30 protein-coding genes and 3 pseudogenes (1 of these 33 running past the window's edge) are annotated in these 57,671 nt (G+C 72.1%); 20 read left to right on the top strand and 13 right to left on the bottom strand.

Going from position 1 to position 57,671, the window contains the following annotated elements; translation table 11 throughout:
• The 6 genes from asnB to sbnB form a co-directional block, all read left to right on the top strand.
• Positions 1-1,810, top strand: partial view of an asparagine synthase (glutamine-hydrolyzing) gene (gene asnB, locus OG897_RS14725; protein WP_266656916.1) — the 3' portion only. The gene continues 212 nt to the left of window position 1, outside the view; only the last 1,810 of its 2,022 coding nucleotides appear in the window; the start codon falls outside the window, past its left edge; it ends in the stop codon at positions 1,808-1,810.
• The gene (locus OG897_RS14720) at positions 1,807-22,707 is read left to right on the top strand and encodes an SDR family NAD(P)-dependent oxidoreductase (protein ID WP_266656914.1); all 20,901 of its coding nucleotides are present in this window, start codon (positions 1,807-1,809) and stop codon (positions 22,705-22,707) included. Before asnB ends, OG897_RS14720 begins: the two co-directional genes overlap by 4 nt.
• Complete coding sequence (locus OG897_RS14715) at positions 22,704-30,398, top strand: non-ribosomal peptide synthetase (RefSeq protein ID WP_266656912.1); 7,695 nt, start codon at positions 22,704-22,706, stop codon at positions 30,396-30,398. Before OG897_RS14720 ends, OG897_RS14715 begins: the two co-directional genes overlap by 4 nt.
• Before the next feature lie 73 nt (positions 30,399-30,471).
• Entirely contained in the window at positions 30,472-30,684 is a 213-nt protein-coding gene (locus OG897_RS14710) for an MbtH family protein (protein WP_323188066.1), read from the top strand.
• A gap of 41 nt (positions 30,685-30,725) precedes the next feature.
• Positions 30,726-31,787 carry a 2,3-diaminopropionate biosynthesis protein SbnA gene (sbnA, locus tag OG897_RS14705; RefSeq protein ID WP_266656910.1) on the top strand — a complete coding sequence of 354 codons (1,062 nt, stop codon included), beginning with the start codon at positions 30,726-30,728 and terminating at the stop codon, positions 31,785-31,787.
• Entirely contained in the window at positions 31,781-32,782 is a 1,002-nt protein-coding gene (gene sbnB, locus OG897_RS14700) for a 2,3-diaminopropionate biosynthesis protein SbnB (protein ID WP_266656908.1), read from the top strand. Before sbnA ends, sbnB begins: the two co-directional genes overlap by 7 nt.
• Before the next feature lie 53 nt (positions 32,783-32,835).
• On the opposite strand, the gene OG897_RS14695 is transcribed toward sbnB, so the two are convergent.
• Positions 32,836-34,008, bottom strand: coding sequence for an LLM class flavin-dependent oxidoreductase (locus OG897_RS14695; protein ID WP_266656906.1), 1,173 nt, complete (start codon positions 34,006-34,008; stop codon positions 32,836-32,838).
• Positions 34,009-34,290: 282 nt separating this feature from the next.
• On the opposite strand from OG897_RS14695, the gene OG897_RS14690 reads away from it, so the two are divergent.
• Positions 34,291-34,458, top strand: a complete 168-nt coding sequence (locus OG897_RS14690; protein ID WP_266656904.1) for a hypothetical protein — start codon at positions 34,291-34,293, stop codon at positions 34,456-34,458.
• Between the two features lie 84 nt (positions 34,459-34,542).
• Positions 34,543-35,781, top strand: coding sequence for an MFS transporter (locus OG897_RS14685; protein ID WP_266656902.1), 1,239 nt, complete (start codon positions 34,543-34,545; stop codon positions 35,779-35,781).
• Here the strand turns inward: OG897_RS14685 and OG897_RS14680 are convergent.
• Positions 35,732-35,929, bottom strand: a complete 198-nt coding sequence (locus OG897_RS14680) for a hypothetical protein (protein WP_266656900.1) — start codon at positions 35,927-35,929, stop codon at positions 35,732-35,734. The genes OG897_RS14685 and OG897_RS14680 overlap by 50 nt on opposite strands.
• Before the next feature lie 247 nt (positions 35,930-36,176).
• Between OG897_RS14680 and OG897_RS14675 the strand changes: the two genes are divergently transcribed.
• Complete coding sequence (locus tag OG897_RS14675) at positions 36,177-36,320, top strand: hypothetical protein (protein WP_266656898.1); 144 nt, start codon at positions 36,177-36,179, stop codon at positions 36,318-36,320.
• Positions 36,321-36,568: 248 nt separating this feature from the next.
• Here the strand turns inward: OG897_RS14675 and OG897_RS14670 are convergent.
• The 6 genes and pseudogenes from OG897_RS14670 to OG897_RS14645 all read right to left on the bottom strand — a co-directional run.
• Positions 36,569-36,880: pseudogene (locus OG897_RS14670) on the bottom strand (transposase); the annotation flags it as partial.
• A 147-nt stretch (positions 36,881-37,027) separates the two neighbouring features.
• Positions 37,028-37,420 (bottom strand): hypothetical protein, encoded by a 393-nt coding sequence (locus OG897_RS14665; RefSeq protein WP_266656897.1) that lies wholly within the window; start codon positions 37,418-37,420, stop codon positions 37,028-37,030.
• Between the two features lie 121 nt (positions 37,421-37,541).
• Positions 37,542-38,591 (bottom strand): annotated as a pseudogene (locus OG897_RS14660) (serine hydrolase domain-containing protein); the annotation flags it as partial.
• Between the two features lie 278 nt (positions 38,592-38,869).
• A pseudogene (locus OG897_RS14655) lies at positions 38,870-39,338 on the bottom strand (pentapeptide repeat-containing protein); the annotation flags it as partial.
• 413 nt (positions 39,339-39,751) lie between these two features.
• A complete protein-coding gene (locus tag OG897_RS14650; protein WP_266656895.1) occupies positions 39,752-40,531 on the bottom strand; it encodes a ferritin-like domain-containing protein in 780 nt (259 codons plus the stop codon).
• Entirely contained in the window at positions 40,528-41,217 is a 690-nt protein-coding gene (locus OG897_RS14645; protein ID WP_266660182.1) for a ferritin-like domain-containing protein, read from the bottom strand. Before OG897_RS14645 ends, OG897_RS14650 begins: the two co-directional genes overlap by 4 nt.
• Before the next feature lie 873 nt (positions 41,218-42,090).
• Between OG897_RS14645 and OG897_RS14640 the strand changes: the two genes are divergently transcribed.
• Together OG897_RS14640 and OG897_RS14635 are read left to right on the top strand one after the other, a co-directional pair.
• Positions 42,091-43,695: a sulfite oxidase gene (locus OG897_RS14640; RefSeq protein ID WP_266656893.1), complete on the top strand. Its 1,605-nt coding sequence runs from the start codon at positions 42,091-42,093 to the stop codon at positions 43,693-43,695.
• A 130-nt stretch (positions 43,696-43,825) separates the two neighbouring features.
• Positions 43,826-44,470, top strand: a complete 645-nt coding sequence (locus OG897_RS14635; RefSeq protein WP_266656891.1) for a fasciclin domain-containing protein — start codon at positions 43,826-43,828, stop codon at positions 44,468-44,470.
• Between the two features lie 177 nt (positions 44,471-44,647).
• Here the strand turns inward: OG897_RS14635 and OG897_RS14630 are convergent, their stop codons facing one another.
• The 3 genes from OG897_RS14630 to OG897_RS14620 form a co-directional block, all read right to left on the bottom strand.
• The gene (locus OG897_RS14630; RefSeq protein ID WP_266656889.1) at positions 44,648-44,872 is read right to left on the bottom strand and encodes a hypothetical protein; all 225 of its coding nucleotides are present in this window, start codon (positions 44,870-44,872) and stop codon (positions 44,648-44,650) included.
• Between the two features lie 321 nt (positions 44,873-45,193).
• Positions 45,194-45,463, bottom strand: a complete 270-nt coding sequence (locus OG897_RS14625; protein ID WP_266660180.1) for a chaplin — start codon at positions 45,461-45,463, stop codon at positions 45,194-45,196.
• A gap of 119 nt (positions 45,464-45,582) precedes the next feature.
• A complete protein-coding gene (locus tag OG897_RS14620; RefSeq protein WP_266656887.1) occupies positions 45,583-45,882 on the bottom strand; it encodes a hypothetical protein in 300 nt (99 codons plus the stop codon).
• A 114-nt stretch (positions 45,883-45,996) separates the two neighbouring features.
• Between OG897_RS14620 and OG897_RS14615 the strand changes: the two genes are divergently transcribed.
• Together OG897_RS14615 and OG897_RS14610 are read left to right on the top strand one after the other, a co-directional pair.
• Complete coding sequence (locus tag OG897_RS14615; RefSeq protein ID WP_266656885.1) at positions 45,997-46,974, top strand: YafY family protein; 978 nt, start codon at positions 45,997-45,999, stop codon at positions 46,972-46,974.
• A gap of 143 nt (positions 46,975-47,117) precedes the next feature.
• Positions 47,118-47,909 carry a hypothetical protein gene (locus OG897_RS14610; RefSeq protein ID WP_266656883.1) on the top strand — a complete coding sequence of 264 codons (792 nt, stop codon included), beginning with the start codon at positions 47,118-47,120 and terminating at the stop codon, positions 47,907-47,909.
• Positions 47,910-48,016: 107 nt separating this feature from the next.
• Here the strand turns inward: OG897_RS14610 and OG897_RS14605 are convergent, their stop codons facing one another.
• Complete coding sequence (locus tag OG897_RS14605; RefSeq protein ID WP_266656881.1) at positions 48,017-48,589, bottom strand: hypothetical protein; 573 nt, start codon at positions 48,587-48,589, stop codon at positions 48,017-48,019.
• A gap of 224 nt (positions 48,590-48,813) precedes the next feature.
• Between OG897_RS14605 and OG897_RS14600 the strand changes: the two genes are divergently transcribed.
• The 4 genes from OG897_RS14600 to OG897_RS14585 all read left to right on the top strand — a co-directional run bounded on the left by OG897_RS14600 (position 48,814) and on the right by OG897_RS14585 (position 53,811).
• Positions 48,814-50,055 carry a helix-turn-helix domain-containing protein gene (locus tag OG897_RS14600; protein WP_266656879.1) on the top strand — a complete coding sequence of 414 codons (1,242 nt, stop codon included), beginning with the start codon at positions 48,814-48,816 and terminating at the stop codon, positions 50,053-50,055.
• A gap of 210 nt (positions 50,056-50,265) precedes the next feature.
• A complete protein-coding gene (locus OG897_RS14595; protein WP_266656877.1) occupies positions 50,266-50,640 on the top strand; it encodes a hypothetical protein in 375 nt (124 codons plus the stop codon).
• Between the two features lie 184 nt (positions 50,641-50,824).
• Complete coding sequence (locus OG897_RS14590; protein WP_266656875.1) at positions 50,825-51,820, top strand: hypothetical protein; 996 nt, start codon at positions 50,825-50,827, stop codon at positions 51,818-51,820.
• Positions 51,821-53,307: 1,487 nt separating this feature from the next.
• Entirely contained in the window at positions 53,308-53,811 is a 504-nt protein-coding gene (locus tag OG897_RS14585) for a hypothetical protein (protein WP_266656872.1), read from the top strand.
• A 73-nt stretch (positions 53,812-53,884) separates the two neighbouring features.
• Here the strand turns inward: OG897_RS14585 and OG897_RS14580 are convergent, their stop codons facing one another.
• Positions 53,885-54,292 carry a hypothetical protein gene (locus OG897_RS14580; protein WP_266656870.1) on the bottom strand — a complete coding sequence of 136 codons (408 nt, stop codon included), beginning with the start codon at positions 54,290-54,292 and terminating at the stop codon, positions 53,885-53,887.
• A 69-nt stretch (positions 54,293-54,361) separates the two neighbouring features.
• Between OG897_RS14580 and OG897_RS14575 the strand changes: the two genes are divergently transcribed.
• From OG897_RS14575 to OG897_RS14565, 3 genes are all read left to right on the top strand, one after another.
• Positions 54,362-54,547 carry a hypothetical protein gene (locus OG897_RS14575; RefSeq protein WP_266656868.1) on the top strand — a complete coding sequence of 62 codons (186 nt, stop codon included), beginning with the start codon at positions 54,362-54,364 and terminating at the stop codon, positions 54,545-54,547.
• 312 nt (positions 54,548-54,859) lie between these two features.
• Complete coding sequence (locus OG897_RS14570; protein WP_266656866.1) at positions 54,860-55,438, top strand: hypothetical protein; 579 nt, start codon at positions 54,860-54,862, stop codon at positions 55,436-55,438.
• Positions 55,432-56,325, top strand: coding sequence for an ATP/GTP-binding protein (locus OG897_RS14565; RefSeq protein WP_266656864.1), 894 nt, complete (start codon positions 55,432-55,434; stop codon positions 56,323-56,325). Before OG897_RS14570 ends, OG897_RS14565 begins: the two co-directional genes overlap by 7 nt.
• Positions 56,326-57,671: the final 1,346 nt, after the last annotated feature.

Here is a 57,671-nt window from a genome sequence, read left to right as displayed (position 1 = left end):
GATCTGCTTCAACGGCGAGCTCTACAACCACGTGGAGCTGCGCGAGGAACTGCGCGCGCTCGGCCGCCCGTTCCGTACCCGCTCGGACACCGAAGTGGTGCTCCAGGCATGGATCCAGTGGGGCGCCGACTGCCTGACGCGCTTCAACGGGGCCTTCGCCCTCGCGATCCGTGACGCCGCCACGGGCGAACTGTTCCTCGCCCGCGACCGCCACGGCAAGCGCCCGCTCTTCTACACCGAGCACGAAGGCCACTTCCTGTTCGCCTCCGAGATGAAGGCGTTCCGCGCCTTCCCCGGCTTCCGCTTCCACCTGGACGCCCGGGAGCTCGCCTCGACCTTCGCGGTGTGGACGCCGCTGCCCGACCGCACCCCGTTCACCGGCGTGCGCCAGCTGCCGATGGGCAGCTGGCTGAGCATCCGCGACGGCCGTCGAACGCTCCGCGAGTACGAGCGACTGACCCTGGACGCACCGCCGTTCACCGGGACCGAGGCCGACGCGGCAGCGTTCGTCCGCGAGACGCTGCGCACCAGCGTCGAACTGCGCCTGCGCAGCGACGTGCCGGTCGGCGTCTATCTGAGCGGCGGACTCGACTCCTCGATCGTCACCAAGCTCGCCACCGACCTGTCCGACACCGAAGTGCGCACCTTTTCCGTCGCGTTCGAGGACCGGACCTTCGACGAGTCCGACAGCCAGCGACTGGTGGCCGAGCACCTGGGCACCCGCCACTCGGCCGTCACGGTGACGGCCGCCGACCTGGCGGCCGCCTTCCCCGCCGCCGTCTACCACGCCGAAGTCCCCTCGTTCCGTACGGCGTTCGTCCCGATGTACCTGCTGTCGCGCCGGGTGAGCGAGGCCGGGATCAAGACCGTGCTCAGCGGCGAGGGCGCCGACGAGGCGTTCCTCGGCTACTCCCTGTTCCGCGAGACGATGCTGCGCGCGGCCTGGCACGAGCTGTCCGAGGACGACAGGAGGAGCGGGATCGCGGGCCTGCACCCCGAGCTCGCCCACTTCGGCCCCGCCCACAGCGCCCAACTGGCCGGGCTCTTCCAGCAGTTCGCCACCGAGCGCCTGCCGGGCCTGTTCTCGCACGAACTGCGCTACCAGAACGGGAAGTTCGCCACCCGCCTGCTCAAGGACCGGGGCGAGCCGTTCGCCGACTTGCTCGCCCTGGTGCGCGCCACGCCCGGCTACCGGGAGCTGAGCCCGGTGCAGAAGGCGCAGTGGCTGGAGTACAAGACGCTGCTGCCCGGCTATCTGCTGTCCACCCAGGGCGAGCGGATGGGCCTGGCGCACGGGGTGGAGAACCGCTGCCCGTTCCTGGACCCCGCCGTCATACGGGCCGCCGCCTCCGTCAACCTTCGCTACGACGACGGCGCGCAGGAGAAGGCGATCCTCAGGAAGGCGTTCCACGGCGAACTGCCCGAACAGAGCCTGGCCCGGCCCAAACAGCCCTACCGGGCACCCGGCAGCACCGTCTTCAGGGACCAGCGGCCCGACTACCTGGAGCTGATCCTGTCCGACGCCGAGCTGGCCAGGCTCGACTGCGTCGACCCCGTCTTCGCCCGCAAGTTGGTCAACAAGGTCATGACCGTCCCCGCCGCTGAGATCAGCACCAAGGAGGACCAGGCGTTCGTGTACCTGCTCACGACCGCCGTCCTCAACCAGCAGTTCGTCATGGATCGGGAGAGTTACATGGGCACGCCCCCGGCGGCCGTACTGAACCTGCGCACGGTCGCCGACCGCCGCCGCGCCGCGCAGCCGACAGCCGCGCAGCCGACCGCCGCTCAGCCCACGGGAGCGGCACTGTGACCGCCTCCCGGCCGACGCCCGACACGGGCGACATCGCGATCATCGGACTCGGTCTGCGGTTCCCCGGCGCCGAGGCGCTGGACGAGCTGTGGCAGCACCTGGCCGAGGGCCGGTCGCTGATCTCCGAGGTGCCTGCCGAACGCTGGTCCAAGGAACGGTACTTCGGGGACCCGAAGCCGGGTGCGGAGAAGACGAACAGCATCTGGGGCGGCTTCATCGAAGAGGCCGACCGCTTCGACGCGGCCTTCTTCAACATCTCGCCCCGCGAGGCGAAGAGCATGGACCCGCAGCAGCGGTTCGCGCTCGAACTCTCCTGGAAGGCGATCGAGGACGCCGGATACGCGGCAGGCCGGCTCGCGGGCTCCCGCACCGGCGTCTTCATGGGGGTCTGCCACGCGGACTACGCCGAACTCATGGAGCGCGAGGGCGCGCCGACCGACGTCTACTTCCCGACCGGAACGGCGTACTCGGTCATCTCCAACCGCGTCTCCTACTTCCTCGACCTGCACGGGCCGAGCATCACCAACGACACCGCCTGCTCCAGCTCGCTGGTCTCGGTGTACGAGGCGGTCTCCGCGCTGCGCGGCGGGGAGTGCGACCAGGCGCTGGCGGGCGGGGTCAACCTGTGCTGGTCGCCCAAGCACTTCGTGGCCTTCAGCCAGGCGGGCATGCTGTCGCGCGGCGGCGAGTGCCGGGCCTTCGACCAGGGCGCCGACGGCTACGTCCGCGGCGAGGGCGGGGCCGTCCTGCTCCTCAAGCCGCTCGCCCGGGCGCTGGCGGACGGCGACCCGGTGCACGCCGTCATCAAGGGCGTGGCCACCAACCACGGCGGCCGCACCAACTCCCTGACGGTCACCAACCCGGCCGCGCAGGCGAGTCTGATCGAGGAGCTGTACGCCCGCGAGGGCATCCGGCCGGAGACGGTCTCCTACATCGAGGCGCACGGCCCCGGCACCCCGGTCGGCGACCCCATCGAGATCGTCGCGCTCAAGCGCGCGTTCCGGAACCTGCACGCGGCCCAGGGGACCGAGGCGGCGCCGGACAGCGTCGGCATCGGGTCGGTCAAGACCAACATCGGGCACCTCGAAGGGGCCGCCGGTGTCGCCGGAATGGTCAAGGTGATCGGCGCCCTGGCCGAGCGGGTGCTGCCCGCCACCGTCCACTTCGAGGTCCCCAACCCGCTGGTGCGGCTCGACGACAGCCCGTTCTACGTCGTCGGCGCGACCCGGCCCTGGGACGCGCCCACGACGGACGCGCAGGGGTGTTCCGCACCGCGCCGCGCGGGCGTCAGCTCCTTCGGCTTCGGCGGGACCAACGCCCATGTGGTCCTGGAGGAGTACGTCGCGCAGGACCCGCAGCGGTCCGGGCGCGAGCTGCCCGACGGCGCCCAGGTCGTACCGCTCTCGGCCAGGACGCCGGAGCGGCTGCGCGCGGTGGCGGCCGGCCTCCTGCGCCACCTCGGGGACGCGGCGGTGACGGCGCGCACGGAGCTGGCCGACGTCGCGCACACCCTGCGGACCGGCCGCGATCCCATGGCCGCGCGCCTCGTGCTCGTCGTCGCCGACCACACGGAACTGCGCGCGGGGCTCGAAGCGGTCGTGGACGGCTCGCTCGCCCCGGCCGAGGCGCACGTGCGTACCGCGGTGCCGGTGGCCCCCGAGGCCCTGGCGGCAGCCACCCGCTGGGCACGGGGCGACACCGCCGACTGGGCGGACCTGCCCGGCGAGGAGAATGCCCAGGTCCGCCGCGTACGGCTGCCCACCTACCCGTTCGCACGCGAGCGGCACTGGTTCGAGCCGTCGACGGCCACGGCGGCCGTGCCTGCCGAGGCGGTGCCGTCCACCGCGCCGCACCCGCTGGTGCACCGCAACACCTCGGACCTCGCCGAACAGCGCTACGCCTCGGCGTTCACCGGGGACGAGCCGTTCCTGGCGGACCACCGGGTGCACGGCACCCGGGTGTTCCCCGCCGCCGCCTCGATCGAGATGGTCAGGGCCGCCGCCCACGAGGCCGTGGTCCAGGACGACGGCGCGGACTCCTCCGTGCGGCTGCGCGACGTCGCCTGGCTGCGTCCGCTGCGCGTGGACGACGCCCCGCTCGACGTGAAGGTGGGCCTGTTCCCCGACGGCGACGACCGCGTCGTCTTCGAGGTCTACACCGGGACGTCGGCCACCGATCCGTCGGCCGTGGTGCACAGCCGGGGCGTCGTGGAGCCGCGCGTCGCCGAACCGGTGGCCCCGCTCGACCTGGACGCGCTGCGTGCCGCCTGCGGCACGCCGTACGGCACCGACGAGGCGTACGCCGCCTTCGGCAGGGCCGGGCTCGACTACGGCCCGGCCATGCGGGGGCTGGCGCAGATCCTCACCGGCACCGGCCAGCTGCTCGCCCGGATCGAGCGGCCCGAGGCCGCCCGGGAGGAGGCCGGTCACGTCCTGCCGCCCAGCGTGCTGGACGCGGCGCTGCAGGCTTCGCTCGTCCTGATGGCGCGGGAGGCGGCCGAGCCCGCAGCGGGTCCGGCCCTGCCGTTCGTACTCGACCGGATCGACGTCCACCGCCCGTGCCCGGCGCTGACCTGGGCTTGGGTCAGGCCGAGCGAAGACGGCGACGCGCCGGGCACCTCGCCTGACACCTTCGACATCGACCTGTGCGACGAGACCGGCACCGTCTGCGCGAGCCTGCGCGGCCTGGTGCAGCGCACGGCCCCCGCGCCCGCCGCGCCGACCGCGCCCACCGGGGCCCGGGTGGTCACGGCCACCACCGGCTGGACCCCGGCGCCTCTCGACGGCACCGCCGAGGCGGCCGGGGACGACGTCACGGTGCACGCGTTCCTGGTGGGCGACGCCGCCGCGCTCACCGAACAGCCGCTCACCGCAACGCCGTTCACCGTGCTGCCCGAGGCCGACCCGGGCCGCCCCGCCGAAACCGCCGACCTCGCCCTCGGGCTGCTGTTCGACGAGGTCAAGCAGGTGCTGGCGGCGAGCCCGACGGCGGCGCACCGCTTCGTGGTCCTGGTCGACGACCGGGTGCCGCACCAGGCGCACGCCCCGCTCACGGGCCTGTTCCGCACCGCCGAGCTGGAGGACCCCCTGGTACGGGGGCGAGTGGTCCGCGTGGCGAACCTCGCGGACGCCCCCGCCGAGCGGATCGCCCGCATCCTGCGCCATGAAGCGGCCGACACCGCGCCCGACGCGGAGACCGGCCACGCGGCGGACGGCACCCGCCGCGCCCTGCGCCCGGTAGAGATCGAACTCGACGAGGGACCGCACGTCCCGGCGCTGCGCACGGGCGGGGTCTACTGGGTGACCGGCGGCCTCGGCGGCCTGGGCCGCCACGTCGCCCGCTACTTCGCCCGGCACACCGGGGTGACCGTCGTCCTGAGCGGACGTTCGGCAGCCGGTACCGCGACCAGGGCGGCCGTCGCCGAACTGCGCGCGGCGGGCGTCGACGCCCACTACCAGCGCGTCGACGTCACCCGCGTCGCCGACGTACGGCGCGCGGTGCGCGCCATCGTGCGCAAGCACGGGGCGATCACCGGGATCGTGCACGCGGCGGGCCTGCTGCGGGACGCGTACGTCGTGCACAAGGACGCCGCCGACCTGCCCGCCGTGACCGCCGCCAAGATGCACGGCGCGGTCAACCTGGACGTCGCCACCCGCGATCTGGAACTCGACTTCTTCGCCGTCTTCTCCTCCGTGGCGGGCGTCTACGGCAATGCCGGACAGGCCGACTACGCGGCGGCGAACGCCTTCCTGGACGCCTTCGCCCACCACCGCGGCGCACTGGTCGACAGCGGCGAGCGGACCGGCAGGACCGTCGCGGTGAGCTGGCCGCTCTGGGCGGACGGCGGCATGGAGATGGACGCGGTGACGCGGGAGTCGCTGCGCCGTAGGCGCGGCTGGGAGCCGCTTCCCACGGAGGACGGGCTGCGCCTGCTCGGGCGGGTGCTGCACGACGGCCCCCACCACGTGGTGGTCGCCTACGGTGCCGGGGCGACGCTCCTGCCCGACGGCCGGGCGGCCGGACGGCAGCCCGAGCCCACCGCCGCCCCCGAGGCCGGGGAGGAGCTCCAGGGGGACCTCCTGGAGCGGACGACGCTGCTGCTGAAGCAGCACGTGGGAGAGGTGCTGCGGTACGACCCCGAGGCCCTCGACGCCTCGGCCAACCTGATCGAGTACGGCATCGACTCGCTCAGCATCCTCGAACTGACCACGCGGCTTGAGGGAGTGTTCGGGACGCTCGCCAAGACGATCTTCTTCGAGCATCTGACCGTACGGGACGTCGCGGGCTACTTCGTGACGCGCCACCGCGACCGGCTCGCCGCGCTGTTCGCGGCCGGGAGCAAGGCCGGGAGCGAGGCTGGGAGCGAGGCCGGGCAGCAGCCCGTCGCGGACCCGGCAGCGGGACCCGGCGAGCCGCGTGCGGCCCGCCCCCGCTTCGCGCCGACCACCGCGATCACCGCGACCGCCGCCCCCGGGGCCGTTCCCGACCGTCACGACATCGCCGTCATCGGCATCTCGGGCAGGTACCCGGGCGCCGACACGCTCGACGAGCTGTGGACGATGCTCGCCGAGGGCCGTCACGCCTTCGAGGAGGTCCCGCGCGACCGCTGGGACCACGACGCCATCTACTCCCGCGAACGCAGCGTGCTGGGCAAGAGCGTGATCCGCACCGGGACGTTCCTGCGCGGCATCGACCGGTTCGACCCCCGCTACTTCCGCATCTCCAAGCGCGAGGCCGAGCAGATGTCGCCGGAGGTCCGGCTCTTCCTCCAGACCGGAGTGGAGGCGCTGGAGGACGCGGGGTACTCCCGCGAGACCATCCAGCGGCAGTACCAGGGCGACGTCGGCGTGCTGGTCGGCACCATGAGCAACCACTACGGCCTCTACGGCTTCCAGAACGCCCTGACCAGGGGCGCACCGGCCAGCGGCAGCTACATGGCGACCATCCCCAACATGCTGTCGTACTTCTACGGGCTCACGGGACCGTCGATCTTCCTCGACACCATGTGCTCGACCTCCTCCACCTGCATCCACCAGGCCGTGCAGATGCTGCGGGCGGGCGACTGCAAGATGGTGGTGGCCGGTGGCATCAACCTGCTGCCGCACCCGTACAACCTGATCACCTCCTCGCAGGAGCACTTCACCACGGCCACGTCCGACGTGGTGCGCAGCTTCGGCGAGGGCGTCGACGGGACGATCCTCGGCGAGGGCGTCGGCGCCGTGGTGCTGAAGCCGCTGGCCGACGCCGAGCGCGACGGCGACCAGGTGTACGCCGTGATCAAGGGGACCGCGCTGTCCAACGCCGGTGTCCGCAACGGCTTCACCGTGCCGAATCCGCGCATGCAGACCCGGGCGATCGAGAAGGCGGTCGAGGACGCGGGCGTCGACCTGCGGACGGTCAACTACGTCGAGGCACACGGGTCGGGCACCTCGCTCGGCGACCCCATCGAGGTCGCCGCGTTGACCACCGCGTACCGCACGCACACCGAGGACCGGCAGTTCTGCTCCCTCGGCTCGGTCAAGTCGAACGTGGCGCACCTGCTCGCGGCGGCGGGCGTGGCCGCCTTCTCGAAGGTCGTCCTCCAGCTTCGGCGGGGCAAGCTGGCGCCCTCGCTGCACAGCTCCGTACTCAATCCCGACATCGACTTCGCGAGCACTCCGTTCCGCGTGCAACAGGAACTCGCCGACTGGGAGCCGGTCATCACCACGGAAGGCGGTCGCAGGGTGGTCCACCCCAGGCGCGCAGGCATCACGTCGATCGGAGCGGGCGGGATGAACTCGCACATGATCGTCGAGGAGTACCGGGGACCGGACCAAGCGCCGGTCTTCGAACGCCGGTCGGGCGAGGAGCTGTTCGTCTTCTCGGCGATGACCGAGGAGGCCCTCGGCGTTCACCTCGCGCGCTTCGGCGACTTCGCGGCGCGTACGCAAGAGAGCGAACTGCCCTCGATCGCGCACACCTTGCGCGTGGGCAAGAACGAACTGCCGCGCCGCTGGGCCTTCCTGGCGAAGGACCTGACCGGTGTGCGCACGGCGATCGAGCGCTACCTCGGCGGCGACCGCGACCAGGAAGGCGCGCTCGCCACGGCGGATCCCCGCTCCGCACGGGCCCGCGAGCTCGCCCTGAGCTGGACGGGCGGCCGGAGCGTCGACTGGAGCGAGCTCGTGGACGGGCGTCCCCCGCGCCGGGTGTCGCTGCCCGCCTACCCGTTCGAGCAAGTGCGCTGCTGGGTCGCCGAGGAGGAGGGCGCGCCGTCGGTGACCGCGCCCCTCGCGCTGCGCGAGAAGCTCCACCCGTTCCTGGGCCGCAACGAGTCCGACGTCGACGGGGTGCGCTACGCCCTCGACCTCCACCTGGCCGACCTGGCCGACTACGTCCGGCGGCAGGGCGACGGGCCGGGCGACGGCAGTGGCGAGGGGCCGGACATCGTGCCGACCTTCGCCGTCGACCTCGCCCTGGCGGCCGGGAAGGTCTCCGGCTTCGCCACCGACCCGGTGGTCCGCCGCCTGCGGGTCCTCGGGCCGCTGCGCTGGGCCGACACCACCCGCCTGGTCACGGCCCTCACTACCGAGGGGCACGGAGCGGCGTCCGGCACGGTCCTCGCCCAGGACGCCACCGGAACGCGTACCCCCGTACTCGACTTCGCCCTGCACCGGGGCGAGGCGGGGGAGCCTTCCCCCGAAAGCGTCGTACGCCTCTCCATCGGCGAACTGCGCGACCGGAGCCGCTCCTTCACCACCCGGGACGAGCTGCGCGCCGGGCTGGCCGAGGGCGAAGGCGAGCGTCCGGCGGCGTACTGCGGACTGCGGGGCGGCCACTGGCTGTCCGACGGCTCGCTGCTGCTCGACGTCGCCGCGCCCGAACGGCGGCACGACCACACCGCGCGCAACACCACGGTCGAGCCCTCCGTGCTCGCCGCCGTCGCCGACGGCCTGCGGCTGGTCGCCCGACGGGCCGGCCTGCCCGGCTGGGCCTCCACGGCCCCGCTCCACATCGAGGAGGTCAGGACCCTCGGAACGGGTGGCGAAGTGTCGTACGTACTCTGCGAGTTGAACCCGGGCCCCGACGGTCTGCACGGCTCCGTCCGGCTGCTCGGCCGCGACGGCGAGGTCCGCGCCGCGCTCACCGGGCTCCGGTGCGGCGACGCCCGCGCGGTGAGCCCGGTGGCACCCCAGCCCCGGAGCGAGGACGGCGAGCGGACCCCCGGCCGGAACAACTCCGGCGGGGACACCTCCATCTACGTGGTCGGCGCGCTGCGCGACATGGCGGCGGGCATCCTCAGGTTCGCCCCCGACGAACTGGAGGGTGACACCCCCTTCGACGCCTTCGGCTTCGACTCGATCTCGCTGGTCTCGTTCGCCGGACTCGTGCGCGAGCGGTTCGGCGTCGAGCTGAGCCCGGCCGTGCTCTTCGACGTCAACACGCTCGACGCCCTCGGCCGACACCTGACCGAGGCGTTCGAGGAACTGGTCCTGGCGGCCAGGGCACGCGAGGAGGCGCGGACCGGGACGCCCGCCGCCCCCGCACCTGCTGTCTCTGCTGTCCCCGCCGCCCCCGGACCTGCTGTCTCTCCTGTCCCTGCCGCCCCCCGTACCCCGGCGGACCGCGACGCGCCGTCGCGCATCGCGATCGTCGGGGCCGCTGGCCGCTTCCCGGGCGCGCCCGGCCTGGACGCCTACTGGGACAACCTGGTGTCGGGGCGGGACTCGGTCACCGACTTCCCGGTCCACCGCTACGGCGCCGCCTACGCGCGGACCGTCGACGCGGCCGACTTCCCCAAGTACGCGGGCGTCGTCGACGACGTCGACGCCTTCGACGCCGAGTTCTTCCGGATCACGCCGCGCGAAGCCGAACTGATGGACCCTCAGCACCGGCTGGCCCTGGAGACCGTCTGGAACGCGCTGGAGGACAGCGCCTACCGGCCCGCCGACCTGCCGGAGAACACCGCCGTCTTCCTCGGCGTCTCCGGCGTCGACTACGCCACGCTCCTCACCGCGCACGGCGTCCCCTCGGACGCCTTCACCTCCACCGGCAATGCCCACTCGATGCTCGCCAACCGCATCTCCTACCTCCTCGACCTGCGCGGTCCGAGCGAGCCGGTGGACACGGCCTGCTCCAGCTCGCTGGTCGCGGTGCACCGTGCCGTCGAGGCGATCCGCTCGGGAGCGTGCGAGGCCGCGATCGCGGGCGGGGTCAACCTGCTGCTGAGCGTCGACACCTTCGTCAGCGCGGGGCGCGCCGGAATGCTCAGCCCCGAAGGCCGCTGCAAGGCGTTCTCCGCCGACGCGGACGGCTACGTACGCGGTGAGGGCGTCGGCGCCGTGATCCTCAAGCCGCTCGCCGCCGCCGAGCGGGACGGCGACGCCGTCCTCGGCGTACTGACCGGCACCGCCGAGAACCACGGCGGGCGCGCCAACTCGCTCACCGCCCCCAACGCCGACGCCCAGGCCGACCTGGTGGTACGGGCGATGGGCGGCACCGACCCCGACACGATCGGCTACGTCGAGGCCCACGGCACCGGTACGGCGCTGGGCGACCCGGTGGAGGTGCGCGGCCTGCGGTCCGCGTTCCGGCGCCTCGGCGCCACCGGCCGAGGCACCTGCGGGCTCGGCTCGGTCAAGGGAAACATCGGCCACCTGGAGGCCGCCGCCGGAATCGCGGGACTGCTCAAGGTGCTGCTCGCGATGCGGCACGGCGTGATCCCGGCGACCCGCACCACCGGCGAGCTCAACCCGTACGCCGAGCTGGACGGCGGCCCCCTGCGCGTCGTGCGCGAGAACGAGTCCTGGCCGCGCCCGCACGAACGGGACGGGGCGCCCGCCCCGCGCCGCGCGGGGGTGAGCAGCTTCGGATTCGGCGGCTCCAACTGCCATGTCGTGGTGGAGGAGTACGTCCCCGCCGACGTGCCTGCGGACGTGTCCGTGCCCGCCCCTGCCGTCGTGCCGCTCTCGGCCCGGACGGACGGGCAACTGCGCCAGCGGGCCGCGGACTTGCTGCGCTCTCTGGAGTCGGCCGACGTCCCGCCCCCGCTGGCCTCGATCGCCTGGACCCTCCAGTGCGGGCGGGAGGCCCTGGCCGAGCGGGTCGGCTGGGTGGTCCGCTCGCACGAGGAACTCGCCGACCGGCTGCGGGCGTTCGCCACGGGCCGTGACCTGCCGGGCGACGCAGCCCGGGGGAGCGCCTCCCGGCGGCACACCGGTTTCGCCGCCCGCGCCCAGCAGCCCGGCACACCGGCGGCCACGGGTTCCGTACGCGAGGACCCGGCCGACCTGCTGAGGCGCTGGACCCGGGGAGACGCCGTCGACTGGCGGTCGCTCCACGGCGATCGCCCGCCCCGCCGGGTCCACCTGCCCGGATACCCGTTCGCCCGCGACCGGTACTGGGTCCCGGAGGTCCCGGAGGCGGTGACGCCCTCCACCGACGTACCGGCGCAGGACGCGCCTGCGACGGGAACCGCGCTGCTGGTGCGCGACTGGACCGCGAAGCCCGTGCCCTCCGGCACCGGATCCGGCACCGGTACCGGCGGCCAAGGCGCCCCGGAGCACCGGGTGGTGATCCTCTGCGGAGCCGCGGCCGAAGCGAGCGAACAGGTCCGGCGGAACCTGCCGCAGGCACGCTGCTTCACCGCGACGACGGTCAGGCAGCGCCCCGAGAGCCGGTTCGCCGACCTCTCGCGGCAGGTTTTCGGAATCGTCCAGGAACTGGCTGCCGCGCCCGGCGACGGCAGCACGCTGCTCCAGGTGGTGGTGGAGGCCCACGGTGACGAGGCCGTCAACCTGGCGCTGGCCGCCCTGCTGCGTACGGCGGCACAGGAGAACCCCCGGATCGTCACCCAGCTCATCGGCCTGGACGGCGACGGTCCCACCGGCGCCGACCCGGGTGCCGTCCTCGCCGCCCTGCGCGTCGAGGACGGCACGGGCGGCGACGACCTGGTCCGCTACCGGGGCGGCGAACGCACCGTGCGGACCTGGAGCGTCGCCCGGCCCCCGCACGGCGGGGCGGACACGCCCTGGCGGGCGGGCGGGGTCTATCTGATCACCGGAGGCGCGGGCGGCATCGGCGCGGTCGTCGCGCGGACCATCGCGAGCGACGTCGCCCGGCCGGTCCTGATCCTGGCCGGACGGGGGCCGCGCGACGCGCGCACCGACGGACTCGTCGCGGAACTGAGGGCGGCGGGCGCGCTCGCCGCGTACCACCGCGCGGACGTCTCCCGCTGGGAGGAGGTGCGCCACCTGGTCACCGCCATCCGGCGGGAGTACGGAGGGATCGACGGCGTCGTCCACTCGGCCGGGGTGATCCAGGACGCCTCCCTGGCGCGCAAGAACACCCAGGAGTGGTCGGACGTGCTCGCGCCGAAGGTGGACGGGCTGGTCAACCTGGACCGCGCCCTCGGCAGTGCGCCGCTCGACTTCCTGATCGCCTTCTCCTCCGGGGCGGCCGTCACCGGCAACCCCGGCCAGGCGGACTACGCCACGGCCAACGCCTTCCTGGACGAGTTCGCGGCACTGCGTGCGGCGCGCGTCGAGGCGGGGGAGCGGTCGGGGCGCACCCTCTCCATCGCGTGGCCGCTGTGGCGGGACGGTGGGATGACGGTCGACGCGACAGCGCGCGAGCACCTGCGGCGCAGCCGGGGGCTGGTGCCGATGGGCTCCGCCGATGGCGTCGCCGCCCTGCGGAACGCGTGGGCGCTCGGCACCGAACAAGTGTGGGTGCACCACGGCGAGCTGACGCGGATACCCGGCCTGCCCACCACCCCGGCCGCTCCGACGGCCCCCGGGAGCCCTGAGAGGTCCCGGCAGGTCGGAAATCTCGGGCGCGAAAGCCTGCGGTGCCTCGTCGAACTCTTCGTGGACGTGACCAAGCTGTCCCCGGACAGCGTCGACGCCGACGGACCGCTGTCCGCGCTGCGCCTCGACTCGATCATGGTGGTCCAGTTGAAGAACGCGCTCCTCCCGGCGTTCCCCGATGTCTCGGCGACCCTGTTCTACGAGCTGCCGACCCTGCGGGCGATCGCCGACCACCTCGCGACCGAGTACGCCCCGCAAGTCCTCGCCTGGACCGGCACGGCCGCGACCGCACCGACCCCGCCCACCGACCCTTCCACGCCCGCCCCGCCCACCACCGCCCCGTCCACCACCGCCCCGTCCACGCCCGTGACGCCGCCGTCTCCACAGCCGCGCGAGCCGATCGCGGTGATCGGGATGAGCGGCCGCTATCCGGGCGCGGCGAACGTCGCCGAGTTCTGGGCGAACCTCAAGGCCGGACGCGACTGCATAGGCGAAGTACCGGAAGACCGCTGGCCGTTGGAGGGCTTCTTCGAGCCCGACCGCGCCAAGGCGGTTGCCACCGGCCGCAGTTACAGCAAGTGGGGCGGGTTCCTCGACGGATTCGCCGACTTCGACCCGCAGTTCTTCCGGATGGCACCGCGCGACGCGTACGCCGTGGACCCGCAGGAGCGCCTCTTCCTCCAGGCCGCCTGGGAGGTCGTCGAGGACGCCGGTTACAGCGGCGAGCGGCTCGCCCGGCACCACGGCGGCCGGGTCGGCGTCTTCGCGGGCGTCACCAAGTCGGGCCACGCCCGGCGCCCCTCGGGGCTGCTCCCGTCCGGCGAGGCCGTGGCACCGGCCCTGTCCTTCGCCTCGCTGAGCGCCCGTACGTCCCACCTGCTGGACCTGCGCGGACCGAGCCTGACCCTCGACACCATGTGCTCGGCGTCGCTCACCGCGATCCACGAGGCGTGCGAGAACCTCCACCGGGGCGACTGCGAGGCGGCCATCGCGGGTGGCGTCAACCTCTACCTGCACCCGCACGACTACGTCGAACTGTGCCGCTCCACCATGCTGTCGCAGGACGCGCGCTGCCGCAGCTTCGGCGCGGGCGGCCACGGCTTCGTCCCCGGCGAGGGCGTCGGCTGCGTCCTGCTGAAGCCGCTGTCCAGGGCACTGGCGGACGGCGACCGCGTCTACGCGGTGATCCGCGGCAGCAGCGTCAACCACGGCGGCCGTTCGCACGGCTACACCGTGCCCAACCCGGCCGCCCAGGCCGAGCTGGTCCGCCAGGCGCTGGACCGCGCGGGCGTCTCGGCCCGCCGGGTCGGTTACGTGGAGGCCCACGGCACCGGCACCGAGCTGGGAGACCCGATCGAGGTACGGGGCCTGACCCGGGCCTTCCGGCAGGACACCGACGACGCCCAGTACTGCGCGATCGGCTCCGCGAAGTCGGCAATCGGACACCTGGAGGCCGCCGCGGGGGTCGCCGGGTTCACCAAGGCCGTACTCCAGCTGCGCCACCGGCAGTTCGCGCCGAGCCTGCACGCGGAGCGGCTCAACCCGGAGATCGACTTCGAGCGGACCCCCTTCTTCGTGCAGCGCGAGCTCGCCGAGTGGCGGGCGGACGCTCCGCGCGTCGCCGCCGTCTCGTCCTTCGGCGCGGGCGGTTCCAACGCGCACGTGGTCCTGGAGGAGTACGAGGAGCACGCAGAGGCCGCGCCGGAGCGCGACACGGCAGGCGGTGACCGCCTCGTCGTCCTGTCGGCGCGCACGCCAGGGCAGCTGCGCTCCGCCGTCTCGCGCCTCGTGGACTTCCTGGACCGCCACGACGTGAACCTCGCCGACCTGGCCCACACCCTCCAGGCCGGGCGCGAGGCGATGGACGAGCGGCTGGCCGTGGTCACCGCCTCCACCGATGACCTGCGCGACGCCCTGCGCGCCCACCTCTTCGAGGGCGCTCCTGCCGGTGTGCTGCGCGGCACGGCGGGGCGCCCGCAGGGCATCGCCGCCGAGGTCGCGGCCGACGCCGACCTGCGCGAACTCCTGGTCGCCCGGTGGGCGGGCGCAGGCGAACTCGCCAAGCTCGCCGCCCTGTGGGTGGACGGCGTCGCCGTCGACTGGCAGCTGCTGCCGGGCGCCGGGGACGGAAGGCCCGTCTCGCTGCCGACCTACCCGTTCGCCCGCGAGCGGTACTGGATCGGCGACCTCCCCCCGGCGGCGGGCGAGCCCGCGCCGACTGGGAAGCCCCTGAGTGCCGCACCGCCCGCCGCGCCTCGGGTCACGGAGCCGCAGCCGCAGTTGCCGTCACTGCCGCTGCCGCCCACCCGGCCCTCGGCCGAGGAGTACGTCACGGGCGTCGTGCGCGGCAAGCTCGCCGAGGCGCTGGCGATGGACGAGACCGCGATCGACAGTGCGCTGGCCTTCGCCGACTACGGGGTCGACTCCATCCTCGGCGTACGCCTGGTGCACACGCTCAACGAGGCACTCGGGCTCGACCTGGAGACCGGCGTCCTCTTCGACCACAGCACGGTCGACCGCCTCACCGGCCACCTGCTCGCGGAGCACGGGGACCGCGTCGAACTCCCGGCCCAGGCCGCTCCCGTCGAGCAGCCCAGGCCCGCGCCGTCCTCACCGTCCGCCACGCGAGAGCCGATCGCAGTCATCGGGATGAGCGGGCGGTTCGCCGGAGCCGACTCGCTGGACGAACTGTGGGCGCACCTCGCCGCGGGCGACGACCTCGTCCGCGAGACCGCCCGCTGGGAACCCGGCCAGGACGGCACCGACGTGCCGCTGCCCGGCGGATTCCTCACGGCGATCGACGAGTTCGACCCGCTCTTCTTCAACATCTCCGGGGTCGAGGCCGAGGCCATGGACCCGCAGCAGCGCCTGTTCCTGGAGGAATCCTGGAAGGCGCTGGAGGACGCGGGATACGCCGCGCGCGAACCGGACGGCCGCAACTGCGGTGTGTACGCGGGCTGTTGGTCCGGCGACTACGGGGTACCGGCCGGGCCGGACGCGCCCGCCCAGGCCCTGTGGGGCAACATGGCCTCCGTCATCCCGGGCCGGGTCTCGTACGCGCTGAACCTGGTGGGCCCCGCGATCGCGGTCGACACCTCCTGCTCCAGCTCGCTCGTCGCCCTCGACCTCGCCTGCAAGGACCTGTGGTCGGGCGAGACCGGAATGGCCCTGGCGGGCGGCGTCTTCGTCCAGTCGACACCGCGCCTGTACGGACTCGCGGGCCGCGCCGGGATGCTGTCGCCGTCCGGCCGGTGCCACACCTTCGACCACCGCGCCGACGGCTTCGTGCCGGGCGAGGGCGTGGGCGTCGTCGTACTCAAGCGGCTGTCCGACGCGCTGGCCGACGGGGACCACGTCCACGGCGTGATCCGCGGCTCCGGCGTCAACCACGACGGCGCCACCAACGGGATCACCGCACCGAGTTCCCTCTCGCAGGAACGCCTGCTGCGCGAGGTCCACCGGGCCGCCGGGATCAGCGCCGAGCACGTCCAACTGGTCGAGGCGCACGGCACCGGCACGGGACTGGGCGACCCGATCGAGTTCCAGGCCCTGACCCGGGCCTTCCGCGCGGACACCGACGCGACGGAGTACTGCGCGGTGGGCTCGGTCAAGACGAACATCGGCCACGCGCAGTTCGCCGCCGGGATCGCGGGCGTGCTCAAGGTGCTCCTCGCCCTGCGCCACCGGCAGATCCCCGCGTCGCTGCACTTCGAGAAGGCCAACGAGGCGATCCGCTTCCCTGGCAGCCCCTTCTACCCGAGCACCCGCACGCACGCCTGGAACGTGCCCGCCGGCGTCGCCCGACGCGGTGTGGTGAGCGCCTTCGGTGCCAGCGGGACCAACGCCCACGTCGTCATCGAGGAGGCCCCGGCAGAGCGGGGACGCGACGGCACGGCCCGCCGCGCCGAGCACCTGGTCGTGCTCTCGGCCCGCTCCCGCGAACAACTCGCCGAGCAGGCCGCGCGCCTGGCCGCGCACGTACGGCAGGAGCCCGCACTCGACTGCGGGGACACCGCCTTCACGCTCGCCGTCGGACGCGAGCACATGGCACACCGGTTCGCCTGCGTGGTCCGTGACCGCGAGGACCTGGTACGCGTCCTCGACCAGGGCCTCGAAGGGCCCAGGGCCGTGACCGGCGAGGCGTCCGCACGGCGCGGGGCCGGCCACGGGGGCGGCTTCGGAGACGGGCGGGCCGACGCGGACCCGACGGCGCTCGCCGAGCGCTTCGTGCGGGGCCTGCCGGTCGACCTGGCCGCGCTCTTCACCCCGGGCGCCCACCGCAGGGTGCCGCTGCCCGTCTACCCGTTCGCGCGGGAGAGCCACTGGACCGCCACCGCCGAACCCGTGACCCAGTCCGTGACCCCGCCGGTACCCACCGCACCCGGTACGACCACACCCCGGACCACCGCACCCCGTACCGCCTCGCGCCATCCGCTGATCGGGGCGCCGGAGCCGGTGCCGGGCGAGCCCGGCGCGGTGCGCGCGGCCGTGCTGCTGACCGGTGACGAGCCGGTCCTGCGCGACCACCTCGTGCACGGCCGACGGGTGCTGCCCGGCGTCGTCCACCTGGAACTGGCCCGGACGACCGCCGCGCCGACACTCGGCGCGGACGCCACGACACCGCTGACCCTGCGCGACGTCACCTGGGCGCGACCGCTCACGGTCGACGACGAGGCGCGGCCCGTCGAGGTGCTCGTGCGGCCGGGTGACGGCGGCGGGTTCTCCTTCGAAGTCGCCGAGCCCGGTGCTCCCGGTGCCCCCGGTGACGTCTTCTGCACGGGCCGCATCGCCCGCTGCGACACTCCGCGCCCGGCCTCCGTCGACCTCGCCGCGCTGCGCGCGCACTGCACGGTTCCGATCACCGGGGCGCGCATCGAAGAGGCGCTGACGGACATGGGCATCATCCATGGGCCCGCCCTGCGGGCGATCACCGAGGCGCGGGCCGGATCCTCGGTCGTCCTGGCCCGGCTCGACGCCCCCGGCGCGGCGGAGCTGTCCGGCGCGCCCCACGGGCTGCCGCCCGCGCTCCTCGACTCGGCGATCCAGGCATCGATGGCCCTGCGGCTGGCCGCAGGGGACGGGGACACCGACCGCAGGACCGCGGTGCCCTTCGCACTGGACCGGCTCGACCTCTTCGCGCCCTGCCCGGCCGCCCCGTACGCGGTGGTCACCCTGGCGAACACGAACACGAACACGAACACGAACACGGAGGGCGGGGCGAGCGCGGTCAGCCGCCTGGACATCGACCTGGTCGACGCCGACGGCGCGGTCTGCGTACGCCTGACCGGCTACACCTCCCGGATCGCGCCGCGCCCCCTGCCCGCGCTCCTCGCCCCCGTCTGGGATCCGATGACGCCGACCGAAGGCGCCGGGTCCGTACCCTCCGGCACGGACCGCGTGCTCGTCGTCGGAGGCAACGACGGACAGCGGGCTGCGGTCAGCCGTCAGTTCCCCCGGGCGACGGCCTGGCCCCTGGCACCGACGGCCACGGCCGACGAGGCGGCGGCCGAACTCCTGAAGCTGGACCGGTTCGACCACCTGGTCTGGATCGCGCCCGGCACGCCGTACGGGCCGACCGACACCCCCGGGCTCGTCGGCGCCCAGCAGGAGGGCGTCGTCGCGGCCTTCCGCATGGTCAAGGCCCTGCTGCGGACGGGGTACGACGAGCGCCCGCTGGGCATCTCGCTGATCACCCGGAACTGCCTGGCCACCCACAGGGACGAGGAGGTCAGGCCGGCCCACGCAGGTCTGCACGGCCTGCTCGGCTCGCTCGGCCGCGAGTACCCGCACTGGACGGTACGGAGCGTCGACCTCGACGCGGACGACTGGCCCGACGACCTCGCGGAGCTTCCCGCGGACCGCGCGGGTGACGTCCTGGTGCGGCGCGCGGGCCAGTGGCTGACCCGCCGCTGGGCGCCCAGCGAGGGCGGACCCGTGCCGGAGGTCCCGTACCGCGAAGGCGGCCTCTACGTGGTGGTCGGCGGAGCGGGCGGGCTCGGCACGGCCTGGACCCGGCACGTCGTGGAGCGGTACGGCGCACGCGTCGTGTGGCTCGGACGCCGCCCCCACGACGCCGCGATCGAGGAGAGGCTGCGCGCCGTGCGCGGCGGCCGGGGCGAGGTGCACTACCTCACCGCCGACGCCGCCGACCCCGAGGCGCTGCGCCGCGCCCGTACCGAGATCACGGCCCGGTTCGGCCCGGTCCACGGCATCGTCCAGGCGGCCCTGGTGCTCCGGGACCGGACGCTCGCGGCGATGGACGAGGACGAGCTGCGCGCGAGCCTGGCGGCGAAGGTCGACGCGAGCGTCGCGACGGCCGGGGCGTTCGCCGACGAGCCGCTCGACTTCACGGTGTTCTTCTCCTCGATGCAGTCCTTCGGCCCTGCCGCCGGACAGGCCAACTACGCGGCGGGCTGCACGTTCAGCGACTCCTACGCCCAGTTGCTCGCCCAGCACAGGGACAGCCCGGTACGGGTGATGAACTGGGGCTGGTGGGGCAACCTCGGCAGCGTCGCGTCCGCGTTCTACCGGGAGCGCATGGCCCGTTCGGGCCTGGCCTCGATCGAACCGCCCGAGGCGATGGCGGCGCTCGGCCAACTGCTCGGCGGCCCGCAGCGGCAGCTGAGCTTCGTCAAGCGGACCAGGCCCGACGCCGTCGCGGCGATCGACCCGACGGTGCGGGTCACCGCGTACCGGGGCGACACCCCGAGCGGCACGGCCAGATTCCCGACCGCCACGGCCGGTGCGCCCGGGACGACTGACGCGGCGGACCGCGAGCTGGTGAGCGCGGCGGCCCGCTGGCGCGGCAGTGAGCGCGACCCGCTGCTGCTCCGGCTGACCAGGGCCCACCTGGAGCGGCTCGGCGCCGTCCGGGGCGCAGGGGAGACGGACCTGTCGCTGGAGGAACTCCGCTCCCGCGCCGGCATCTCGAAGAGTTACGGGGCCTGGCTTGAGCACGCCCTGGCGGTGGTCCCGGCCGAGGCACCGCCGCTGGAGGAACTGGTCCGCACCTGGGACGAGCGCCGCGCCCAGTGGTCGGCCAACCCGGACGCGAAGGCCGAACTCGCGCTGGTCGACGCCACGTTGCGCCGACTGCCCGAGATCTTGACGGGGCGGACGCGACCCACCGACGTCCTGTTCCCGCGCGGATCCGTCGAGTTGGTCGAGGGCTGCTACCGCGACAACCGGGTGGCCGACCTGTTCAACCGCGCGATGTCCGAAGCCGCCGTCGCCCTGGTGACGGAGCGGCTGCGCAGCGCCCCCGGGGCCCGACTGCGGATCCTGGAGGTCGGGGCGGGCACCGGAGGCACCAGCGTGGGCATGTTCGCGGCGCTGCGCCCGTTCGCCGACAACATCGAGGAGTACGCCTACACGGACCTCTCGAAGGCATTCCTGAACCACGCCCGGACGGCGTACGGACCCGACGTGCCGTACCTGACGTACGCGCGGTTCGACGCCGAACAGCCCCTGGCGGGCCAGGACATCACGCCGGGCGGCTACGACCTGGTGATCGCGGCCAACGTCCTGCACGCCACCCACGACACCCGCACCACCCTGCGCAACGTCAAGGCAGCGCTGCGCGAGGGCGGTTGGCTGCTGCTCAACGAACTCGCGGCGTTCGACGTCTTCAGCCACCTCACGTTCGGCCTCCTGGAGGGCTGGTGGCTCTTCGAGGACGCACCGCTGCGCGTCCCGGGCTCGCCCGCACTGTCACCCGAGAGCTGGCGGCAGGTGCTGGTGGGCGAGGGCTTCGGCACGGTCACCCAACTGCTGCCGCAGGCACGTGAACTCGGCCAGCAGGTGATCGCCGCCCGGAGCGACGGGATCGTGCGCCAGCGCACGGAGGCGGGAGCGGACGTACCGGCACTGGCGGCACCAGTACCGGCATCAGTACCGGCACCGGTACCGGCGGCACCCCCAGCCCCGGAGGCGGTCGCGCCCGCGTCGGACGGTCCCGGCAGAGCGGACCGGACGGACCGGACGGACCGGGCAGACCGGGCCGAACGGCTGGTCGGCCATCTGCGAGCGAAGGCCGCGCAGACCCTGCGGATCCCGGCCGACCGGATCTCCGCCACCGAGCCGCTCAGCGACTACGGCATGGACTCGATCCTCGTCCTGCGCCTGACCAACGAGCTGCGGCAGGACCTCGGGGAGGTCTCCTCCACCCTGCTCTTCGACGTGGAGACCCTGGACGGACTCGCCGCCCACTTCCTCGCCGTCGGCGGGGAACGGGTGGACGCCCTGCTGACGCGCCTGGCCCCGGAGCCGGAGCCGGAGCCGGAGCCGGAGCTGGCCCCGGACCCGGAGCGCACGCCCCTGTCCCACGTCCAGTTGGGCATCTGGCTGGACCAGCAGGCCCGGCCCGGCCTGACCGCGTACAACGTGCCGATCGCCTTCGAGGTCCACGGCGACCCGGACGAGACGGCGCTCGAAGCGGCCTGCCGCGCCCAGCTCGTACGCCACCCGCTGCTCGGCTCGGTGGTCGGCGAGCAGGACGGAGTGCCATACCTGGAGTTCCGGGGCCCCGACGCCCTCGTCATCGAGCGCGCCGAGCCGACGGCCGAATCGCCCGAGGAGCAACTGGAGTACCTGCGCCGCCTGGTGAGCGTGCCCTTCGACCTGGCCGAAGGACCTCTCGTACGCGTCCACCTGGCGTCGTTCACGGCGCCGGGGAAGACCGGGGCGCCGCGCAGGCTGCTGCTGATCACCGCGCACCATCTGGTGCTCGACGGCACATCGGCCGCGCTGCTGGTCCGCTCGCTCGACGACGCCTACCGGGCGGCCCTGCGAACCGGACAGGAAAGGCCCGGACAGGCAAGGCCCGGACAGGCGCTGCCAGGACCGGACGAGGAGCAGCCGCAGGAGCGGGTCCAGTACGCGGAGTTCACCACCTGGGAGGCCGGGATGCTCGCCGGTCCCGAGGGTGCGGCACACCGCGCCTACTGGGCCGACCGGCTCCGTACGCCACGCTCCGCGCTGCGCCTCCCCGGTGCGGCACCGGTACGGGCGGCGGCGGACGGTGCGCCCGAGCCGCGCGGCGCGACCGTCGCCACCGGCCTCACCCCCGAGCTCTCGGACGCCCTCACGGCCCGCGCCCGAGCCGCCCGGGTCAGCCCCACCGTGCTCTTCCTCGCCTCCTACCTGGCGTTCCTGCACGAGCACACGGGGCAGGGGGACATCGTCGTCGGCCTGCCCACCGCCGGCCGGTCGCAGGAGCGGTTCAACGACGTGGTGGGCCACTTCGTGAACATGCTGCCCATCCGCAGCACCGTCGCCGGGGGAGAGCCGTTCCCCGAGCTGCTCAAGAAGGTGCGCGCGGCCGTCGTGAACGGCCTGGAGCACGGCGCCTATCCGTTCTCGGAGATGGTCCGTGACCTCGGCGAGGAGCGGAACGCGGGCACACCGCCCGTCGTCGCCACCTGCCTGTCCTTCCAGAACTTCGACGGTGCCGCACTCTTCGCAGCCGAAAACGCCGAAGATGCCGAAGATGCCGTGGACGCCATGGACCCCGAGGGCGCCGGAACCGGCTCCGGATCGGGCCTGGTCCTGCGTCCCCTGGACGGGGTCTACCAGGACAGCGCGTTCGAGCTCGCGGTCGAGGTCTACCGGGAGGACACCGGCTTCAAGGTCGTCCTCAAGTACGGCACGGACCGCTTCGAACGCCGCACGGTCGAGACCATGCTGGCCGACTGGCGGGCACTGCTCGAACGGGTGGCCGAGGACGGCGGTGTGAGCCTGCGCGTGGCACCCGTACACGTACAAGAACGGCCGCAGGCTCCGGACGAGCCCGCCGCCGAGCCGCCGAGGAACACCGCGACGGCCCCCCGGGTCCCGCGCGACGCGCGGGAGGAGAAGCTCTGCGGCCTGTTCGCCGAGGCCCTGGGCCGCGAGGTGGTCGGGCCCGACGACAACTTCTTCGCGCTGGGCGGCTATTCGCTGCTGGCGACCCGACTGGCCGCCCGCGTGCGGGAGGCGCTCGGGGCCGAGCTGGCCGTGCGCGCCGTGTTCGAGGCCCCGACGCCCGCAGGGCTGGCAGTGCTGCTGGACCGGCCGGGCGGAGCCCGGCGACCGAGACTTCGCAGGATGACCAATGAAGGAGACGCGTCATGATTCCGTTGTCGTTCGCACAGCGGGGGCTGTGGTTCCTGCACCGGCTTGAAGGACCCAGTGCGACCTACAACATGCCCCTGGTCCTGCGGCTGTCCGGTGAACTCGACCGCGAAGCGCTGGAGTCGGCGCTCCGCGACGTCCTGGACCGGCACGAGGCGCTGCGCACGGTCTTCCCCGAAGAGGGCGGCGAGGCACGCCAGTTGGTCCTCGACCCGAACGAGGCATGGACCGGTCTGCGGATCGTGCGGACCGAGAGGGACGACGTCTCCTCGGCAGTCGCGACGGCGGCACGGTACCCGTTCGACCTCTCCCGGGAGGCGCCGCTGCGCGCGACCCTGATCGAGGCCGGGGAGCGCGAATGGGTGCTGGTGGTCGTGGTGCACCACATCGCCAGTGACGGCTGGTCGATGGGCCCCTTCGCCCGCGACCTGTCGGACGCGTACACGGCGCGTCTGGCGGGCCGCGCGCCGCGGTGGGAACCGCTGCCGGTGCAGTACGGCGACTACACCCTGTGGCAGCGCGAGCTGCTCGGTGATCCGGACGACCCGCAGAGCCTCGCCGCCCAGCAAGTGGCGTACTGGACAAGGGCGTTGGAGGGTGCGCCGGAGGAGCTGGCGCTGCCCTGCGACCGGCCGCGCCCCGCGGTGGCCTCCCATCGCGGAGGGTATGTGCCGTTCGAGGTCTCCGCCGCCGTGCACGAGGGCCTGCGCCGGGTGGCGCGGGGCAACGAGGCGTCGCTCTTCATGGTGCTGCAGGCCGCGCTGGCCGCCCTGCTGTCGCGGCTGGGCGCGGGCGACGACGTGCCGATCGGCTTCGACGTGGCGGGCCGGTCGGACGAGGAACTGGACGGGCTCGTCGGCTTCTTCGTCAACACCCTGGTGCTGCGGGCCGACGTGTCGGGGGACCCCTCCTTCGCCGGGCTGCTGGCCAGGGTCCGCGACACGGCCCTGGCGGCCTACGCCCACCAGGACGTGCCGTTCGAGTACCTGGTCGGCGCGCTGGCCCCGGCCAGGTCGGCCGCCCGCCACCCGCTGTTCCAGGTGCAGCTGGTCCTGGAGGACGGCGGGCCGGCGCCGTTCGACCTGCCCGGTCTGCACGCCCGGGTCGAGATGGAGGGCACCGGCACGTCCCGCTTCGACCTCATGTTCTCGGTGCGCGAGTGGACGGGGTCCGACGGGGAGCCGGGCGGGCTCACGGGCGTACTGGAGTACGCGCTCGACCTGTTCGACCACGGGACGGTCCAGCGGCTGGTGGACGCCCTGACGCGGATCCTCGGGCAGGCCGCGGCCGACCCCGGGCTGCGGGTGGGACAGCTGGCGGTGCTCTCCGAGAAGGAGCGGCACCAGGTGCTGACGGGCTGGAACGACACCGCGTCGCCCGCCGTGGCGGACGACCTGGTGGAGTGCGTCCGCAGGGCCGCGGAGGCGGCCCCGGAGCGGCCCGCGGTGACCGACGGCGCGGGTTCGGTGAACTACGGGGAGCTCGTGGCGCTCGCGGGCTCGCTCTCGGCCCGCCTGCGCGCGCTGCCCGGCTGGGCACCGGGCCGGGTGGTCGGGGTGCTCGCGGAGCCCGGCACCGGCTTCGTGTCGGCGGTGCTCGGCGTGCTGGGCGCCACGGGCGCGTTCGTACCGCTGGATCCCGCGGCCCCCCGCGCCCGGTCGGCGGCCATGCTGGCCGACGGCGGCGTCGGGGCGCTGCTGGCGGGACCGGGCCTGGAGTCCGTCGCCACGGAACTGGCGGCCGCGTCCGGCACGGACGTGACCGTCCTGCCGCTGCACGCCCCGGCCACCGTCGAGCATGAGCTGACCACCGGCGAGCACGGACCGGCCACCGGCGACCACGGCCCGTGGCCCGCGCTCGCGGCCGACCCGCTCGACCTCGCATACGTGATCTTCACCTCCGGCTCGACCGGACGGCCCAAGGGCGCCATGGTGCACCGAGGCGGCATGGCCAACCACCTCGCCGCCAAGATCGCCGACCTCGGGCTGACCGCCGACGACCTGGTGGTCCAGAACGCCCCGCTCACCTTCGACGTGGCCATCTGGCAGATGCTGGCCGCCCTCGCCGTCGGCGGCCGGGTCCGGGTCGTCGACCACGACACCGCCGCCGACCCGCAGGCGCTGTTCGCCGTGGTGGAGGCGGAGGACGTCACCGTCCTGGAAGTGGTCCCCTCGCTGCTGCGCGCCGCACTCGACGCCTGGGACGAGGGACTCGCCGCCCCCGAACCGGCCGCGCTGCGCTGGCTGATGGTGACGGGCGAGGAGCTGCCGCCCGGCCTGTGCGAACGCTGGTTCGCCCGCTACCCGGCGATCCCGATGATCAACGCCTACGGGCCCGCGGAGTGTTCGGACGACGTGGCGCACGCGGTGCTGACCGGCCCCGTCGCCGAGGCGCGGGTCCCCATCGGGGACCCGGTGCGCGACACCCGGCTCTTCGTCCTGGACGACGCCCTCAACCCGGTGCCGATCGGCGTCCCCGGCGAGCTGTACGTGGCGGGCGCGGGCGTCGGCCGGGGCTACGCGGGCGACCCGGCCCGCACCGCCGGCGTCTTCGTCGCCGACCCGCACTCACCGGGCACGGGCGGGCGGATGTACCGCACCGGCGACCAGGTGCGCCGACGCGCCGACGGACAACTGGAGTTCCTGGGACGGCGCGACTTCCAGGTCAAGGTACGGGGTCACCGGATCGAGCTCGGCGAGGTCGAGGCGGCCCTGTGCGCGGCACCCGGCGTCACCGCGGCCGTCGCCGCGGTGGTGCGTGACCGGTCGGGACGCCCCCTGCTGTGCGGTTATGTCGAGGGCGAGGCCCAGCCGCCCGCCGTCCGGTCCCACGCGGCCTCGCTGCTGCCGGGCTACATGGTCCCGGCCGCTGTGCTGGTCCTGCCCGCGCTGCCGCTCACCCCGCACGGCAAGGTCGACCGGAGCGCGCTGCCCGTGCCCGAGCTGGGCGCGGCCACCGCGTCACGGCGGCCCCGCACCCCCACCGAAGAGGTGCTCTGCGGTCTGTACGCCGAGATCCTGCGGGTGGACTCGGTCGGCGCCGAGGACGGCTTCTTCGAGCTCGGCGGGCACTCGCTGCTGGCCACCAGGCTGGCCTCCCGGGTGCGCGGCGTCTTCGGAGTCGAACTGCCGCTCCGCGAGGTCTTCGAGGCCCCGACGCCCGCCGCCCTGGCAGCGCGCGTCGACGCGTCGGCCACCGCGCGTGCCCCGCTGGCCCGCAGGCGCAGGCCGGAACGCGTACCGCTCTCCTTCGCCCAGCAGCGGCTGTGGTTCCTGCACCGGCTGGAGGGCCCCAGCGCGACGTACAACATGCCCGTGGTGATGCGGCTGACCGGCGAACTGGACACGGCGGCCCTGGAGGCGGCGCTGCGCGACCTGATCGGCAGGCACGAGAGCCTGCGCACCGTCTTCCCCGAAGAGGGCGGTGTGCCCCGGCAGTCGGTGCTCGATGCGGACCGCGCCTGGCGCGGCCTGACGGCCGTCCCGGTCACCGCCGAGGGCCTGGCCCGGGCGGTGGACGACGCCGCCCGGCACGGCTTCGACCTGAGCAGCGAGGCGCCGCTGCGCGCCACGCTCCTGGAGGTCTCGCCGCACGAGCGGACACTGGTCCTGGTCCTGCACCACATCGCGTGCGACGGCTGGTCCTTCGGACCGCTGGCGCGGGACCTGGCCCGGGCCTACCGGGCCCGCAGCCAGTCGCACGCCCCCGACTGGGCCGAACTGCCGGTGCAGTACGCCGACTACGCGCTGTGGCAGCGCGAGCTGCTCGGTGATCCGGACGACCCGCAGAGCCTCGCGGCCCAGCAAGTGGCGTACTGGAGAGAGGCGTTGGCGGGTGCGCCGGAGGAGCTGGCGCTGCCCCGCGACCGGCCGCGACCGGCCGTCGCCTCTCACCGGGGTGCCTTCGAGACCTTCACCTTCGGGCCCGAGCTGCACGTGGGGCTGCAGCGGATCGCCCGCGAGCACGACGTGACGCTCTTCATGGTGCTGCAAGCGGGTCTCGCGGCGCTGCTGTCGCGCCTCGGAGCGGGCCGTGACATCCCGATCGGCTTCGGCGTGGCCGGACGCCTCGACGAAGCGCTCGACAGTGTCATCGGCTTCTTCGTCAACTCCCTCGTGCTGCGCGCCGATCTGAGCGGCGACCCGTCCTTCGCCGAGCTCCTCGGCCGGGTGCGCGGTACGGCGCTGGCGGCCTACGCCCACCAGGACGTGCCGTTCGAGTACCTGGTCGGCGCGCTGGCCCCGGCCAGGTCGGCGGCCCGCCACCCGCTGTTCCAGGTGGCCCTCGTGCTCCAGAACACCCGGCGCGCCGCCTTCGAACTCCCCGGCCTCCAGGCCGACTTGGAGTGGGCGAACACCGGCACCTCCCGGATCGACCTCTTCTTCTCGCTCAGCGAGCGGGAAGGTGCGGACGGCAGCCCCGGCGGCCTGGACGGGACGCTGGAGTACGACACCGACCTCTTCGACCGCGCGACGGCCGAGCAGCTCATCGGCCGTCTGCGGATGGTCCTCGAACAGGTGGTGGCCGAACCGGGCCTGGGCGTCGACCGGCTGGAAGTGGTCACCGAGGCCGAGCGCGAGGAGCTGCTGACCGGCGACGGCGCCCCGGCGACGCCCGCACCGAACGGCCCCACGTTCCCCGACCTGTTCGAGGCCCAGGTGGCCCGCCACCCCGGGGCACCGGCCCTGGTACGGGGCGGTGAGTGCGTCTCGTACGCCGAACTGGACGCCCGGGCCAACCGCGTCGCGCGCCACCTCGCCGGGCTCGGAGCGGGCCCCGAGGACGTGGTGGCGGTGGCGCTGCCACGCTCGGTGGACCTGGTCGTGGCGGCGCTCGGCGCGCTGAAGGCGGGCGCCGCGTACCTGCCGCTGGACTCCGGGTACCCGGCGGAGCGGCTGGCGTTCATGCTGGCCGACACCGCACCGAAGGTGCTGGTGACCGACGCCAGGACGACGGCCGCCCTGCCGCCCTGGACCGGGGTACGGGTGACGCTGGACGACCCGGGGACCGCGCACCGGCTCGCGGAGCTGTCCGGCGCGCCCCTGGCGGACACCGAGCGGTTCGCGGCACCCCGGCCCGCGAACCCGGCGTACGTGATCTACACGTCCGGCTCCACCGGCCGCCCCAAGGGAGTGGTCGTCCCGCACACGGGCCTGCCCGCCCTGGCCGAGGCGCACCGCGAACGGCTCGGCGTGGACGCCTCCAGCCGGGTCCTGCAACTGGCGTCCCCCAGCTTCGACGCCTCGGTCTGGGAGCTGCTGATGGCCCTGGCCTCCGGCGCGGCCCTGGTGCTGCCCGAGGAGGAAGGGCCCCTGGCGGGCCAGGAGCTGGCGGCGGTGCTGGCCAAGGACGAGATCACCCATCTGACGGTCACCCCGTCCGCCCTGGAGACGGTGCCCGCGCACGCGGCGGGCGAGCTCACAGGACTGCGGACCGTCGTGGTGGCGGGCGAGGCGTGCCCGGCACCGCTCGCCGCGCGCTGGGCGGCGGGACGGCTCCTGGTCAACGCCTACGGCCCGTCCGAGACGACCGTCTGCGCCACCATGAGCGAGGCGCTGTCCCCCCAGCCTCCCCACGGCGCCCCGGTGCCGATCGGCCGGCCCGTCGCCGGTGCCCGCGTCCACGTGCTGGACGCGCGGCTGCGACCGGTGCCCCCGGGCGTGACCGGTGAACTGTACGTGGCCGGTGCCGGGCTGGCGCGCGGCTATCTGGGCAGGGCCGCGCTGACCTCGGCCCGCTTCGTGGCCTGCCCGTTCGGGGAGCCGGGGGAGCGGATGTACCGGACGGGCGACCTGGCGGCGCGGACCCGCGAGGGCCTGCTGGTCTTCCGGGGCCGGGTGGACGACCAGGTGAAGGTGCGCGGCCACCGGGTGGAGCTCGGCGAGGTCCAGGCACGCCTGGCGGAGCACCCCTGGGTGGGCCAGGGGGTCGTGCTGGCCCGCGAGGACGTACCGGGCGACACGCGTCTGGTGGCCTACGTCGTCCCCGACCCGGACGCCGACCCCGAGGCCGCAGGCAGCGGCGGCGAACTGGTGCGGGAGTGGGAGGAGATCTACGAGCAGGTGTACACCACCACGGACGAGGCGCCGTGGGGCGAGGACTTCCGGGGCTGGGACAGCAGTTACGACACCCGGCCGATCCCCGTCGAGCAGATGCGGCAGTGGCGGGACGCGGCGGTCGAGCGGATCCGCGAGCTCCCTGCGGGCCGCGTGCTGGAGATCGGCGCGGGCTCCGGGCTGCTGCTGTCCCGGCTGGCCGCCGGATGCGAAACCTACTGGGGCACCGACATCTCGCAGGCCGCCGTGGACCGGCTGGCCCGGCACGTGGCACAGGACCCCGCGCTGGCCGGAAAGGTCGAGCTGCGCTGCCTGGCCGCCGACCGGCTGGAGGAGCTGCCGACCGGGTACTTCGACACGATCGTGCTCAACTCGGTCGCCCAGTACTTCCCCGACGCCGACTACCTCACCCGGGTCGTCGACGCCTGCCTGTCGCTCCTGGCTCCCGGCGGGTCGCTCTTCCTCGGCGACCTGCGCAACCTCCACACGCTGCCCGCCCTGCGCACGGGCGTCGCGAGCCACGGCCTGCCCCGCGACACGGCCGCCGACCGGCTGCGCGCCGAGGTGGACCGGACGGTCGCGGCGGAGGAGGAACTCGTGGTCGCACCGGAGTTCTTCACCGCGCTGGCCGGCACGGACGAGCGCGTGGCCGGGGTCGACGTCCGCCTCAAGCGGGGCTCGTTCCACAACGAACTGACCCGGCACCGCTACGAGGTGGTGCTGCACAAGTCGTCGGCCGTGCCGCCCCGCGCCCTGGACGGAGTCCCGCACCAGTCGTGGGAGGCGCTCGCCGACGCGGCCGGGGCGACGGCCGACGACCCGGCCCCCGCCACCGCCGCACTCGCCGCGCTGCTCGCCGACGGCGCGGACGGGCTGCGGGTCACCTCGGTGCCCAACGCCCGGCTGCTGGGCGAGTTCGCCGCGCTGAAGCGACTGCGGGCCGGTGAGGCACCGCACGAGGCGCTGGAGCACCACCAGGGCCTGGGCGTCGATCCGGAGGCCCTGTGCCGACTGGGCGAGGCGCTGGGCCTGCGGGCCGTGCCCACCTGGTCGGCCAGGACCGACCACTTCGACGTGACGTTCCTGCCCGCCGGAGTCCGGGGCCCGCTGACCGGGCCGTACCCGGCCGGTGCGGGCGGCGGCGCACGGACCAACGACCCGGTCGCCGCCCGCAGGCGGCGGCGCCTGACCGCCCGTACCCCCGCGGTCGTCCGCGCCCACCTGCGGGAGATCCTGCCCGGGTTCATGGTGCCGGGCGCGGTCGTGGCGCTGACCGAGCTGCCGGTCACGGCGAGCGGGAAGCTCGACCGGCGGGCGCTCCCCGCGCCCGACTTCGGCGAAGCGGCGGCCGAGGCGTCGCGCGCACCCGCCAACGCGCGCGAGGAGACCCTGTGCCGGCTGTTCGCCGAACTCCTCGGCCTCGAACGGGTCGGCGCCGACGGCGACTTCTTCCGGCTGGGCGGGCACTCCCTGCTGGCCACGCGGCTCGCCTCACGGGTACGAGGAGCGCTCGGAGTGGAGCTTCCCGTGCGCTGGGTGTTCGAGGCGCCGACCCCCGCCGAACTGGCGGCACGTCTGGAGCGGTCGGCGGCACCGGCCCGCCCGAAGCTCCGCCCGATGCGCCGGACGCCCTGAGCGTCACCGGCCAGACCTTCCCCACCCTCATCTGACCAACCATCACATCCCATACACACCAAGGAGATCCATCATGACGAACCCCTTCGACGACAACGACGCCCGCTTCCTCGTCCTCGTCAACGACGAAGGCCAGCACTCGCTGTGGCCGGCCGTCATCGACCGCCCGGCGGGCTGGACCGAGGTCTTCGGCGAGGACGGCCGGGAGGTGTGCCTGGACTACGTCGAGCGCAACTGGACGGACATGCGCCCCAAGAGCCTCGTCGCCGCGACGGACGCGCGGTAGGCCCGGGGAACGCGGAGACCCGACGGAAACAGGAGAGCAACGTGCCCCGGACAGGCATCATCTCGGCCATCGGATCGACACCCATGATCGAACTCACCCGGCTCCTCGGCGACGACCGGATCACGGTGTACGCCAAACTGGAGGGCTTCAACCCGGCGGGCAGCATCAAGGACCGCCCGGCGGTGGCGATGCTGAGCGACATGATCAGCCGGGGTGAGGTCATACCGGGCGAATCAACCGTCGTCGAATCCAGCTCGGGCAACCTCGGCATCGGACTGGCCCAGGTCTGCCGCTACTTCGGCCTCCGCTTCATCTGCGTGGTCGACCCCCGGGCGAACAGGCAGAACATCGGCATCATGCGCGCCCTGGGCGCCGAGGTGGAGATGGTCACCGAGCCCGACGCGGCGACCGGCGACTACCTGCCCGCCCGGGTGCGCAGGGTCCGCGAACTGATCGCGCGGATCCCGGGCGCCCGCTGGACCAACCAGTACGGCAACGAAGTCAACGCGCTCGCGCACCGGACCACGATGCGCGAGATCGTCGAGGCGGTGCCGGGCGGCCCCGACTACCTGATCTGCTCGGCGAGTTCCTGCGGCACGCTGCGCGGCTGCGCCGAGTACGTACAAGAGCACGGCCTGCCGGTGGAGATCGTGGCCGTGGACGCGCTCGGCAGCGCCATCTTCACCCCGGACCCGCCCGCGGTGCCGAGGCTGCTTCCCGGCCACGGCGCCGCCGTCCGCCCGGCCCTGCACCTGCCGGGCCTGGCGGAAACGGTGGTGCACGTGAGCGACCTGGCCTGCGTCGTCGGCTGCCGCAGGCTCGCGGCCACCGAGGCGATCCTGGCCGGCGGCTCCTCCGGCGGGGTGGTCAGCGCGCTGGCCGCGGTGCGCGACACCCTGCCGGACGGCGCCACCTGCGTACTGATCCTCCCCGACCGGGGCGAGCGGTACCTGGAGACGGTCTACGACGACTCCTGGGTCGGCTCCCGGTTCGGCTCCCTCCCGCACCTCTTCGACCTTCCGCGCTCGGACGTCCGGGTCTCGGCCCTGCGGACGCCCGGCCACCACACCCCCGTTCACGCTACGGAGCCCGTCTCGTGCTAGTCATCGGAAACAAGACCGTCCGCGACGTCCTCGACGGCCGCGAACCCGACGTCCTCGGCGCGGTCCGCCGCGCGTACGTCGCACACGCCCAGCAGGACACGTCCCTGCCCCACTCGGTGTTCCTGAGGTTCCCGGACGCCCCGCAGAACCGGATCATCGGCCTGCCCGCCTACCTGGGCGGCACCAGCCCGGTCGCGGGAATGAAATGGATCTCGTCGTTCCCCGGCAACATCGCGGCGGGCCTGGAACGCGCCTCGGCGGCGATCATCCTCAACTCCCTGGACACCGGGCACCCGCAGGCACTGATCGAGGCGTCCGTGATCTCGGCCCGCCGCACCGCCGCGAGCGCCGCCCTGGCCGTGGACGCGCTGACCGAAGCGGCCGCGCACACCGGCGTCTCCCTCGTCGGATCCGGGGTGATCAACGGTGAGGTGCTGCGGTTCCTGCGGGTGGTCGCCCCCGGGCTGCGCTCGGTCTGCCTCTTCGACCTCGACCGGGCCCGTGCGACGGCGTTCGCCCAGACCCACGCCGCCGACCTCGACGTCACGTACGCCGGGTCCCTCGACGAGGCCCTGGCGGCCCACCCGCTGGTCAGCTTCGCCACCACGGCGGCCGTCCCGCACACCGGCCTCACGGCGTGCCGGCCGGGCACGCTCGTACTGCACCTGTCCCTGCGCGACCTGACACCCGAGTCACTGCTGGACGCGGTGAACGTGGTCGACGACCCCGACCACGTGTGCCGCGCCGCGACCTCCCCGCACCTGGCGGAGCAGCTGACCGGGGACCGCGACTTCATCGCCACCTCGATCGGCGAGGTCCTGGCCGCCGACGGGCGCCACGAGCCGGACAAGGAGCGCGTCACCGTCTTCTCCCCGTTCGGCCTGGGGATCCTGGACCTCGCACTGGCCGAGCTGGTGCACGAGACGGCCCTGCGGGAAGACCTGGGGGTACGGCTGAGCGACTTCCTCCCCGTACCGGAACAGGAATCCGCCTGACGGCCTGACGGCGGGGAGCCGCGCGACGCGGCTCCCCGCCAACCCCCCTTGCTTCAGCGAACCGTGGCCGCAGCGGCCCTCGCCGCCTCCTCGGCGGCCCGGGCGGCCTCGGCCGCCTTGGCCGCGTCGCGCCGGACCACCTCCGCCCGGACGAGCGGAATGACGTCGCGGCCGAAGTCGACCGCGTCGTCCAGCAGTTCGTAACCGCGCACGGTGAAGACCTCCACCCCGAGGTCGTAGTAGTCGAGCAACGCCTGCGCCACCGTCTCCGGGGTGCCCACGAGGGCGTTGGAGTCGTTCACGCCGCCGACGATGCCGGAGATCCTGGTCCACAGCGCACGGTCGTAGTGCTCACCGGCCTCGGCGATGGCCACCAGACGCTGCGAGGCGGTGTTCTCCGGCATCACCGCCGCGCGCTTGCCGTCGGGGTCGCTGGGGTCGGCCGGGGGAAGGAACCCGCGGACGTTGCCCTCGATCACGTCGGCGATGGCACGGGCCCTGCTCCAGGCCAGCTCCTTCGTCGCGCCGAGGACCGACCGCACGCCCACCTGGATCCGCGGCGCCCGGGCCCGCCCGGCCGCCCGTGCGGCCGCCGTGACCTTCCCGATCTCCTCCGCGGTACGCGCCAACGGCTCGCCCCAGAGTGCGTAGATGTCCGCCTCGGCGCCGCCGACCTCGAAGGCGGCGGCGGAGGCACCGCCGAAGGAGATCACAGGACCGCCCGGGCGCGCGGACGGGAAGGCCGAGCGGTACCCCTGGAACTCGTAGAACTCTCCCTTGTGGTCGAAGGGTTCCTGATCGGCCCAGGCCCGTCGCATGATCCGGATGTACTCACCGGTGCGGGCGTAACGGCGGTCCTTGGGCAGGAAGTCGCCCTCACGCCGCTGGTCGGCGTCGTTGCCGCCGGAGATCATGTGGAGGGTCACCCGCCCCTCACTGAGCTGGTCCAGGGTGCCGAAGAGCCGGGCGGCGACCGTCGGGTGACAGGCGTTGGGACGGTGGGCGATCGTCACTCCGAGCCGGTCCAGCCTGGCCAGTACGTAAGCGGCGACCGCCGTCGGGTCGGGGATGCCCGCCGAGTAGGGGACGAGCACGCTGTCGAAACCGTGCTCCTCCTGGGCGCGCGCGATGCGCAGCGCGTAGTCGCGATCGAGGACCTTGGTGGTGCGGCCCCTGAACTCCGAGGCGTCGCTGGTGAGGAGGGATCCGACGAATTCGACGGGCATGGAAGACCGGCCTTTCGGAAGTTTACGGATGTACGGATATACGGCTGCTCGGCGCGGGATGCGCCCGGTGTTGCGGTCACTGTCGTCCAGCGCGATGTGCATCGCATCAACGCCTCCGGCCCCGGGCGCACGGCCGCCACGACGTCTCCGCGGCCGCTTACATCCGATGGAGATCCGATGAAGATCCCCGGTCGCCAGAGTCTGCATTGCCCCGCCGGCCAGGGAGCGAACTCCCGGGCCGAGCACAGCGCGGGGCCGCCGGAACACTGAACGGAGACACCCGTGAAGCACACCACCGAACCCGCCGCCCGCACCGCTCGCAAGGCACTCGCCACCATCGCCGCGGCAGTACTCCTGGTCCTCGGGGGCGCATCGGTACCGGCCTTCGCGGACGCGTCCCCGACGCCGACCAAGCCCCCGGTCCCCTCGGAGTGGAGCAGCACCGGCTGAGCCCCCCGCCCGGACGACTCGCACACCGGTCGATTGAGCCCGCGCGCCCCCGCGTAACCCCGCCGCGATCGAGGACACCCCGTCATGCCCACCACCGGGACCACCAGAACCACCCGCCTGGGAAAGGGATTCCACCAGCTGTGGGCCTCGGTCGTCGTCTCCGGCCTCGGTGACGGACTGCGCCTGGTGGCCCTGCCGCTGCTCGCGGCCCAGCTCACCGACGACCCTCGGAAGATCGCGGCGGTGGCACTGGCAGGACAGCTGCCGTGGCTGCTGCTCGGACTGCTCTCCGGCGCGCTGGCCGACCGCTACGACCGCCGCCGGATCCTGTGGACCGTCGACGCGGTCCGCGCCCTGGTGGTCGCCGTCCTCGCGATCGTGGTCGCGGCCCAGGCCGCGACGGTCCCTCTGCTGATCGTCGTGGCCTTCGTACTGGGCTGCGGACAGACACTGGCGGGCGGCGCGTTCGTCGGCGTACTGCCCGTGCTGGTGCCCGACGAAGCACGCCCCCGCGCCAACGCCCGGCTCCAGTCCGGTGTCCTGATCAGCAACACCCTGGTCGGCACACCGCTGGGCGCGGTGCTGTTCGGCCTCACGGCGGCGCTCCCGTTCGTCGTGGACGCCATCTCGTTCGCGCTCTCCGCGGTGCTCCTCCTGCCGCTGCGCGGCGACTTCAGACCCCGTACCGAAGTACTCCCCGGCACCCTGGCGTCCCTGCGCCGGGACACCGTGGCAGGGGTCCGCTGGCTCTGGCGGCACCGGCTGTTGCGCAGGCTCTGCCTGGTGGCCGGGATCGGCAACCTCGTCGGCGGGGCGGTGATCGCCGTCCTGGTGCTCTTCGCCGAGGTCGAACTGGGCCTGGACGGCACGGGGTTCGCCCTTCTCCTGGGCGCGTCCGCGATCGGCGGGGTGGCCGGAGCCAGTGCCACACCGCGCCTGTACGCCCGCTTCAGCACCGCGACACTGCTCAGACTCACCACGGCGGCCGCCGCGCTGTGCGTGACAGCTCTGGGGAGCGCGGCCTCGGCCCTGACCGCGGGCCTCGCCATCATCGGCTACGGCGCGGCCAACGTGGCGTGGAACGTCACGGCCGTCTCGCAGCGCCAGGAACTGGTGCCCATCGAGCTCATGGGCCGGGTGAACACGGCTTACCAGATGGTCACGGGCAGTGCCGCCGCCCTCGGCGCCGCGGGCTCGGGCCTCCTCGCCCACGGCTACGGCCTGCGCACCCCGTTCTTCGTCGCGGCACTGCTCCTGGTCACCGCCTGCCTGCTCAGCCCTGGCTGCTCCACTCGTCGGGGTCGGACGGGCCGTCGGCCCTGACGACCCCGGGGCCGCCCGATGCCGGGAGCTCCGGGTGCTCGGGGGAGAGCCCGGCCAACGGGGCGAGGAAGACCAGTGAGGCGACCGCGCCACCGATGACCGCCAGCGCGGCCTTGGGCGGGAACGGGGACATGGATGACTGCTTCATGGCGTGCGTCCGTTCTCAGAGATCGATGCTCGGGGCAGGGAAGATTCCGTGAGGGCCGTGACGGTTCGGAGTGGAACGGAAAAGAGTCTCCCCCATAGCGGTCAACGACCGATGGACGCCCGTCGGCAATCCCGTTGACACCTGTCGGCGATCCCGCGCGGAGGACTCGCAGCGAAAGGCCGCGGAAGTACTCGACCTGCCCCGGACGCAGCTATCGCGCCGCCAAACCGGCGCTACTTCCTGGCAGTTGGACGACATCGACGCGCTGGCCGCCCACTACGGTGTCCACCCCCTGGCCCTGCTCGACGGGCCGACGAAGGCGCGTGAGGCGCTGTCCGTCGACGGCGGCGTACGGCCAGGGGCCAGGGAGAAGAAGGGAGTTGTCCGATGACCGACAGCTTCAACGCGATCGACTCGCTGCTGTCGTCCGTCACCGAGCAGGCGGCCCTCCCCGAAGGGCGGACGATGTCGAGGTCTTGGCGGCGCCCGAACTGTGCGTGCTGTGCGGCAATTTGGCCGGCCACCGGATCGACGGCTACGCGCAGACTGTCAGTCGGCGCCCGCTGCTCCGGCCTCGACCCCCACTCCGGCAGAACCGGCCGCCGACGTCGACACCACCCCGGCCCCGGTACGGGGGAGTCCAGGCGGTCTACCGGGACCAGGTCGGGCTGGCTTGGGCGCGGGGGCCGGACTGCCGAGGCGAGGGCGGATGTTCCTGAACCATCGCCGCACCCGGGTCGGGCTGAGTGCGGTGCCGGGGCGGATGGTCTTTTCCCAGGGCTTGCGCTGGTGGGCTGCCAGTGGGAGTGCGAGGCGGAGCTGGCTGTGGGCTGCGACGACGAGCCAGGTCCACCGGTCCGCGGCCTTCGGGTCGCGAAGGCGGGGGCGGGCCCAGCACAGAGACTGCTCGAATAGGCAGAATGCGTGCTCCAGGTCGCATCTGCGCAGGTAGCGACCGTGGCATCCTCTCCGTCCCATGCGCTCCGGCCGGGAGCTCGCCCAGGCCGAGACCGGTGAGACGCGGACGCCCGCCCGAACGGAGGTCTAGCGAGATCGACGGTCCTCTGCGGACTGCCGCCCGGGCTGGGGTTCCTGGGGTCAGGGAAGGTCCTTGAAGGTGCCGTCCACGTCGTCCGAGAAAGCGATGAGCTGGGGCTCCATCTCCCCCTCAGCGCACGCGACGTTCTGTGACACCAGCTCGACATCGGGTTCTGCGCCCGTGGCGTCGAGGCGAATGCGCAGAGAGGTCGCGTCTGCGGTGTAGGAACCTTCGCGGGAGACGCCGAGTTTCACGTACCCGACCGTGCCGTCGGCGCGGAAGGTGATCTCGGTCTGGCTGTTCGCGTAGGCGCGGCCCGCGTAGTTGTCCGCAGTGGTCCCGCACGAAGCGGCGGCGGTGGTGCTGGCCGCGGCGGGGGATGCGGTGAGGGCGCATGCGGCGGCCACGAGGACGAGCGCGGACGTGAGCAGAGGGGGCGGGGAATAGCGCATGTGCGGAGCCTCCAAGGGCCAAGAGCGGAATCAAGTTCTCCCCTTGCGGGTCATGCTTCCATGCCGGGGCGGAATGCGCGAAAGCAAGTCCTTGTTCCTGGTGCCCAGCGTTCACCGCTGGTTATGCGTCCGCGCTCATCTGGCTTTCGCCCACATGGAGCCCCCTTTCTGGCCGACGACGTTCTTCGTGCTGACGGCACAGGTACCGGCGGCGGGCACGCCGTCCTGGAGCTGGGCGCCGTGTCGGTCCCACGTCCAAGCGGTGTGCCTGCTCTGGCGGAAGTACTTGCCGCGCGTGGAGTGGACGGCACCCGCGACCACCGGGTCGCCGAGCAGTCGAAGAACTACCTCGCGGTGCCCGTGTCTGGCGCTTGCGGGCGGTGGCCCGTACTCCGCGGAACCCGCGCCAGCCACTCCCGGAAAGCGTCAGCGAACTCCTCGCACGGGCAGGTGTGACCGGTCCGGCCGTTATGAGGCCGGGCAGAATTCGGCGTCGATTACGTCGTCCAGTCGGGCCTGGTCGGGCCGGGTCGGGCCAGTCGGAGTTGATGACGACCGTGGTGCGGTGTCTGCCGTCGCCGGTCGCAGCCGTGTAGGAGAGGTAGCCCTGGATGTGTCCTCCGTGCCCCCAGACGGTCTTGCCGCAGGGCAGCTTACGGGCGAGCAGGCCGAGCCCGTAGGAGAGCTGACCGTTGAGCGGGACGGTGGTGCGCTCCAGGCCCAAAGGGGCGAGAATGGTGCGGCGGGTCTGCTCTGTGTAGGTGAGCCCCGATGCTTTCTCGATCACGAGTCCGGCCAGCGCGCAGCTGGTGTTGGAGTAGTGCCAGCCCGCCCCTGGGGAGTGGTGAGGACAGTGGGCGAGCGCCTTCGCGACGAGTTGTCACGGGGTGAAACGGTCGAAGCGGTGACGCAGAAAGTTCTCGCCACTCAGGTGGGAGCCGACAAAAGCGGGGTCCGAGGTGTAGTCGGACAACCCGCTGGCGTGGTTCAGCAAGTGACGCGGCGTGATGGCGCGGCCGTCATTGCCGTTGCCGCGCACCAGGCTCGGCAGCCAGCGTTCCACCGTGTCGTCGAGGCCGAGCCGCCCCTCGGCGGCCAGCTGGACCAGCGCCGTCGCGGTGAACATCTTAGCGATGCTGCCCGCCCGGAAACGGTGCGTGGGCGCAGGCGCGACCCGCGCTCCCCGCTTGCCCGTCGCTTGCCCGTCCCCGCCGCGGCGTGCCGGGTGCCCCGAACGTCCTCGGTGACAACCAGCGCCCCCGGTGAACCGGCCCGCAGCAGCTTGTGCAGCGCCTGCCGGGGTGGCGTCGTGCGCGGGTGCGGGAGCGGCGGAGGTATCCCGGGCCCCGGGGCTGGCGGGCGGGGCCGTGGCGAGCGCCGGAGCGGCTGTGGCCAGCACGTAGCTCGTCGGACGGCGGGGGATCGGCGGGGAGCTCGCCGGGGTTGGGAGAGGTGGGCGCACAGGACGTCGACGCAGGTCTGGCGCAGGTCGTGGGTGGGGGGCGTCGTCCGCCAGGCCCGCCAGGGCGTGAACCCCGCCGAGGCGTACGGCGGGGGAGTCGGAGCCGAGTTTGTCGACGGCGGTGGAGAAGCGTTCGGTGTGCAGGCGAATGGCCTCGCGGTGCGCTCCGGCCTCGTCCACGCGCTGGCGGCGGTAGGCGACGACCAGGGCGACCAGGGCCCCGGCCCCGGCGACCACGCCGAAGGAGAGCTTCACCAGGTCGAAGAGCGCCTTCGCGTCGAGCTTGGCGGCGGTGACGGTACGGAAGTCGAGCTTGAGCAGCACCATCAGCCCGAAGAAGAGGCCACCCACGACCACGACGGCGGCCGTGAAGGAGAGACCGAGAACCCGGCCCACCTTCCACAGCCGCAACTCCCGCTCTTCCGGGGCGAATTCCGGCTTCGGCGTGGCTGTCATGCCAGGGAAGAAGGGAAGACGTGGGCAGCCGTGGTTGCACAGGTCCGGGGCACGGTGGCTGGTCTCCCAGCCGTACACCCAGCCCGCGTCGGCCGGCGCGCTCCCGGTGCTGCGCGCCGCCACTGATCCTTCGGCGCCGGGCGGCGAGCACTACGGCCCCGGTAAGCCTGGCCGAGACCTGCGGCGCACCCGCGCCGGCAGCACGCTCGGCCCGCGCCCGCGCCCGCGACATGGTGACCGCCCTGGCGCTGTGGGAGGCGTCGGTGGACCTGACCGGTGTCGACCCGGACCCGGCGGCCTGGGTGGCAGGGGTCTCCTGACCGGCAACGTTCGGACGTACTGGGCGCCCGGTACGGATCAGCCGCCACCGGGCGCCCGCCACGGGCCTGACCGCACCGGGCACCCGGCACGCGTCAGACGGTCAGCAGCGCGGGGCTCGCGGCCTTGTCCAGGGGCAGGAAGGTGTCCTGCACCGGGTATTCGCCGAGCACGAAGTGCAGGATCGCCGCGTGCTGGGCCTCGACCGGCGCGATGGCGGCGGCGGTCCTGATGCCCGCGGGGCTGCTGACATGGGTGGTGGCGAAGCTGTAGGTCTGGGCGGCCCCTTCCTCCAGGGAGAGGGCGAGGCGGGCGACGCCCGCGACGCTGTCTACCGCGCCGATCGCCTTGAGCGTGGCGGCCTGGTTGGACAGCGGGACACCTTTGATCGCAGGTCGTCCTGAGCCGGTCAGGACCGCGTTCCATGCCTTGGCGTGGGCGGCGTGCTGGTTCATCGCGGTCACCGCGAAGGTCGCCACGGCGGGCGGCACCTTGCCGAGACGTCCCGCCGTGGCGGCCTTGAGCGCGGCTCCGTAGGCGCAGACGGCCTGGTTCTCCAGAGCCACCGCGAGCGCCACGACCAACAGGTCGCCGGTGTACGGACTCGGCTTGACCGGCCCGGACACCTCGGCCGCGTACGCCGAAGCCGAACCGGTACGCCCGGTCAGCACGAACGCCGCCGCCGCGGACGCCCCGAGCCCGACGAGGAACCCCCGGCGCCGCACGTCGGCCGCCCGTACCTCGTCGACCAGTTCCTCGGCGCCCGCGTGCAGCGCGGGCAGCGTCGACTGATGGGCCTCCTCCATGTCCGCGGTCAACCGCAGCAGGTCTCGCTCGCTGATGTGCAGGTCCACGTCTTGGCGGCGGGTGTTCACTTGACGGCTCCTTCGGTGACCGGGGAGGCGTTCTTGCTCGGGTAGAACGCGTGGGGGAAGGCGACCGAACCGGCCGCGGCCGGCAGCGCGCCGACGTCGGTCGGCAGGGCGATCAGCTCGGGGCGACCCGCACCCAGAAGCGCCTGCACGGCCAACAGGGTCGCCCGGTGCTGCGCCTCGACGGGGGCCACGCTCGCGAACAGCTTGCGCAGCTGCACGTTGCGGACCTCGCCGATGTTCTTGACGTACGTCTGGGTGGCGACGTCCTCCAGCGTGACCGCGAGCGCGACCACGTCGGCCGGCCCCTTGATGCCGGGCAGCGCCTTCTTCACCACGGCCGCGTACTTCGGGTTGACCGACAGCTGGGCGGCGCCGCCCGCGTTGACGGCTGCGGCGTTGAAGGCACGGGCGTGGGCCGAATGCTGGGTGATCGTGGTGGCGATGAAGGCCGCGACGGTTTTGTTGCCGTTCCTGATGAACGGCAGCCCGGCGGCTGTCCGGTACACGCTGACGGCCAGGTTCTCCAGGGAAGCGGCGGTCTGCAGAGCCCTGATGTCGTTCCGGGAGACCGGCCGGTCCATCTCCGCCAGCGACCCGTGCGTCAGCCGCATGGCATCGCTGTTCAAGTCCTGTGACTGTTCGCCCAGTTGATTCAACAACCGGGTGTCGATGCGCTGTACGCCCATCACGCCCCACCTCTTTCTCGCGCCCGCACCGATGCGGACGATCTGAGCGGGGTTCGCGGCGCCGGGCGCGAAGGTTTGGCCGTTGCGCCGGACACCACCCGAACGGCTCCGTGGTCGGCGGCCCTCGACCCTGCCCGGTCGGCCGCCGGGGAGACGGAGGCGGGCAGGAGTCGCCGCGCCCCTCGGTCAGGGACATCCGTGCCTGCCCGACGGCCGACGAAGGGCGGCGGCCCAGGCGCGCCAGTTGCGTCCCGTACGCGGTGCCTGCGGGGCGGCTTCCTGCTCCGCGGCTCCACCGCTAGGTTCCTCGCCCTCGACGGACGGCGGGCCGGGCCGCTCGCCCGGGGGCCCCGGAGGCGTTTGCAGGACATCGACGATCTGCTCCAGTACGGCTTGCTTCAGCCATCCGGGGACGGACTGGTCGGGGCCGTCCCCCCACCGGGTCTCGGGCGTGGTCAGTTGGCACAGTTCCACGACGCACGACGCGCAGCCGCGGCTGTGCTCCACCAATTCGGGCCAGTCCGCGTGAGGCAACACCTGTAGTGCGTGGGCGCCGACGAAGGGAGGCGTGACGTCAGGAGGCATGGCATCTCCGATGGGGAGGCTGACGAAGGGGGAGGGAGGCAAGAAGGAGCAGAACGGCGAGGCGGGAGACGTCGAGGCGGGAGACGTCGAGGTAGCACGTGTGCCGACAACTCCGTTCGCACGGAGGAGATTCGCTACGAACGTCGATCCGGATTGCCCTGCCACCACGACTCGCACATACGGCGCAACCGTCCTCCGGGAGCAGGGCCCTTGCGGCGACCGCGCAGAATTTTCCAACGGATCCGAAGAACGGCCCATCCGCTGAGCGCTCCGCTCCGAAGTACCCACGTGACCAAGATCCTGAGCAAAGGCGTACGTGTGCCGCTCGCCGCCCTCTCCGGGCTGCTGGCCGGCTTCGCGGCGCTGGCGGTCGCCGAGCTGACGGCGGCGCTGGTGCGCCCCGAGGCCGGGCCGGTGATCGCGGTCGGGGGAGCGGCGATCGACCGAACGCCCGTCGCGGTCAAGGACTGGGCGATCCGCCAGTTCGGCACCAACGACAAGCTGGTTCTCCAACTGGGCATCCTCGCCGTGCTGGCGCTGTTCTCGATCGCGATCGGTGTGCTGGCACTCCGGTTCCGCCGTACCGGTGCCGCAGGAGTCCTGCTGTTCGGTGGGGTGGGCGCGCTCGCCGCGACCGGCCGCCCCGATTCCACCGGACCCACCGACGCACTGCCGTCAGTGGTGGGGGCGTTCTGCGCGGCAGGCATCCTGTACTACCTGAGCGGACGGCTCACCCGACCGGCGCCCACCTCCGCTCCGGCGGGAGGTGACACGCGGGGCGACACCGTCGGCGAGCCGGTCGGCTGGGACCGCCGCGGGTTCGTGATCGCGGCCGGTGCCGCGGCCGTCGCCTCGGCGGGGGCGGGGTTTCTGGGACGGTCGCTCAACGCCTCCCAGGGAGCAGGAGCCACCGCTTCGAGGTCAAAGGTGGACCTGCCCCGCCCGGTCTCGAAGGCCCGCCCGATCCCCGCGGGCGCGGCCCTGCACACCCCCGGGATCAGCCCGTTCGTCACGCCCAACAAGGACTTCTACCGGGTCGACACGGCACTGGTGGTGCCGAAGGTGGACCCCACCGCATGGAAGCTGACGATCCACGGCAAGGGCGTCGCCCGGCCCCTCACCCTCACCTATCAGGACCTGCTCGACCGCCCCCTGGTCGAACGTCACATCACCTTGACCTGTGTGTCCAACGAGGTGGGCGGCCCGTACGCGGGAAACGCCCGCTGGATCGGCGTCCCTTTGGCCGCACTCCTCAAGGAAGCCGGGGTGAAGCCGCCCTCGCGCGGCGGCCCCGCCGACCAGCTGGTGGCCCGTTCGGTGGACGGCATGACGATCGGCAGCCCGGTCGAGGACCTCATGGACGGCCGCGACGCGCTGCTCGCCCTCGGCATGAACGGTGAGCCGCTGCCCTTCGACCACGGGTTCCCCGTACGCATGGTGGTGCCCGGCCTCTACGGCTACGTCTCGGCGTGCAAGTGGATCCAGGACATCGAGCTGACCACCTTCGCCGACTACGACCCGTACTGGGTGAAGCGCTCCTGGTCGCAACGCGCACCCATCAAGACCCAGTCGCGCATCGACACCCCCAAGCCCTTCGCCACGCCGAAGGCCGGCACGGTGACGGTCGCCGGGGTGGCCTGGGCGCAGCACCGCGGGATCGACAAGGTCGAGGTACGTGTCGACGACGGGCCGTGGCAGCGCGCCGACCTCGCGGCCGAGGACACCACGGACACCTGGCGCCAGTGGTCACTCCCCTGGAAGGCCACTCCCGGCGGTCACACCCTCACCGTCCGGGCCACCGACCGCACCGGCGCCACCCAGACCGAGGAACGCGTCAAAACCGTCCCCAACGGCGCGACCGGCTGGCACTCCGTGGTGCTGACCGTCGCATGAGAGAAGCCTTCGTGAACCTCAACCTCCGGCATTCGCCCATCAGGCCGCCCCCACACCGGCCTCCCCTCCCACCGATGCACCCGAACCCCCACAGCAACACAACCCTCACACCCATACAGGAGCAGCCATCATGAATGCCCGTCGTTTCCGTCGTGCCGCCGTCGCCGTGTCCGTCGCCGCCGTCCTTCCCCTCGCGCTGACCGCCTGCGGTGACACGGACAAGGACAAGAAGGACACCGGGTCCTCGTCCGCCGCGTCCGAGCCCGCCGCCCCGTCGTCGGCTGCCGCCGACACCGCGATGAGCGGCCCGTTCGGTCCGGGCTGCGCGGGCGTCCCCAAGGAGGGCGCGGGCAGCTTCGACGGCATGGCCAAGGACCCGGTGGCCACCGCCGCGTCGAACAACCCGGCCCTGTCCACCCTGGTCACCGCCGTGAAGAAGGCGGGCCTGGTCGACACCCTCAACAACGCCGAGAACATCACCGTGTTCGCCCCCACCAACGACGCCTTCGCCAAGCTGCCCAAGGCCGACCTGGACGCCGTCCTCGCCGACAAGGCCAAGCTCACCAGCATCCTCACCTACCACGTGGTCGGCCAGAAGCTGACCCCGAAGCAGCTGGAGACGGGCACCTACCCGACACTCCAGAAGTCCACCCTGACCACCGCGGGCTCGGGCGAGTCCTACAAGGTCAACGACACCTCGTCCGTGGTCTGCGGCAACGTCCCCACCGCCAACGCCACGGTCTACATCGTCGACACGGTCCTCATGCCCAAGTAGTTCCGACAGGCCGTCCCGAGGGCCGACCCCCGATCCGCGTGCGGAAGCCCGCCTGCGGAGGCCCGCACACGGATGAGAGTTCGCCGGTACGAAGAGGGGGCGGGCGTCGTCAGACGTCCGCCCCCGTGCCTGCCACGCTTTCCCGCACGCCGTGACGTCGTACGTGCGTGAGTGGGGTCAGAGGAGCCCGATACCGAGCCCGAGGCCCAGTCCTACGCTGATGCCGCCGCCGTAGTAGTAGCCGTCGTCCCACCAGCCGTCGTGGTGGTACCAGTGGTCGTCCTGAACGACGGTGTGCACGCTTGCGGCAGGTGCTGCCGCGCTCGCCGCGCCGGCTGTGGGAACGATGACGGCGGCAGCGCACGCGGCTGCCAGGACACTTTTCGCGAGGATCTTCCGCATGGTGAGCCCCTGTACGTGATCCCGAGACCCCGAGTCCTCCTCCACGCTAGACCTCCTGGGGGCCCGCTGCATGTGGATCACCGCCGCCTGGAAGTGATCGGCTCAGCAGGAAGTCTGCGGTCGTCGCCAGAGCCGTCCCGGTCCTGATGGGGCGTCATGGCTGTTGGTGGCAGCCTGACTTCACTCGATGAATCTTGGGCCGACCCGTCACCACGTCCGTGACGAGCGCCCGGCCCGACGGGGCGTGAGCGGGCGAGGGTGGTTGCTGCCGCCCGCCCGCTTCGCCTCTCTACCAGTCGGTGTTCATGTGCTGCATTCCGTTCATGGACTGCCGCTTCCAACTGCTGTGGCTCCAGGTGGAGGGGTTCCGGCTCTCCTGGTGCCGGTTGCCGTGCCAGCCGTCGTAACAGGTTTGCCGAAGGACGGGTTGAGCTGGCCGATGACGCTGCCCGTGTTTCCGCAGGCGTTGACGGGGACATGGACCGGCGCCTCGACGGGATTGCCGGAGAGGACGCCGGGCGAACCGACGACGGTGGCCCGGACGTCGGCGTCCGCCGCGGCCGCCCCCGCGAACAGTGCGGCTCCGGCCATGACTGCGACGGCCACATACTGAACCGCCTGGTGTTGGGGAGTGGATTTTCGTGTCTGCCAGCGCGGGTACCGCAGGGTTGGCCGCTGCGGTGCCCGCGCTCCCAGAGTTTTGACCTGGGTCAGCAGGAATCGATTCGGTTGTACGTGGACCACCACGTGGCGTTGACGAACCTGTGGGTGGAACCTCCGGCGATGTATGTGCAGGCCGAGTCAGGCCCGTTGTCGAATATCACGCGCACGTTCGTGCCGCTGATGCAGCGGTTGTTGACGTCGTACCACCCGATCGAGCCCTGGCTTCCACGGGCCTGCAGTACGCCGCAGTGGGACGTGGCCGCGGCTGCGGGAGTCGCGGTGAACGCGATTCCCGCAGCAGTGAGCACCAGTCCGGCGAGGGCCGAGCCCAGTTGCTTCGTCTTCATCTTGGGTTCCTTATCCGAAGAACCGTGTCAGCTCCTGTGGCCGACCCGGCAGCCAGAGCATGCAGGGCCACCCCTGACAGGTGCTGTCACACCACGAGGGATATGTTGTGGCGCGTGCGCGCATCCCGACTGCTTCATCTGCTCTTGCTGCTGCAGAGCCGAGGTCCGATGAACGCCACCGCTCTCGCGCTGGCGTTGGGGATCTCGGCGCGCACCGTCTACCGCGATGTTGGTGCTCTGTCTGACGCCGGAGTGCCGGTATACGTGGTGGACGGGCCTCGTGGCGGATATGCCCTCGTCGATGGCTGGCAGACCCGGTTGACGGGACTGACCGACAGTGAGGCCGACACGCTGGCCCTGGTCGGCCTCCCTGGGCCGGCCGCCGAGTTGGGGCTCGGTGCCGCCCTGGCCGCCACGGAACTGAAGCTTCTCGCCGCGCTCCCGCCTGAGGCGGCGGACCGCGCCGGGCGGATCCGCCAGCGCTTCCACCTCGACGCCGTGGCATGGTTCCGCGAGACCGAGTCCGCGACACACTTGAAAGTGATCGCCGCCGCAGTCTGGCAGAGCACGCCGATCGCGATCCGGTACCGGCGGTGGGCGCCACCCCCGTCCCGTGATGTGGAGCGCACGGTGCAGCCCCTGGGAATGGTCTGCAAGGCCGGCGCCTGGTATCTCGTCGCGCGGCCTGACGACGGCGGTTCTCCCCGCACGTACAGAGTGGGGCGGATCCGCCGGGTCATGACCCTCCCCGGGCCGTTCGACTGGCCAGAAGGGTTCGACCTGGCCGCGTTCTGGAAGGACGCTACGGCCCGGTACGAGGCTGATCTGATGCGGGATGCGATGACGCTCCGCCTCTCGCCAGCCGGTTGTGAACGTCTGGCCGAACTACTCGGCACCACCATTGTCGACGCGACCCTGCCGACTCACGACCCGCAAGGATGGACTCACGTGACGATCCCGACCGAGTCCACGGACGACGCAGTGACCAAGGCTCTGCAGCTCGGACCAGATGCCGAGGTGCTCGCCCCCGACGAAGTACGCCGGCGAATGATCGAGACCCTCGCCTCGACGGCTGCTCTGTACGGGCCATAGTCAGTGGTCAAGGGGACGCGCCGCGCCGACCACGTCACTGAGGGACCTTTTCTCGACCTGGTGAAGGTCGTTTACCTGCCTGCGTGAAGCCCGCTGGCGGGCGCCGGAGTACGGGAGTGAGGGACGCGGTTCAGGCTGGGTGCATGAGCGTGATCACCGTGCACCGGCTGACCGGCGATGCCCGCCGGGTCACCGTCCAGCAGGGCGGTGTCACCGTTGATCTCGGGCGGGTCTACAACGACGACGGCCTCGAGGAGGCGCTGCGCCGGGCGGGTCTGGAGGAGGCGTCGGATGTCCTCGACGATCCTTCGGCGGCCGGCTGGGAAGGGGGGGCGGCCCGCACGTGTGGGGGAGCGGGCAGTCGCGGCCGCCGGGCACTCCACCAGGCCCCTGAGGGTGGCCGACAGGCCGCCGGACGGCTCCGGGTACCGGTAGCCGCCTTCCGGTGGGCCGCCCACACCGGGCAGGTCCCCGCCGCCGACGCAGGCCCCGGCCTCTGGACGCGGACGGCGGTCGAGAGCGTCGACGCGGAAGCCGTCCGCGCCGCACTGCGCGGCCCGGTCGGCGCCTCCACCGCCGCCGACCGGCTCACCGCCGCCCTCGGCACCCCGCTCCCGGCCCTGCGCCCGGCGGTGACGTCCCGCCAGATCGGCGACCTCGCCCGCGCCGGCCTCCTGACCGTCCTCGGCACGGCCACCGACGCCCCCGACATCCACCCCGACCAGGTCGCCGTCCTCGCCCGCCGCCGCGACCTGGCCCAGCTCCTCGACCGCCACCTCTGCCTCGGACCCGAACAGGCGGCCATCCGCCTCGGCGTACGCCGCACCGACCTCAAGGAGCTCCGCCGCTTGCTGGCGAACCGCGGCCTCCCGCGCCTGCAACTCGTCCGGCAAAGACACTATGGCTGGCGTCCCACCTTCTCTCCGCCACGGTAGAAGGACCGTCGTGCCGCCACACAGCAATCAGGGTCTTCCCCGCTGAACTTGTCCCGGGCACTACTGGTACCGAAGGGCACCGACCCCACGCGTAATGCTGCTTGCCGTCAGTCTTCTCCACCACCCAGCGGGAGGCCGGCGGCGGCAGCGAACTCGTGTGTGAAGACGGTCATCACGTCGTCGGTTCCGAGATCGAAGATCCCGTCCGGCGGACAGTGCGCCGGACGGCCCGCGACAATCCACACCGTGGCAGCAGGGGCACGAAGCTGCACAGCGACCGGCAGCCGGAAGCCGTGGTCACCTTCGGACCAGAGGATCTCGGCACCCACGAGCGGAACCCCGATGAGTCCTGACCATGCGCGATGCCGATTTACCGCTACGGCCGTCACCCCATCGGGCGGCCCGATCATGGTCAAGTGGCTGGACATCGGCTCCCGGAAGATCTCCAGGCCATGGTGGTCGAAACTGCTGCCCCACACCGCCGAGTAGTGAACGCCGTTCTCGGCGAGCAGCCCGACGCCCATCGTGGCCTGATGCCACACATCGAAGTCCCACTCCTCGACGTCGGTGGCCTCGTCGCCGCAGCTCAGCGGGTAGTACGTCACGCCTACAAGGCGCGTACCGCGCAGACTTTCGACAGTTCTCTCATATTCATCCTCGGTGAGCTTGAGCGACCGCATCCGACCATTGTCATGGTCCTCCAGCCGCTCAGGCAGTCAAGATCGCCGAAGCGGCGCGAGCACTGCTTCCTGCGGCACCGAGTAACTGATCACCCTTCCAGAGGATCCGCATCCAGATGACTTCGCCCCCTTCTGCCTTCGGGCGGGAGGGGGCGATTTCGTCATCTCCCCACCAGATAAGGGGAGTAGCGTTCTGAGTGTCTAGGTCAGAACGGAGCTTCAGTATGCCCGATCCGAACGACAACACGACGGACAACGCCCTGCCTTCCACCTTCGGTAAGCGCGTGAAGCGCGCAAGGGAGCGACAGGGGAAGACGCGCGCCCTGGTGGCTGGCTTCATGGGCCGCTCGACTGAATGGGTGAAGGCAATCGAGACCGATCGCCTGCATATGCCCCGCTTGCCTCTTCTCCTCCGCCTCGCCGAAGCGATCGGAGTGGACGACCTCGCCGAGCTGACAGGTGAGGAGCGCCTCGCCGCTTCGACGTTCACCAAGGGTGTGCACCCAGGACTCCCACGGATCCGGAACGCTCTCACGACGTACAACTTCCGCGACTCCGGACAAGAGCCGCAGTCGGCTGCCGAGCTTGCGGCACGGGTGCGGCAGGCATGGGACTTGTGGCACGGCAACGGTGACCACAGGTCGCGTATCGCGGACCTGGTCCCGGGACTGCTGGAGGATCTACAGCATGCGGCCCGCGCCTATGACGGCACCGAGCGGCGCCGCGTCCTGGTCGCGCTCGCCGAGACCTACCACCTCACCCAGCTCTACTTGAGCTTCCAGCCAGCCCCGGACCTGGTGATGCTCACCGGAGATCGGGCGATGAGCGCGGCTCAGGACGCGGACAGCCCCCGGGCGATCGCCGTTGCCGCCTGGTACATGAACCACGTCTTCCGAGACGCGGGCGAAGCGTCCGAGGCCCGCGTGGACCTGGCGATGAAAGCCGACGCTCTGATCCGGACAACCACCGGGAATGCAGAGGACATTGCCCGCCATGGCCTGCTGCATCTCGCCGCCGCTCTCTCGTACGCAAAGGTTGGCCGTGACGGCGATGCGTGGCGGCACTGGGACAAGGCGGACCGGGCTGCGAAGAAGCTTGGGCCGGAGTACACCCACCCCTACTTGATTTTCGGCAATGGGATGGTCGACGCGTATCGGCTGACCATCCACACGGATCTGTCTAAGCCTGGCCAGGCGGTGGACGTGGCGACAACGATCGATCTCGCACCGATGCCGTCAGCCACCCGCCGCAGCTTCCACATGACGGAGTCGGCTCGCGCGTACCGGATGGAGGGGGAGGACATGGCGGTCGTTCACCTCCTCAAGAAGGCTTACCAGACGTCACCTGAGACCTCGCGGTTCAACATCTTCACCAGGAGCACGGTGACCGAGCTGGTGGTCTCTGGTCCCGCGATGCTCCGCGACGATATCCACTACCTGGCAAGGGAGTTGAAGATCCCCGCATAACCGCGTGGGTACATTCTGTACCTCTCCTCGTGGGGGTATGGGGTATACCCGTCACCCGGAGCCCTCGGTCCTACGGTCGGCAGACACATAAACCCGACCAGACCGGGGGCTTCCGTGACTGGCAGAACTGTGACTTCGTCCGTCGCTGATTGGTTTGCTGGCGCGCATGATGATCCGCAGGCGCCCCATCGGGGGTGGGCGGAGCGGGCGGTGGCGTTGTTGCCGCTCGGTGTCAGCTTCGATGCGGTCCGTATCCCCGCCTCGGTCGTGCGGGCCGCGCTCGGTAGGGACAACCGGGAAGCGATGGCCCGCATTCTGCCGGTGCTGTTCGGCGGCCCGGTGATCCAGGACGGCGCGAAGTGGATCTACGCACTCGTGCCCACGGGCGGCATCGCCTCATGGCCGCCCCAAGCGGGCACGTACCGCGGCACCGGCTGGCTCGCCGTCCCACGCGTCGACCAACTCGCCCCGCCCGGACTGCACTGGACTGTCGCCCCGGCCACCCCCGGGCGCCTCTGCAACCTGGTGGCCGTGGGCCAGATGCTGGCGGTCGGGGCCGCCCGGCTGGCCGGGGAGACATCGTGAGCGTGCCGATGCGGGAGTCCGCGCAGTCATACAGGTCGCCGGAATGCCGGAGTGCCGAGCACCGGATGTGCGCCGGGTCCCGCCGGGAGATCCGGCTTCCCGGACAGCTGCCGTTCGAGCGGCCGGTCGAGGTGCTGTGCTGCGCCTGCACGTGCCACCGCCCTGCGACCGCCCAGGCTTCCCGGTGAGCGACGCCATCACCCCCACCCGCGACGTTGCGATCCGCGTCGCTACCGACGAACTGACCTGGGCTCAGCGTGACGCCGGCCTTGACGCGATCACCGTCGCCCCCGCACCGGACGCGGCCATCTCCTTGTTCATCAACCTGCACCACTCGAACGAGGAGACCGGCCCCCTACCGGGAGGTCCGGGAACCGTGCAGGAGCGGGCTGACGCACTGTCGGCAGCGCTGGCCAACGACGGTGTGCAGTGCACGGTTGAGATCCACGACGCCGAGTTGAGCACCCTGCTCGTGCACCTGGAGGACCCCGAGGACGCCCAGGCCCTGGCCCGGTGGATTGTCGCCGGTCTGCCCCCGCAACGCGCCGCCGCACGCCGCCTGCGGCTCGCGCTCCACGCCGTCGGCACCCAAGTGGTCCCGTACATCAAGGGCGGGCGGATCATGGTCGGAACGGCGACCCCGGTAGACGTCGCTTTCCTGTACCGGGCGTTGGGTGGTGCGGGAACAGCCTCGGACGGGATGGCCGTCATGGGCCCTGGGGCTCTGGAGGACCTCGCGGACATCCTGTCGAGCCGCTTCCGCGGGACGGCCAAAGTGCCCGTCGCGGTGAAGGCGGAACCGGCGTGCGAGCACACCGGATCCAACTGCCTGCAACTGGGCTCGGTCACCGAGGAGCAGGCCCGCACGCTCGCCGCCTGCCTGGAATCGTGGGCCGCCCTCCCCTGCTCCCGAGGCTCGCCCGATGACCGTGGCTGTCCCGGACGAGTCCGAGGAGCAGCCCCTCAGGCACCCGCTCCGGTCGCCCCACCCTGGACAGGCCGACGGCCGGAGCGGGCCTCTGAGCCACCGCCTTACGTACCGAGACGGACAAAGGGCTGGCCATTGGCCGTGGTGAGGGACCGGTGGCCAGTGGCCAGCGATGGCTCACCACGGCCACGGATGATCACTCACCATGGCCAGCGATCACTCACCACGGCGGTTGGCCGTCGCTCACCATGATCGGTGGCCACCGTCGCGAGGCCGGAGTTCCGGTGATGTGTCCGCCTCCCGGAGAGGGTGAGCAGGACACGAATCTCCTGTTCAGGACCATGGTGAGGTACGTGGTGGGTTCCTGGTGGGTTCCGTGGTGAGTCACGGAAGCGGGCCGGTGGGACAGAACACGATCGTCGTAGACCGCGAAGCGGCCCGTCTCCGAATCCGTGGCGGGTGCACGGTGCTGGCCTCCGGGCGGCCACTGGCCACCGCCCTGACCGGCCGCGCGTGGCGATTCTGGCGCGGCCAGTTCCCTGCGACTCCTGGTGGCCACGGGTCATGGTGAGCCACACATGGCCGGTGGTGGTCGTGGTGCGGTGACCGCTCACCATGACCGGTGGCCGTTGCTCACCATGGCCACTGGCCACTCACCACGGCCACTGGCCAGCCGGGCATGGCCGCGAGTCCCGTGTGCCCAGTGCCGAACGCGGTACCGCTGTTCACGCGCGCGGTCTGCTTGGTGCCCGAGAGGAGCCGGGTGACGAGGTGGCACCCGCACAGGTCACCCGAACGGCAGCGACCGCCCCGCAACGCGGGCCCGACACCTCATTGCCACCACCGTCTCGGCAGCGCTACTCGCCCTCGCTGCGCCTGCCTTCCCCGCCGCAGCTCTCGTCGAGCCTGCGGTACCTGCCCCGCAGATCGCAGTCCCCGCCCCGGCTGCTCCCTCGCCCGCTGCTCCCGCACCGCAGGCTGGCCCCAGCGGGCCTCGGTATGACACCCAGCCGCCTGGTGTCAGCGCCTACCTGCCCGCTGAAACCCTCATCGTCGTTCTCACCATCGTCGCCGTCTCCATCCTCGCTCTCCGCTATGGCCCGGCCCTCGCCGCAGCCGGTACCAAGGCGCTGGTCCGCCTCTTCCAGGACACGCCCCCAGCCCCCTGACTACTGCACAAGTGCTGCCTCGGGGACGGCGCGGACCCCACAGGGCCAGACGCTCGGCTCGTGACGCCGACGGCAAAAGCGGGGGCATCGTTGGAAACCTCATGACGGCGCCCCCGTCCTCCCTGGGCCACATGCCGGTCCTCGCCGCCCCCCCTTCTCGGCGCGCTCGCCGCCCTCACGGGTGACATCGCCCGCCTCCTCGTCCCGGCCGAACGGCTACGCCACCACCTCGCCCCGGAGACCGGCACCGTGCCCGACCGCGACGGTCATGGTTACCTCCGGCGGGGAACCAACCATGGAACTAACCACGGCGGGGCTCGCTCCAAGACTTCGGAACGAGCCCCGCCGTCGGGCGATGGAGGAAGCGCGGCACCGCAAGGACTGAAGCGCAGGGTGAAACGCACCCACCTGTTTCACCTCTGGCCTGCGGGTTCTCTGTGAAATGCCGTGACGGGAAGGACGTTTCACGACTCACTCGAGGCCAGCCATTTTCACACCCAGGGCCCCGTCAACTCTCGTCCAAGTCTGGCCTGTGAGTGCTTCCGTCTAGGTGTCTGGTTGGATTCGGACATGGGCAATGGCAGCCACGAGGAATCAGGTCTCTCCAAGAGCACCTGGAGCGACGCAGATTTCGAAGACATGGGGTGGCATGACGCCACCATCCACGGCTTGTCCGTCCAGCCGACCAACGACGTCCTGCCGCGTCTTTTCCTCGACCTTGACTACATCGTCCGCTGGGTCCACCCAGTCCGGCCCGCAACACACTTTTCGTTCTGGGTCTCTCCGGCGACACTCGTCTTCGAAGATGTCTTCGACCTTGAGGGCGACCTCGACTTCAAGGGTCTTGCCGTGGACTTGGAGGTCGACAGGGTGCACCGGCTGGTGATGAATGATGTCCGTCCGAACTTTGCACACTGCCCGCTCTGGCACATCGAAGGCCATGCGTTTGACTTGAAATTCAGGGCCTCGGGCTTCCATCAGTACTTCCGGCAGGCCCCGAGGCTCGTATCCCGGCAGGCATTGCCCTATGCCGAACGCGGGGGTTGTGCCTTCACCGAACTCGGCTTCAGTTGATTGGCAACCTGCCGAGGCATCTGTCAACAGTGAGCACACCGAACGCGTCGGCACAACCTGGGCTGGCCAGATCTCAAACGCGGTCGCAGCTTGTGCTTGAACCTCCGGTCGCGGGCTGGGTAAGTAGTTGGGATACCCGTTGGGGCGAGACGCCCAAGATGTGGGCGATGTCCCGGCCGGTCAAGTCCTGATTCTTGAGAGCTGACGCTGTTCGTCGAAGCTCCGCTGCTGCTTGAAGTTGGGCCTTGTGAGCGTCAACAGTTGCCTGGGTTGAAGCCTCGACGCGTCGGTTGAGCTCGTCACCGAGGTCGACCTTGAGTTGCACGCCGTGCTCGACCCCGGGTACGTCTGCGGCCTTCATGAGGGCACGTCCACACTCGGCTGCCTCGCTCAGCCGGCGAACGTAGGCGGGGGCGAGTCCATGCATTTCGAGCATCCACCCTCCGTCAGCACGATGGGCCACGATCTTGGGCAAGTCCATACTCCGCACCTTCCTCGGGACGAGATGAGAACTCTAGCCCCCCTAGACGAAGACGTCTAGGGGGGCTAGATGAAGCTGGCGCTCGTCGTCCTCGGCGGCTTGGTCCTGCTGCTTCTGCTTCTCGGCGGCCTTACTGGCTATCTGTGCTGGCGGCATCTCACCGCCCATACCCCGATCATGGCGGCGGCCGCCGTGATCACGGTCGTCCTCACCGGCTGCGGCGTGGCCGTGGCGGCCGCCCGCCGACGCTCATGACGCCCCCGGAGCAGGGTGTCCGTACCGCCTCGGGGGCAGGACGGACACCCGCACCCGCAGGCCGCTGACCTGCCGTGGTGAGCCATGGTTGGTTCTGTGGTTGGCCCGTGGTGAGCCGTGGTTGGTTCCTTGGTTGGCCCGTGGTGAGTACGCGCGGTTCTTCACCACGGGCCCGGACGATCACTCACCACGGGCCCAGATGATCACTCACCACGTCGGGGTGCGAGCGCCGTGTGAGTGATCAGTGATGGCCCGGCTGCGCAGCGCTACGGTGATCGACCGCGCAGGCGATCACCCGCGGGCGGCTGGCACATGGGCACGACGGCACCGTGTACGACGCCAGAAGGGGCGCTCGCACCCGTCCTGCCGCTCACCGGATGCGGGGCACCCGACGACGACGGCAAGCCCTCGGCGGCCCCCACAGAGACGGTTCCGGCCGTGCCCGCCCCGGCGGTGTCAGCGGCCGACCCGGACGCGGCGCACCGGGCGGCGGCACTGGCCGCGTACCGGGCGATGACTGCCGCGCAGACCGCCGCGTACCCCAAGGCCAACCCTGCGGGCACCGGCCTGGAGAAGCACGCGACAACGCAGGCGCTGGGCACGATGCGCATCGACCTGCGACGGATGAAATCCGCAGGAACCGTCGTGCGCGGCGGGGCCGGGCACACCCCGACGGTGACCGCCCTGAACATGCGGGCGAAGATCCCCACCGCCACGCTGTCCGACTGCATCGACCTGTCGAAGTACGAGACGTACGACGTGAAGGCACGCAAGCCGATCCCGCTGCCCTCGGCGCCGCCGCTGCGCTACCTGGCCTCGGCCTCGATGGAACGCTGGGACGGCCGATGGATGGTCACCGCCCTCGACCCCCAGGCGGGCGGGACGTGCTGAGCGCCCGCACGGCAGGGGCGCCGCTGCTCCTGGCCGTGGTCCTGGCGGGCGTCACCATCACCGCCTTGCCTGCCTCGGCGGACGGCATCGACCCCGGCTGCGTCGGCTCCAGCGCGGTGTTCGTCCGCGTCTGCGCGGACGACCCCGCCTCGTCGCCGGGCCCGGCCAGCACGCCGGGCTCGGGTGTTTCGTCGGCGAAACAGCGGGGCGGCAAGCCGGACAAGCCCGTCTGCCGGTACACGAAGATGGACCCTCCGCCCCCGGCGGGCAGTCCGCTGTGGGGCGGCCACTCACCAGCGGACAAGGGCGGCATGTTCGTGGCGGAGTGCGACGACACCCAGACCTCCCGCCCGGTCTGGATCGCCGACGGCGCGGCACCCGCCGGACAGGCCATCGACCCGGAGGCCGTCGCCCGCCAGGCCGTGGACAAGGTCCGCCTGGACGGCCCGAAGATCGCCAGCCCCCGCCCTGGCGGGACGTACGTCATCGGCATGCCCACGTGGATGTGGGCCACCCCGTCCGAGTCGACGTTCGGGCCCACCACCGCGACGGCGACGGCGGGCGGTGTCACCGTGACCGCGACCGCTACCGTCACCTCGGTCGCGTGGGCGATGGGCGACGGTGCGGTCGTCGTCTGCCCGGGCCCCGGCACCCCGTACACGAAGGACCGGGGCAAGCAGATGTCACCGGACTGCGGGCACCGGTACACCAAGCTGGCCCGCCCGCTCGGCCAGCCGTACAAGGGCACCGCCACCTCGACGTGGACAGTCGACTGGCAGGTCGTCGGAGGCACCGGCGAGACCGGCACGTTCACCGAGACGCGGGCCACGGCCTGGACGGCACTGGTACAGGAGATCCAGACAGTCGGTGTCCCCCCGGGCACCTGACCTGACCAACACCCTGACTAAGCCCCTGACCAAGCACCTGACTGACCCCCTGACCAAGCACCTGACCCCCCTTTGCCCACGCGCAACCATCAATGCAGGTCAGTGCCCTTGGTGAGCCCTCTCAGAACTCAGACAACCCCCCTCACGCCCCCGCGCCTGCCCTGACCCCGGAAAAGTAGGGCCAGGGCAGACGCGGCGACCGCTCGGGGGGTTCGGGGCGGGACGGGGTGTCGCTGCGCCGGACCGGGGCCCGGCGCGGCCCGAGATGGCGGCCTGGCGGCCGCGCACGGCATTGTGACCCTTGCCCCACCCCTTGCCCCATCCCTTGCTTCACCCCTTGCCCCATCCCTTGCGCCACCATCCAGACACCCGGAACGTTTGCGCTGGTCAGGCCCCATGGTTGGTACCTCACAGAACCCAGACAACCCCCCTCACGCCCTCCTGTCCTGCTACCCCTGGGAAAAGGGGCGGGGCAGCACGACAGGAGACCGCTCGGGGGGCTCGGGGCGGGAAGGGATATCACTGCGCCGGACCGAGGCCCGGCGCGGACCGGAGCGGCCCGGAGACGGCGGCCACACCGCGCGCTGCACACCTGCCGGGCTCGTGCCCTGTCCCAGGGCGGGCTCCCGGGCGTTGCACAGGCACGAGAAACCGTCCCGCTTCTCCGCTGGAGAAAAAGCTTCTGACCACCGTTACTGAGGCTGCCGCATGAATGCGCTCGCGGGGAAACACTGAACTCTGGTCTGTGAATTCGGGTCGCATTCCCAGGGTGTTTGCTCGGGAGTTGCGGCCCTTCTTTCGTGGCTTGCTTTCAGGCAAGAGCGAGGGAATGAGTTCGGGGGTGCAAGCCTTCGGCTGGACTCTCCCGGGAGCTTTCAGGGCGGTCCGGGGTGGTGCTGCCCGAACCCAGACGCTACACAGTCAGAACACGTGATGCACCACCCCTGGGGTGCGTCCGCTCCTGTGAGTGGCGCGGCATCAGATTCCGTCCCGCAGGTGCGGTCTGCTGGTGGGCTCGACCGGACGGTCCCAGGGGGAGGAGGGGGGCAGGGTGGAGCGCAGCGGAGCCCGTCACCACGGTGAGGCCAGCGCCTGATCAAGCCGACAGTCCGTCACTCTCGTTGCGGGGGTGGTGGCTGGGAATCCCAGACCCTACACAGGCCCGCACACGATGCACCTCCTCCCGTAGCCAGCCCCAGTGACCGCGCTTGCGCGGTCACGCCAATTCGCGCTTGCGCGAATTGTATTCCGTTCGGAATTCCGTTTACGGAATTCCATTCCGGCGCTTGCGCCGGAATTAGAATTGCGCTTGCGCAATTCGTCGCTTTATGCCCCGGCTTGCCGGG

The sequence above is a fragment of the Streptomyces sp. NBC_00237 genome (assembly GCF_026342435.1).
GTDB lineage: Bacteria > Actinomycetota > Actinomycetes > Streptomycetales > Streptomycetaceae > Streptomyces.
Note: the sequence above shows the minus strand (reverse complement) of the source record. Positions and strands in the feature narration are given on the sequence as shown.

What these genes read in the sequence shown, in the direction of transcription:
- OG897_RS14665 (WP_266656897.1), bottom strand. Translation starts at nt 37,420, where the DNA reads ATGCGCTATTCCCCGCCCCCTCTGCTCACGTCCGCGCTCGTCCTCGTG.
- OG897_RS14715 (WP_266656912.1), top strand. Translation starts at nt 22,704, where the DNA reads ATGATTCCGTTGTCGTTCGCACAGCGGGGGCTGTGGTTCCTGCACCGG.
- OG897_RS14710 (WP_323188066.1), top strand. Translation starts at nt 30,472, where the DNA reads ATGACGAACCCCTTCGACGACAACGACGCCCGCTTCCTCGTCCTCGTC.
- OG897_RS14685 (WP_266656902.1), top strand. Translation starts at nt 34,543, where the DNA reads ATGCCCACCACCGGGACCACCAGAACCACCCGCCTGGGAAAGGGATTC.
- OG897_RS14645 (WP_266660182.1), bottom strand. Translation starts at nt 41,217, where the DNA reads ATGGGCGTACAGCGCATCGACACCCGGTTGTTGAATCAACTGGGCGAA.
- OG897_RS14610 (WP_266656883.1), top strand. Translation starts at nt 47,118, where the DNA reads ATGAGCGTGATCACCGTGCACCGGCTGACCGGCGATGCCCGCCGGGTC.
- OG897_RS14630 (WP_266656889.1), bottom strand. Translation starts at nt 44,872, where the DNA reads ATGCGGAAGATCCTCGCGAAAAGTGTCCTGGCAGCCGCGTGCGCTGCC.
- OG897_RS14570 (WP_266656866.1), top strand. Translation starts at nt 54,860, where the DNA reads ATGGGCACGACGGCACCGTGTACGACGCCAGAAGGGGCGCTCGCACCC.
- OG897_RS14635 (WP_266656891.1), top strand. Translation starts at nt 43,826, where the DNA reads ATGAATGCCCGTCGTTTCCGTCGTGCCGCCGTCGCCGTGTCCGTCGCC.
- OG897_RS14695 (WP_266656906.1), bottom strand. Translation starts at nt 34,008, where the DNA reads ATGCCCGTCGAATTCGTCGGATCCCTCCTCACCAGCGACGCCTCGGAG.
- OG897_RS14600 (WP_266656879.1), top strand. Translation starts at nt 48,814, where the DNA reads ATGCCCGATCCGAACGACAACACGACGGACAACGCCCTGCCTTCCACC.
- OG897_RS14625 (WP_266660180.1), bottom strand. Translation starts at nt 45,463, where the DNA reads ATGGCCGGAGCCGCACTGTTCGCGGGGGCGGCCGCGGCGGACGCCGAC.
- OG897_RS14580 (WP_266656870.1), bottom strand. Translation starts at nt 54,292, where the DNA reads ATGGACTTGCCCAAGATCGTGGCCCATCGTGCTGACGGAGGGTGGATG.
- OG897_RS14620 (WP_266656887.1), bottom strand. Translation starts at nt 45,882, where the DNA reads ATGAAGACGAAGCAACTGGGCTCGGCCCTCGCCGGACTGGTGCTCACT.
- OG897_RS14605 (WP_266656881.1), bottom strand. Translation starts at nt 48,589, where the DNA reads ATGCGGTCGCTCAAGCTCACCGAGGATGAATATGAGAGAACTGTCGAA.
- OG897_RS14575 (WP_266656868.1), top strand. Translation starts at nt 54,362, where the DNA reads ATGAAGCTGGCGCTCGTCGTCCTCGGCGGCTTGGTCCTGCTGCTTCTG.
- OG897_RS14680 (WP_266656900.1), bottom strand. Translation starts at nt 35,929, where the DNA reads ATGAAGCAGTCATCCATGTCCCCGTTCCCGCCCAAGGCCGCGCTGGCG.
- OG897_RS14585 (WP_266656872.1), top strand. Translation starts at nt 53,308, where the DNA reads ATGGGCAATGGCAGCCACGAGGAATCAGGTCTCTCCAAGAGCACCTGG.